This window comes from Micromonospora sp. NPDC005206 (assembly GCF_040608175.1).
Taxonomy (GTDB): domain Bacteria; phylum Actinomycetota; class Actinomycetes; order Mycobacteriales; family Micromonosporaceae; genus Micromonospora.
This window is the reverse complement of the sequence record NZ_JBEXHU010000010.1, coordinates 226276-282414: the sequence shown is the minus strand read 5'-3', so window position 1 is coordinate 282414 and position 56139 is coordinate 226276. Positions and strand designations below refer to the sequence as shown.

Sequence of the window (56139 nt, the reverse complement as noted above, 5' to 3'; positions counted from 1 at the left end):
TCGCCTGGTCGGTGGCGGCGTTCCGGCAGGTCGGTGACGCGTTCGTGTTCTACCTGCTCGGGCACGAGTACGCCCACGGCATCCAGGTGCGGCTCGGCATCAACTACAGCTTCACCATCCAGCAGGAGTTGCAGGCCGACTGCATGGCCGGGGCGTACCTCGGCGACTCGGTGCGCTCCGGCGACCTGAACCTGGCCGAGGGTGACCTGGAGGAGTTCCGAGCGGGGGTGGCGGCCGTAGGCGACGACCCGGACCAGCCGTGGTTCGCCGAGGGTTCGCACGGCACCTCCGAGCAGCGCACCGAGTCGTTCTTCCGCGGCTACGAGCGCTCTCTGAAGGCCTGCGACCTGGGCTGACCGGGTTGCCCGCGTCACCCCGGCGCCCGCCGCCGCCATCTGCGGCGGCAGGCCCTGGCAGGATCGCCGGTGTGTCGGCCACGACCCTGGAGGATCCGCTGAGCAGCCATCACCCCGCCGCCGTGCTCTTCGACATGGACGGCACGCTGGTCGACAGCGAGAAGCTGTGGGACGTCGCACTGCAGGAACTGGCGCGGGAGTACGGCGGTGAACTCTCCGTCGCCGCCCGCCAGACGATCGTCGGCACCAGCATGGCCGAGTCGATGCGCATCCTGCACGACGACCTGGGCCAGCCCGAACGGGACCCGGGGGCCAGCGCGGCGTGGATCAACGCCCGGATCCTGGAGCTGTTCCGCAGCGGGCTGCGCTGGCGTCCGGGCGCGTTCGCCCTGCTGCGCGCGGTCCGGGCGGCGGGCATCCCCACCGCGCTGGTCACCTCCAGCGGCCGGCCGCTGGTCGAGATCGCCCTGGACACCCTCGGCCGGGACAGCTTCGACGTGGTCGTCTGCGGCGACGAGGTGGTCGCGGTCAAGCCGCACCCGGAGCCGTACCTGACCGCCGCCCGGCTGCTGGATGTGCCGATCGGCCGCTGCGTGGCGATCGAGGACTCGCCGACCGGGGTGGCCAGCGCGCTCGCCGCCGGCGCGGCGGTGCTGGCCGTACCCGCGGAGGCGCCGTTGCCGAGCATGCCCGGCGTACACCAGTTGGAGAGCCTGACCGGCGCGGACCTGGATCTGCTCGCCGCGCTGCTGGTCGACCGGGCCGGCGCGACCGGCTGACCGGGGGCTGATGGCACGGAACCCCGACGCCGCGAGCGGCGCCGGGGTCCCGTGGTGAGCGGTCAGTCGTGGGCGATCGCTCCCAGGACGTTGATCCGGGCCGCCCGGACCGCCGGGAGCACCGCGGCCACCACCCCGATGATCGCGGCGAGACCGAGGAAGACACCCATCTGCCCCCACGGCAGGATCAGGTCGGTGATTCCCTCGTCCTTGAGTGCCTCGACCACCGCGGCGCCGAGGCCGCTGCCGACCACCACGCCGAGCAGCGCGCCGAACACGGAGATCACCACGGCCTCCACGGTGATCATGCCCATGGTCTGCCCGCGGCGCAGGCCGATCGCCCGCAGCAGACCCAGCTCGCGGGTCCGCTCCAGCACCGACAGCGCCAGGGTGTTGATGATGCCCAGCACGGCGATCACGATGGCCAGCGCCAGCAGAATCTGGATCATCGTGAGCAGCGCGTCGAGCTGACCGGTCTGCTGCTTGATGAACGCTTGCCGATCGGCCACCGACACCTCGGGGCTGTCCGCGAGCAGCGTCTCCACCTGCGGCTGCACGTCGGCGACCCGAGTGCCGGGGGCGAGCTGGATGAAGCCCTGGATGGGCTGCGGGATGGCGAAGTCCTTCGCCGCCGTCACCGGCAGCATCACCGGGTTGGTCAGCTGGGACGACTCGTAGATGCCGCTGACCGTGTACGTCCGCGCCTCGCCCCGGGTCAGCTGCACGTTCACCGTCGAGCCCACCGACAGGCCGCGGGAGTCGGCGGTGTCCGAGCTGACCAGCATCTGGGTCGGGCTGAGTCGGTCGATGTCACCGGCGGTGGGCTTGGCACCGAAGATCTGCCGCAGCGACGCGACGTCGCTGCTCGCCGCGACCCAGGTGCTCTCGCCGTTGAGCTTCGCCATGTCGCCGTACTCGCCGTCGACCATCTGCACGCCGGGCAGGGCCTTGGCCTGGTCCAGCACCCCCGGGTCGAAGCTCGGCGGCCGCGGGCCGCCCTGCACACCGGAGATCACCAGCTCGGCCTTGATGGTGTCCTCGGCGAGAGCGCTGATGCTGCCCTTGGCCGAGTCGAGGATCACCGTGACGCCGGTGACCAACGCGATGCCGACCATCAGGGCGGCGGCGGTGATCGCGGTACGGCGCGGGTTGCGGCCCGAGTTCAGCCGGCCCAGCTTGCCCGGCACCGACCAGGAGAAGATCGCCCCGAGCAGGCTCACCACCGGCCGGCTGATCAGTGGCGTCAGTAGCGCCACGCCGATGAAGGCGAACAGCACCCCGCCGAGGATGGTGGGCAGCGTCTGGCCGCTGGCGTTGCCGCTGAGCCCGAGGAAGAGCAGCACCGCGCCGATGCCGGTGACCACCGACCCGGCGACCGTGATCTTGGTCAATGGCCGGTCCGGGGTGGCCACGTCCTGCATGGCGGCGATCGGCGGGATCCGGGACGCCCGCAGCGCCGGCAGCAGCGCCGCCACCACGGTGATCACCAGTCCGACGGCGAACGAGCCGATCACCGCAGCCGCCGGCACGCCGATCCCGGCCAGGGTGAGCCCACCGGCCAGCTTGCCGAACAGGAACGCCAGCAGCGCGCCCACGCCGATGCCGGCCGCCAGGCCGAGCACCGAGGCGATCAGCCCCACCGCGATGGCCTCCAGCACCACCGAGCCGATGATCTGCCGGCCGCTGGCCCCGATGGCCCGCATCAGCGCCAACTCCCGGGTGCGCTGGGCGACGATGATCGAGAAGGTGTTCAGGATCAGGAAGGTGCCCACCAGCAGCGCCACCGCGGCGAAGCCGAGCAGGATCTTGTTGAAGAAGGAGAGGCCCTCCTTGAGGCTGGCCGCGGCGTCCGCGGCCACCTGCTCACCGGTCTTCACCTCGTACTGCGCGCCCAGGGTGCGGGCCACGTCGTCGCGCAGCGCCTCGTCGGAGACTCCGTCGGCGGCGCGTACGGTGATGCTGCTGAACGCGTCCGGCGCGCCGAGCATCAACCGCTGCGCCACCGGGGTGGTGAAGAAGACCTCGTTGACCCCACCGATCGAGTCCCGGTCGCCGCTGTAACCGAGGATGCCGACGAGCGTGAAGTCGCGCTTCTTCGACTCGAACGCGGTGAGCACCCCGACCTTCTGGCCGACCTGCAGCTTCGCCGCCGTGGCGAGCGACTTGTTGATGACGATCTCGTCCTCGGCCTGTGGCCCGCGGCCCTCGCGCAGTTGCAGCAGTTCGCTCTCCCCGGTCCAGTTCTCGCCCAACTGCGGCGGACCGAACGAGGTGACCACCTTGCCGTTGCTGCCGATCACGCGGGCGCCGTCGGCGTTGACGATGCCGGTCGCCGAGGCCACCCCCGGCACCTGCTTCACCCGGTCCACCACCGCGGCGGGCACCGGGTTGGCGGTCTGCTCGCCCTGGACCTCGCTGACCTCCACCTTCGGCTTCGCCGCGACGTTCACGTCGATGTCGGAGAAGCCGTCGGCGAAGACCGAGTCGAAGGAGCGGCCCAGGGTGTCGGTGAGCACGAAGGCGCCGGAGACGAACATCACTCCGAGCACCACCGCCAGCCCGGACAGGATCAGCCGGACCTTGCGGGCCAGCAGACTCTTCAGTGTCGCCCGGAACATCAGTTGCCCACCTCGGTCGGGGTGTCCAGCTTCTTCATGGTGTCCAGCACCGTGTCGGCGGTCGGCTCGATCAGCTCCGAGACGATCTCCCCGTCGGCGAGGAAGACCACCCGGTCGGCGTACGCGGCGGCGGTCGGGTCGTGGGTGACCATCACGATCGTCTGGCCGTGCTCACGCACCGAGTTGCGCAGGAAGTTGAGCACCTCCGCGCCGGAGCGGGAGTCCAGGTTGCCGGTCGGCTCGTCCGCGAAGATCACCTCGGGGCGGGACACCAACGCCCGCGCGCACGCCACCCGCTGCTGCTGCCCGCCGGAGAGCTGCGCCGGCCGGTGGTCCAGCCGGTCCCGCAGACCGACCGTGTCGATCACCGTGTCGTACCAGGCCGGGTCCGGCTTGCGCCCGGCGATCGACAGCGGCAGCAGGATGTTCTCCTTCGCGGTCAGCGTGGGCAGCAGGTTGAACTGCTGGAAGATGAAGCCCACCTTGTCCCGGCGCAGCTTCGTCAGCCCGGAGTCGCCCAGCCCTGTGACGGTCGTCTCACCGATCGCCACCGTGCCCCGGGTCACCGAGTCCAGGCCGGCCAGGCAGTGCATCAGCGTCGACTTGCCGGAACCCGACGGGCCCATGATCGCGGTGAACCGGCCGCGTTCGAACTCCGCGCTCACCCCGCGCAGCGCGATGACCTGCGCCTCGCCGCTGCCGTACACCTTCCACACGTCGTTCGCCCGGGCCGCGGCCTGCGCCTGCTGGCCTACCGTCGCGGTCACGTCATCTACCTCTTCCGTCTCTGCCAATACGCGCCGCCCCCGCTGGTCCGGCACGTTTCCATCATCGGCGCTGCACGCGCCCGTCCCGTCCGCCCACGGGGTGACCCGGCGCGGATTTCACGCTGCGGGTGCACCCCCATGCCGGCTCAGGGTTGCCCCTGACCCGACGGCCGGTCCACGTGTTTTCTGACCGGCGGAACGCTTCCAGGCCGGACGTTAGGAGCTGACCCCACGAGAGGGTCAACCGCGCCGAGCCATCTCCGGTCACGGTAGGTGAGCGCGGCAACCAGGGGCGTCGCCCCTGGGAGGGATCTGCGGGTACGCCGAGTGAGGTAGCTGCCGCCAGGGAGCTACGCCCGGGGACGGACCAGCCCCGACTCGTACGCCAGCACCACCGCCTGCACCCGGTCACGCAGCCGCAGCTTGGTCAGCACGTGCCCGACGTGGGTCTTGATGGTGGTCTCGCTGACCGACAGCGCCGCCGCGATCTCGGCGTTGGACAGCCCCCGGGCCACCTGCACCAGCACCTCGCGCTCCCGGTCGGTGAGCGTGCTGAGCACGGCCGACGGCGTCGCCGCCGGGTCGGGCAGCAGGTCGGCGAAGCGGTCCAGCAGCCGCCGCAGGATCCGTGGCGCCACCACCGCGTCCCCGCCGGCCACCGTGCGGATCGCCGCGATCAGCTCCTCGGCTGGGACGTCCTTGGCCAGGAATCCGCTGGCTCCGGCGCGCAGCGCGCCCACGACGTACTCGTCCAGATCGAACGTGGTCAGCACCAGCACCCGCACCGGCAGTCGGGCGTCGACGATCGCCCGGGTCGCGGCCACCCCGTCCATCCGGGGCATCCGGATGTCCATCAGCACGACGTCGGGCAGCAGCCGGCGGGACAGCTCCACCGCCTCCAGGCCGTCGCCGGCCTCCGCCACCACGTCGAGGTCACCCTCGGCGCCCAGCACCATCCGGAACCCGGTGCGCAGCAGCGGTTGGTCGTCGGCGAGCAGGATCCGCACCGGCCGCGCCGAGGCCACCCGTTCGGTCATCTCGTCTCCCTGTCCCGCGCCGACGCCGTGCTGCCGCACCGGTCATCCTCGCGCATGCCTACCGATGCGCCGCGGACCACCGTAGAGCTCGGCCAGCCGCCGTGTCCCGATCGGCGTGGCCCCTGTCCGGTCGGCCTGAGGCCCCCGAGGTGGCTCGGCGCGAGGGGTCAGGAGGCGCGGTGACGGGCGTGCGCCGCACCGGAGGTCAGTCGTCGGCGCCCGGCGCCGCCGGACTGGACCGGGCATCGCGCAGCGGATCGGCGCCGGCCACACCGACCGGGAACGGTGGCGGGGTGCCGCCGAAACTGGGGCACAGCGCCTGGTGGCTGCACCAGTCGCAGAGACGGCTCGGGCGGGGCCGGAAATCCTGCCGGGCGGTGGCCTGCTCGATCGCCCGCCACAGCGCCACCACCGTGCGCTCGAAGCGGACCAGCTCCTCGGCGTCCGGCGTGTAGTCCAACACCTCGGCGTCGCGCAGGTAGAGCAGTCGCAGCACCCTGGGCACCACCCCTCGGGTGCGCCACAGCACCAGCGCGTAGAACTTCAGCTGGAACAGCGCCCGCGCCTCGAACGCCTCCCGGGGGGCGCCGCCGGTCTTGTAGTCGACCACCCGCAGCGCGCCGTCCGGGGCCACGTCGAGCCGGTCGAGGTAACCCCGGATCAGCAGCTCCTCGTCGACCACCGCCGAGATCAGGCTCTCCCGCTCGGCCGGCTCCAACCGGGTGGGGTCCTCCACCGCGAAGTAGCCCTCCAGCAGCCCGGCGGCGGAGCGCAGGAACTCCACGGGGCCGGCCGGCTCCGCGCCGTCGAAGATCCCGGCCAGCTCCGGCTGCTCGGTGACCATCCGGTCCCACTGCGGGGCCACCAGGTCACCTGCCGCGGCCGGTGTGCGGCTCTGGGCGGGCAGGTCGAACAGGCGCTCCAGCACCGCGTGCACCAGGGTGCCCCGGGCCTGCTCAATGGTGGTCCGCTCGGGCAGCCGGTCGATGCTGCGGAACCGGTAGAGCAGCGGGCAGGTCTTGAAATCCGCCGCCCGCGACGGGGACAGCGAGGCCCGCACCGTCGGCGGCACCTGCGCCGGGGAGGGGGACTGGTGGGTGGTGACCGGTTCCGCCGTCATGTCGGCAAAGGTTAGGGCACCGGTGTGACACCGACCGCCACCCGCCCGGACACCCCCGGTCCGTAGCATCGTCCCGATGGAGCAGACATCCCGACCGCCGCGGCGACCCGACCGGCGCACCGGCCTGAACGTGGGCCGGGTGTTCGGAGTGCCGTTGCACCTCAACGCCTCGATGCTCCTGCTCGCCGCGCTGGTCGCCGTGCTGTACGCGGAGTTCGCCCGCCGGCAGCTGGACCTGCCGCAGATCAGCGGCTATCTGATCGGCTTCGGGTTCGTGGTGTCGCTGCTCGGCTCGGTGCTGCTGCACGAGCTGGGCCACGCGCTCACCGCCCGCCGCTACGGCATCGGTGTGCGCGGGATCACTCTGGAACTGCTTGGCGGCTACACCGAGATGGACCGGGACGCCCCGTCTCCCCGCGTCGACCTGCTGGTGTCACTGGCCGGCCCGGCGGTCTCCGCGGTGCTGGCCGTCGTCGCGGTCGCCGCCACGCTCGCCCTGCCGGGGGGCGGCGTGGCCCACCAGCTCGCCTTCCAGCTCGCGGTGAGCAACGTCATCGTCGCGCTGTTCAACAGCCTGCCCGGGCTGCCACTCGACGGCGGCCGGGCGCTGCGCGCCGCGGTGTGGGGGCTGACCGGCGACCGGCACCGCGGCACCGAGGTCGCCGGCTGGGCCGGCCGCCTCGTCGCCGTCGGCACCACGATCCTGGTCCTCCTGCTCACCGTCGGCGGCTTCCTGGCGCCGCTGGCGCTGCCGCTGATGCTGCTGGTCGCCGTCACCCTCTGGCGCGGCGCCGGGCAGTCGATCCGGGCCGCCCGGGTCAGCCGCCGGTTCCCGCTGATCGACCTGTCCCGCCTGGCCCGACCGGTCTGGCCGGTGACCACCGGCACACCGCTGTCCGAGGCCCAGCGCCGGCGCGCCGAGGGTGGGCAGCCCGCCGCCGCGCTGCTGGTCACGGACTCCACCGGCCGGCCGGTCGCGCTGGTCGACCCGGCCGCCGCCGAGGCGGTACCCGCCGATCGCCGCCCGTGGCTGGCCGTGGACGCCGTCGCCCGGTCGCTGGGCGCGCTCCCCGCGCTGCCGGTCGGGCTGGACGGCGAGCGGGTGATGGAGGCCGTGCAGAGCCACCCGGGCGCGCAGTACGTGGTGACGGCAGGCGAAGATGTCGTCGGCATTCTGCACATCGCGGACCTCGCGCAGGTCCTCGAACCCGACCGGAAGATGACATCGTGACCGCAACTCCCTCCACCGTCCCGGCCGACGCCGCCTCCCCGGCGCTGACACCCGTGCACCGCGGGCCGTTCCGGCCCGGCGACCGGGTGCAGCTGACCGACCCCAAGGGGCGGATGCACACCGTGACGCTGGAGCCCGGCAAGGAGTTCCACACCCACCGCGGCATCCTGGCGCACGACGCGCTGATCGGCCTGCCCGACGGCAGCGTGGTCACCACCACCGGCGGCGGCACGGCCTTCCTGGCGCTGCGGCCGCTGCTGTCGGACTACGTGCTGTCCATGCCGCGCGGCGCGCAGGTGATCTACCCGAAGGACTCGGCGCAGATCGTCGCGATGGGCGACATCTTTCCCGGCGCGAAGGTCCTGGAGGCCGGCGCCGGCTCCGGCGCGCTGAGCTGCTCACTGCTGCGCGCGGTCGGCACCGAGGGGGAGCTGCACTCGTTCGAGCTGCGGGACGACTTCGCCCAGATCGCGCGGCGCAACGTCGAGTCGTTCTTCAACGGGCCGCACCCGGCCTGGAACCTGCACGTCGGCGACGTCGCGCAGTGCCAGGAGACCGGCTTCGACCGGATCATCCTGGACATGCTCACCCCGTGGGAGACGCTCGACATGGTCGAGCGGGCGCTGGTGCCCGGCGGCGTCTTCATCGGCTACGTGGCCACCACGCCCCAGCTCTCCGAGCTGGTGGAGGCGCTGCGCGAGCGCGGCGGCTGGACCGAGCCGCGGGCCTGGGAGTCGCTGGTGCGGGACTGGCACGCCGAGGGCCTCGCCGTCCGGCCGGACCACCGGATGATCGCGCACACCGCGTTCCTGGTCTCCGCCCGCAAGCTGGCCCCCGGGGTCACCGCGCCGCCCCGCCGCCGCAAGCCCAGCAAGGGCACCGAGGCGTACGTGCAGCGCCGGCAGGTGCTGCGCGAGGCGGAGGCGGCCCGACAGGCGGCCGCCGCGCAGGCGGCGGGTGTGGAGCCCGACGCGACGGGGGAGATGGACAGGCCGTGACCATCGAGCTGGGCGGGCCGGCGTGAGCACGCGTGGGGGTGCGGGCGTCCGGGCCGGTGCGAGCAGGCAGGTCGGTGTGGGTGCGCGGGTCGACCGGGTCGGCCCGCGCCCGGGCGACGGCGTCGCCGAGCGGGGGGAGGCGGCGGCATGAGCCGACCGGGCTACGGCGGCGGCGATCTGCCCGCGGTGTTTCCGGACTGGTCGCCCTACCAGGACCTGGAGTCGGCGGCGCGCGCCTACCTGCGCGACCCGGACGTGGCCCTGGAGGCGCTCGGCGGGGTGCTGCGCGGCGCGTCGGTGCTCGGCTTCACCCTGGAACGCTTCGTCAACGAGGTCAACGGCGTGTGGCAGGAGGTCGTGGTCTGCGACGGCAGCCGGTTGATCCTCTGGCACGGCGAGGACGTGCCGCCGACGGAGGGCCCGCCGGGGTCGATGACGTCGTCGCTGCGAGTGGTGCCGGTCTCCACCGTCACCGAGGTCGGCTGCCGTCGCCGGCTCAACCGCACCGACAGCGGCGAGATCCGTGTCGACAGCATCGACGTGTACCTGCTGCTCACCTCGCTGGACGAGGCGCCGCCGAGCGAGGAGATCGTCGGCACGCCGCGGCACGACGCGCTGCGCTTCGGCAAGACCCTCGACGACGGCGGCGCCGGGCAGATCGCCCGGTTGGAAGAGTTCGCCCGGCTGGTCGCCTCGGTGGTCGGCCGCCCGCTGCTCTGAGCCCTACCCCCTCGCGCCGGGGGCCGCGCCGGTTGCCGGCACCTGGCGGGTGGCTCAGTCCTCGGCGTCCGGGCCGGCGACCTCGACACCGTCGCCCCGCACGACGTGGATGCAGTCGCCCGGGCACTCCTTCGCGGAGTCGATCACCTCGAGCCGCAGGTGCTCGGGCACGTCCACCCGGCTGCCCGGCGCCATCCGCAGCTCACCGTCGGCGCCCTTGACATACGCCAGGCCGTCGATGTCGAACTCGAACACCTCCGGCGCGTACTGCACACAGAGCCCATCGCCCGTGCAGAGATCCTGGTCCACCCAGACCTGCAACTGGTCGGTCGCGACCTCGGCCACCGGAGCACCCCCCATGTTCTCCCGTCGTACGGTCCGACGGTACCCGAACGCCAGTACCGGCCCGCCAGGCCACCCTTGGCGATCAAGGTTCGGTGACGAGGGTGTTGCGTGGGACCGAATCGGCCTCATAGCGGCTAGTGTTAGGGCAGAACGTTCAAGCCCCCCGGGGAGGTGGGACGTGGCACGCAGCGACGACGCGGACTCGCGCGCCGCACGGTGGGAGAAGGAAGCCCACGATCTCTCCACGCAGGTCGCGTTCCTTCAAGAGGAACTCGCCCTGGTGCGGCGCAAGTTGACCGAAAGCCCCCGACACGTCCGGCAGCTCGAAGAGCGGCTGGCGGCCACCCAGGCACAGTTGGCGCGGCTGACCGAGAACAACGACCGGCTGGTGAGCACCCTCAAGGAGGCTCGCACGCAGATTGTGACGCTCAAGGAGGAGATCGACCGCCTCGCACAACCGCCGAGTGGCTACGGCGTCTTCCTGGCCAAGCACGACGACGGCACGGTGGACGTCTTCACCGGCGGTCGCAAGCTGCGGGTCGCCGTCTCGCCCTCGCTCGACGTGGCCGAGCTGCGCCGTGGCCAGGAGGTCCTGCTCAACGACGCGCTCAACATCGTCGACGCGTTCGGCTACGAGCGGGTCGGCGAGGTGGTGATGCTCAAGGAGATCCTGGAGGGGCCGGGCGGTGCGCCGGGTGACCGGGCACTGGTGGTCTCCCACTCCGACGAGGAGCGCATCGTGCACCTCGCCGAGACGCTCATCGGCTCGGCGATCCGGGCCGGCGACTCGCTCATGATCGAGCCCCGCTCCTCGTACGCGTACGAGCGGATCCCGAAGAGCGAGGTCGAGGAGCTGGTCCTGGAGGAGGTGCCCGACGTCGGCTACACCGACATCGGTGGCCTCCAGTCGCAGATCGAGCAGATCCGCGACGCGGTGGAGCTGCCCTTCCTACACTCGGACCTGTTCCGTGAGCACCAGCTCCGCCCGCCCAAGGGCATCCTGCTCTACGGCCCGCCCGGCTGCGGCAAGACGCTGATCGCCAAAGCGGTGGCCAACTCGCTGGCCAAGAAGATCGCCGAGCGGCAGGGCAAGGAGAAGCACACCAGCTTCTTCCTCAACATCAAGGGCCCGGAGCTGCTCAACAAGTACGTCGGCGAGACCGAGCGGCACATTCGGCTGATCTTCCAGCGGGCCCGGGAGAAGGCCGGCGAGGGCACCCCGGTGATCGTGTTCTTCGACGAGATGGACTCGATCTTCCGGACCCGTGGCTCCGGTGTCTCCTCCGACGTGGAGAACACGATCGTCCCGCAGCTGCTCAGCGAGATCGACGGCGTGGAGGGGCTGGAGAACGTCATCGTCATCGGCGCCTCCAACCGGGAAGACATGATCGACCCGGCGATCCTGCGTCCGGGTCGGCTCGACGTGAAGATCAAAATCGAGCGGCCGGACGCCGAAGCGGCGAAGGACATCTTCTCCAAGTACATCCTCTCCGGGCTGCCCCTGCACCCGGACGACCTGGCCGAGCACGGCGCCGACCCCCAGGCCACCGTCGCGGCCATGATCGACGCCGTGGTGCTGCGGATGTACTCGGAGACCGAGGAGAACCGCTTCCTCGAGGTCACCTACGCCAACGGTGACAAGGAAGTCCTCTACTTCAAGGACTTCAACTCCGGCGCGATGATCCAGAACATCGTCGACCGCAGCAAGAAGATGGCCATCAAGGAGTTCCTCACCTCCGGGCGCAAGGGGCTGCGCCTCCAGCACCTGCTCGACGCCTGCGTCGACGAGTTCCGAGAGAACGAGGACCTGCCCAACACCACCAACCCCGACGACTGGGCCCGGATATCCGGCAAGAAGGGCGAGCGGATCGTCTACATCCGCACGCTGGTCTCCGGCGGCAAGGGCGCCGAGGCCGGGCGGTCCATCGAAACCGCCAGCAACACCGGCCAGTACCTCTGAGCCACAGCTAGCAACGGCCGGGGCCCGGGACGCGACGCGTCCCGGGCCCCCAACCGTTTCCTGTGGACCCGGGCGCGGCGACGACACCGGTGACACGGCTGCACCGGCGTGCCCCCGTCCCCGATCTGTCGGACTACGCTCGACGTGACGGGGGACCGGGTCGGGCGAGCGAAGCGGGTAGGTCGATGAGCGTAAGACGGATCATGGGCACCGAGATCGAGTACGGCATCTCCGTGCCCGGCCAGGCCGGAGCCAACCCGATGGTCACCTCGTCCCAGGTGGTCAACGCATACGGAGCCCGCCCCGAGCTCAACCGGGGTGGGCGGGCCCGGTGGGACTACGAGGAGGAATCGCCGCTGCGCGACGCGCGCGGCTTCACCTACTCCGGGGCCGCCTACGACCCCGCCGAGGCCCTCGCCGACGAGGACCTCGGCCTGGCCAACGTGATACTCACCAACGGCGCCCGGCTCTACGTCGACCACGCCCACCCGGAATACTCCACCCCCGAGGTGACCAACCCGCGCGACGTGGTGCGCTGGGACAAGGCCGGCGAGCGGGTGATGGCCGAGGCGTCCCGCCGGGCCGCCACCATCCCCGGCAGCCAGCCGATCCACCTCTACAAGAACAACACCGACAACAAGGGCGCCAGCTACGGCGCGCACGAGAACTACCTGATGCGCCGACAGACCCCGTTCGCCGACATCGTGGCGTACCTGACGCCCTTCTTCGTCACCCGGCAGATCGTCTGCGGCGCCGGCCGCGTCGGCATCGGCCAGGACGGCGGCCAGAGCGGCTTCCAGATCTCCCAACGCGCCGACTTCTTCGAGGTCGAGGTGGGTCTGGAGACCACCCTCAAGCGCCCCATCATCAACACCCGGGACGAGCCGCACGCCGACGCCGACAAGTACCGCCGGCTGCACGTCATCATCGGCGACGCCAACCTCTCGGAGATCTCCACCTACCTCAAGGTCGGCACCACCGCGCTGATCCTCACCATGATCGAGGAGAAGGCGCTCGGCCCAGACCTCGGCATCGCCGACCCGGTCAGCGAGCTGCGTGCGGTCAGCCACGACCCGTCCCTGACCCACCGGATGCGGCTGCGCGACGGCCGCCGGCTCACCGCGCTGGACGTGCAGTGGGCCTACCTGGAGCGGGTCCGGTCCTTTGTCGACGACCGCTACGGCACGGACGTGGACGAGCAGACCACCGACGTCCTCGACCGCTGGGAGAGCGTGCTGGACCGGCTGGGTCGCGATCCGATGCTCTGCGCCGACGAGTTGGACTGGGTCGCGAAGCAGCGGCTGCTGGAGGGCTACCGGGAGCGGGAGAAGCTCGGCTGGGGCGCGCACAAGCTCCAGCTCGTCGACCTGCAATACTCCGACGTCCGGCCGGAGAAGGGCCTCTACCACCGGCTGGTTTCCCGGGGGGCGATGAAGACGCTGCTCACCGACGAGGAGACGCGCACCGCGATGACCGAGCCGCCCGAGGACACCCGGGCCTACTTCCGCGGTCGCTGCCTGGCGCAGTACGCCTCCGAGGTGGTCGCCGCCAGCTGGGATTCGGTGATCTTCGACGTGGGCCGGGAGTCGCTGGTCCGGGTGCCGATGATGGAGCCGGAACGGGGCACCCGCGCGCACGTCGGGGCATTGTTCGACCGCTGCGCCAGCGCCAAGGACCTCCTGGAGACGCTGACCGGCCGGTGAGCGACGCCGCGGCCGTCGGGGATCGGCGATCGGTGCCATCCGAACACGGCTGACGCGGGGGCTTTCTGTCGCTTCCACGGGGTAGATTTCATGCCAGGCGATCTAGAGGAGGCAGCTATGGCCACTCGTGACAGCGGCGGTCAGTCGCAGTCCGGCAAGTCCCGGCAGGGCGAGGAGATCGAGGACGTCACCACCGAGGCCAACCCCGAGGTGGCGGAGCGGCACGCCGAGATCACCGAGGACGTCGACGACCTGCTCGACGAGATCGACTCCGTTCTTGAAGAGAATGCAGAAGAATTCGTGAGGGGTTACGTCCAAAAAGGGGGCCAATGAGGCATATGTCCGATTTGCCAGGCCGATCGGACAAGATATGCCCGGACTGCAAGCGGTTACTGCCACGCACTGAGTTCCACAGCGACCGTCGACGGACGGGCGGGCTCGCCTTCTACTGCAAGTCGTGCGCGAACGCCCGGTCGGAGGTCAGTCGCCGCAAACGAGGCGTCTCCCCGCAGCGACGGTCGGCGACGCCGGTTGGTCAGGGTCTCAAGTGGTGCCCGGATTGCGAGCAGATCAAGCCGCTGGCGGATTTTCCCACTATCAGGGCTAAGGCCAGTGGTCGGCACAGCTACTGCAAACCCTGCCATAATGACCGGAGCAAGGAGCCCGCGCAGCGGCTATACGGCGGCACGCGCGAATACCACCTGCGGCGGCGCTACGGCGTGGGGCAGAAGGAGTTCGACGAGCTCCTGGCCGAGCAGGGCGGCGTGTGCGCCATCTGTGAGCGCCCCGATCCGGAACATCTGGACCACGATCATCGCACCGGATGGGTGCGCGGGATACTCTGCTTCAACTGCAACGGTGGTCTTGGCCAGTTCCGTGACAGTCCCATGAGGCTGGCCAGGGCGATCACGTACCTGAGAGGAACCACGTGGCAGCGGGCTTTGATCCATCCGGGCGTCTACCAGATGTGTTCACCAACGCGGGGACGTCCTCCTTCACCACGTTCCTGAGCCGGGTGGCGCCCGAGATGCTGCCCGGTCGACGGCCGTTGCCACCGGGCATGGCCGCCGACCTGGCGCCGCACGCGACCACCATCGTGGCCATCGCGGCCGCTGACGGTGTGGTGATGGCCGGCGACCGACGGGCCACCATGGGCAACCTGATCGCCCAGCGCGACATCGAGAAGGTGCACCCGGCGGACGCGTACTCGCTGGTCGGCATCGCGGGCACCGCGGGCATCGGCATCGAGCTGATGCGACTGTTCCAGGTGGAGCTGGAGCACTACGAGAAGATCGAGGGCGCCATGCTCTCGCTGGACGGCAAGGCAAACCGGCTGGCCTCGATGATCCGGGGCAACCTGGGCGCCGCTATGCAGGGGCTGGCGGTGGTGCCACTCTTCGCCGGCTTCGACCTCGCCTGCGCGGACCCGGCGCGGGCTGGCCGGATCTTCAGCTTCGACGTGACCGGCGGCCCGTACGAGGAGACCGGCTACGACGCGATCGGCTCCGGCTCGCTCTTCGCCAAGTCCGCGTTGAAGAAGCGCTTCCGGGCCGGCCTGTCCGTCGACGACGCGACCCGGCTGGCGGTCGAGGCGCTCTACGATGCCGCGGACGACGACACCGCGACCGGCGGACCGGACCTGACCCGACGGATCTACCCGGTGGTGATGACCGCGACGGCCGACGGCACCCGCCGGCTGACCGACGCCGAGACGGCGGCGATTGCCGAGGGTGTGGTTTCCGGCCGGATGGAGAACCCGGGCGGTTGACCCTCGCCCACCCCCACCAGTCAGCAGTCGTCAACTCAGCGCCGTAAGGAGAACCGCCGCCGTGGCCATGCAGTTCTACGCCTCGCCCGAACAGATCATGCGCGACCGCTCCGAGTTGGCCCGCAAGGGCATCGCCCGGGGTCGTAGCGCGGTGGTCCTCAGCTATGCCGGCGGGGTGCTCTTCGTCGCGGAGAACCTCTCCAGCGCCCTGCACAAGGTCAGTGAGATCTACGACCGGATCGGCTTCGCCGCCGTCGGGCGGTACAACGAGTTCGAGAACCTGCGCCGGGCCGGCGTGCGGATGGCGGACCTGAACGGGCTCAGCTACGACCGGCGGGACGTCACCGGTCGGGCCCTGGCGAACGCGTTCGCGCAGACGCTGGGCGCGATCTTCACCGAGCAGTCGAAGCCGTTCGAGGTGGAGATCTGCGTGGCGGAGGTCGGTGCCACTCCCGACGACGATGAGCTGTACCGACTGACCTACGACGGTTCGGTCAACGACGAGCCGGGGCGGATGGCGATGGGTGGGCAGGCCGAGGCGATCACCGGCGTGCTGAAGTCGAACCACCGGGCGGACATGTCGCTCGGGGAGGCGGTGAACGTCGCGGTGCAGGCGTTGAGCACCGTCGGCGGGGAGGGCGGCGCCGCCCGGGCGATCGCCGCGAACCAGCTTGAGGTCGCGGTGCTGGACCGCCGGCGCGTCGGGCGGACCTTCCGCCGGATCACCGGCGCGGCGTTGACCTCGCTGCTGGACGGGGGCGCCGAGCCGCCGGCCGGGGACCGTGCCGAGGCGCCGACGTCGCCGACCGAGGAGGCGCACAAGCCCACGTCGTCCGCCGGGTCGGCCGATCTCGAGGACAAGTCGGGCACGCAGACGGCCGAGTAAATCCCTACCGCAGCGGCTCCCACCAGGCCCGGTTGTCGCGGTACCACCGGACCGTCGCGGCCAGACCGTGTTCCAGGTCGATGCTCGGGGCGTACCCCAGCTCTTCGCTGATCTTGATGGTGTCGAGCGAGTAGCGGCGGTCGTGGCCCTTGCGGTCCGGGACCGGGACCACCCGGTCCCAGCCGGCGCCGCAGGCTTCCAGCAGCCGGCCGGTGAGTTCCCGGTTGGTCAGTTCGGTGCCGCCGCCGATGTGGTAGACCTCGCCGGGGCGGCCCTTGTGCTGCACGAGGGCGATGCCCCGGCAGTGGTCGTGCACGTGCACCCAGTCCCGGACGTTGCCGCCGTCGCCGTAGAGCGGAACGGTGCCGCCGTCGAGCAGGTTCGTGACGAACAGCGGAATGACCTTCTCCGGGAACTGGTACGGCCCGTAGTTGTTGGAGCAGCGGGTGACCACCACGTCCATGCCGTGGGTGCGGTGGTAGGCCAGGGCGAGCAGGTCGGCGCCGGCCTTCGAGGCCGAGTACGGCGAGGTGGGCGCCAACGGCCAGGTCTCGGTCCAGGAACCTTCGTCGATCGAGCCGTAGACCTCGTCGGTGGAGACGTGCACGAACCGCCCGGTGCCGTGGCGCAGCGCGGCGTCCAGCAGCGTCTGGGTGCCGAGCACGTTGGTGGTGACGAACGGGGCGGCGCCAGCGATGGACCGGTCGACGTGCGATTCGGCGGCGAGGTGCACGATCACGTCGTGCCCGGCGACAACCTCGTCGACCAGGGCCGGGTCGCAGATGTCACCCTGCACGAACCGCAGCCGGGGGTCGTCGCGCACCGGGTCGAGGTTGGTCAGGTTGCCCGAGTAGGTCAGCTTGTCCAGCACGGTCACCACGTCCGGCTCGCTCACCGGGAGTCCCGCGTCGCCGCCCGGCGCGCCGAGCAGCATGCGCACGTACGCCGAGCCGATAAATCCCGCTCCGCCGGTGACGAGGATCCTCACGGGTTCAGCACTCTACGCGAGCCGGCATCCCGAGAGGGCCGTCGCGCCGTTGCCGGCGCATCCGGGGCGGGGCGCAGCCGGCGCGCGCGGGCCGGACGGAATGTCGCACTCAACCGGTATGTGACCGCCCCCCGGGCACGACCTGTGGTCTGACAGTGACGAACGGGCCCTCCGGACGGCTAATGTCACACCATGGAGCGGCGAATCTTCGGCCTCGAGACCGAGTACGGCGTCACCTGCACCTATCGCGGGCAGCGGCGGCTGTCCCCGGACGAGGTCGCGCGGTATCTGTTCCGTCGCGTCGTGTCCTGGGGTCGGTCGAGCAACGTGTTCCTGCGTAACGGGGCCCGGCTCTACCTGGACGTCGGGTCGCACCCGGAGTACGCCACACCGGAGTGCGACTCGGTGACCGACCTGGTCGCCCACGACCGGGCCGGCGAGCGGATCCTGGAGGGCCTGCTCGTCGACGCGGAGAAGCGACTGCACGACGAGGGCATCGCGGGTGAGATCTACCTGTTCAAGAACAACACCGACTCGGCCGGCAACTCGTACGGCTGCCACGAGAATTACCTGGTCTCCAGGCACGGCGAGTTCGGCCGGCTCGCCGACGTCCTCATCCCCTTCCTGGTCACCCGGCAGTTGATCTGCGGGGCCGGCAAGGTCCTGCAAACCCCGCGTGGCGCGGTCTACTGCCTGTCACAGCGGGCCGAGCACATCTGGGAGGGCGTCTCCTCGGCGACCACCCGCAGCCGCCCGATCATCAACACCCGCGACGAGCCGCACGCCGACGCCGAGCGCTACCGGCGGCTGCACGTGATCGTCGGCGACTCCAACATGAACGAGGTCACCACGCTGCTCAAGGTCGGCACGGCCGACATCGTGCTGCGGATGATCGAGGCCGGGGTGGTGATGCGCGACCTGTCGCTGGAGAACCCGATCCGGGCGATCCGTGAGGTCTCGCACGACATCACGGGCCGGCGCAAGGTCCGGCTGGCCTCCGGCAAGGAGGTCAGCGCGCTGGACATCCAGCAGGAATACCTGGCCAAGGCCACCGAGTTCGTGGAGCGCCGCGGGGGCGACCAGGCGGCCAAGCGGGTGGTCGAGCTGTGGGGCCGGGTGCTGAGCGCGGTAGAGACCGGGGACCTGGAGCCGGTCTCCCGCGAGATCGACTGGGTCAGCAAACTGCGGCTGATCGAGCGCTACCAGCGCAAGCACGACCTGCCGCTGTCGCACCCCCGGGTGGCGCAGATGGACCTGGCCTACCACGACGTGCGTCGTGGTCGCGGCCTCTACGGGCTGCTGGAGCGCCGTGGCGACGTGGACCGGGTGGCCACCGATCCGGAGATCTTCGAGGCCAAGGAGACCCCGCCGCAGACCACCCGGGCGCGGCTGCGCGGCGAGTTCATCCGGCACGCCCAGGAGAAGCGGCGGGACTTCACCGTCGACTGGGTGCACCTGAAGCTCAACGACCAGGCGCAGCGCACCGTGCTCTGCAAGGACCCGTTCCGGGCGTACGACGAGCGGGTGGAGCGGCTGATCGCCAGCATGTGACGGGTGTGCCGGCCCCGGCGGTGGTGTCCGCCGGCGGGGCCGGCCGGCCCGGTAGGCTGGGCGCGCCATGACGACTTCTGGACCTTCCGACCGCTCCGAGCGCGGCGCCGAGCGGCAGAACTGGGTCGAACGCCGGCGGGACAAGATCCGCGCCGAGATCGACCGCAACCGCCGCGGCGAGTACACCGTGCCGACCTGGGTGCTGGCCCTGGCGCTGGTGCTCATCGTGGGCGGCTGGCTCGCCCTCATCTTCCTCGCCTGATCCCCGGGTCTTCGCCTTCTTCGCCGCCCGTCGGCGGTGGCTGGCCCGGCCGGGCCACCGCTGGCCCGCCCGGGTCTCCGAGCCGGGTACCCGTCGCCGGTCACCGGACGCCCGCACCCCGCGGCGCCCTGGTGGCATCGGGCTGGCCGACGGAGGGAGCGAGCGATGAGGGGCGGGGACAGGGCGACGCCACAACCCCAGAGGGGACAGGCCGGCTGGCGGGACCCCGGGCCGCGCGACGTGGTCCGGGACCGGCAGAACCCCGATCTGTTGACGCCACCGAGCACGGACGCGGGCACCCTGCCCAACCTGCGGTTCTCCTTCTCCGACGCGCACACCCGCATCCAACGGGGCGGCTGGACCCGCGAGGTCACCGTGCGGGAGCTGCCGGTCGCCACCGAGCTGTGCGGCGTGGACATGGCGCTGGAGCCGGGCGCGTACCGGGAGTTGCACTGGCACAAGCAGTCCGAGTGGGCGTACGTGTCGCGCGGCAGCGCCCGGATCAGCGCCGTCGACCAGGAGGGCCGGAACTTCCTCGACGACGTGCGCGCCGGTGACCTGTGGTTCTTCCCGCAAGGGGTGCCGCACCACATCCAGGCCCTCGACGAGGGCGTCGAGTTCCTGCTGGTCTTCGACGACGGGGCGTTCACCGAGAACGGCACGTTCCTGATCAGCGACTTCTTCGCGCACACCCCGAAGGACGTGCTGGCGAAGAACTTCGGCTGGCGGCCCGAGCAGCTCGACTCGGTCCCGGAGCGGGAGAAGTACATCTTCGCCGGAGAGGTGCCGCCGCCGCTGGATCGGGACCAGGTGGTGAGCCCGACCGGGGACGTGCCCCGCACGCTGAGCCATCGGCTGCTCGCCCAGCAGCCGCAGCGGTTCGCCGGTGGGCAGGTACGCATCGCCGACGTGTCCCAGTTCGCCGCGGCCACCACCATCTGCGCCGCTCTGGTGGAAATCGACCCGGGTGGAATGCGGGAGCTGCACTGGCATCCCACCGACGACGAGTGGCAGTACTACCTCTCCGGGCACGGCCGGATGGGCGTGTTCGCCAGCAGTGGCGTGGCGGGCACCTTCGACATGCGCTCCGGGGACGTCGGGTACGTGCCGTTCGCCTACGGCCACTACATCGAGAACCTCGGCGACGAGCCGCTGGTCTTCCTGGAGATGTTCCGCAAGCCCCGCTTCGAGGACATCTCTCTGACCCAGTGGATGGCCAACACGCCACCCCAGGTCATCGCGGACACCCTCAACCTGCCTCGGGAGTTGATCGAAGCCCTACCCCGGGACAAGCGCCCCGTGATCCGCTGACCCGGGTCGCCCTCCGCCGCACTGTCAGGGGAGCAGGGTGGTGGCGTGGCGGCCGGCCGCCGCCGCCGCGAGGAAGTAGGCGTGGTCGGCGTCGAGGCCACGTCCCATCGTGGACAGTGGCACGACGCTGGCCCGCAGCGCGGCGTCGAGGCCGGCGGTGGGCACCCGGACGATGCGGTGCCGGCCGGCCAGCGGGGCCAGCGCCGCGTCCACCTCGGCGGCCAACGCCGGGTCCAGGTCGTCGGGCACCACCAGCTCCGCCGGGGCGAGCGCCACCCGCCCGTACGCGGTGAGGCTGTGGTGCGACACGCCCCGGTGCCGGGGGCGGGGATCGGCGGCGGAGATCCGCAGTGACCCGACGGGTCGACCGCCCAGCGTGGCGATCGCGTTGACCGCCTCGCCGACGGCCACCCCGGAGAAGCCCCACCGGGTGCCGGTGCCGAGGTTGCCGGGACCCTGCGCGACCACGGCCACGTCGGCGCGCAGCACGTACCGGGCGGCGAGCAGGCCGCCGTGCAGGGTGGTGGCCTCCAGGTCGCCGCCGAACGCCTGCCCGACGGTGATCGTGCCGGCCAGTTCGGCGCGCAGCCCGGCGAGGGTACGGGAGAACCAGGCCGGCAACGCCCCGCCGTCGGTGAGCAGGTACGCCACCCGGGCGTCCGGGGCCGCGGCCCGGATACCAGCGAGGATCGCCGGCAGGGCCGAGTGCAGGTCGGCGGTGACGACCGGCAGCCCGCCCAGGTCGTCGGCGTCGGCCAGCACGTCCCGGTGCGGGGACGCCTCCTCGTCGACGCCGAGCAGGATCGGTTGCAGTGGGGTGTAGCGGGCCTTGACGAGGTGCCCGGCGTCGCGGGTGTCGCCGGCGTCCGGCGGGTCCGGCGGCAGCCGGTCCGGCAGAGCCACCACCAGGGCGTACCCGCCGGTGCCCAGCCCCATCAGCAGCGCCCCGGCGTTGAGCAGCACCCGGTCGCCGGGCTCGGGAGTGCCGACCAGCTCCGGGTAGGCCAGCGCCCGCATCCGGGTGCCGTCGGGCAGGTCGACGTCCAGCTCCACCGCCCCGGTCCACTGCCGTCGCAGCGCCGCCACCGTCCCTGCCCGCCATCGCACCATGACGGGCACGCTAGCGGCGCGGACCCGGCGCCCCGCGCCCGGGTGGTCCGGCGCGTGGTTCAGCTCGGGTCTGGTTCGCCGCCGGAGTCCGGGCTCGGCCGGGCCTGGGTGTTGCGGGCCTTGCCGACGGCGCCGGGCAGGGACCGGGTGGGATCGAGGAAGACGTAGCGGATCTCCGGGTACCGCCCGGTGAGCCGCCGTTCGGCCTCGTCGGCGCTGGCCTCGATGGCCGCGCCGGTGGCCTCGTCGCGGAAATCGACCTTCGCGGCGACCAGCAGGTCGTCCGGGCCGAGCTGCATGGTCAGCAGGGTATCGATCCGTTCCACCTCGGGTAGCCCGGCCAGCTCCTGCTCGATCTCGCGGCGCAGCCGCTCCGGGGCCGCCCGACCGACCAGCAGCGACAGGTTGTTGCTGGCCAGGATCCCGGCGACGGTCAGGAGCAGCAGCCCGATCAGGATCGACGCGACGCCGTCCCACACCTCGTCGCCGGTGGCCTCGGACAGGCCGACCCCGAGCCCGGCCAGCAGCAGACCGATCAGGGCGGCGCTGTCCTCCAGGAAGACCGCCTTGACGGTGGTGTCGGCGGTCAGCCGCAGGAAGTGTCGGGGAGTGGTCCGCCACCGCCGGGACTCGCGGCGGACCTGCCGGACGGCCCGGCCCAGCGAGATCGACTCGATGACGAAGGACACCCCCAGCACGATGTACGAGATGAGGTAGTCGTCGCTGTGCTGGTGCAACAGGATGGTGGTCACGCCGTGGGTGACGGCGAAACCGGCGCCGGCGACGAAGGTGAACATGGCGGCGAAGAACGCCCAGACGTAGCTCTCCTTGCCGTACCCGAAGGGGTGCCGGGCGTCCGCTGGTCGCGCGCCACGGCGCAGCGCCTGGTAGAGCAGCACCTCGGTGGTCGTGTCGGCGACCGAGTGCGCCGCCTCGGAGAGCATCGCGGCGGAGCCGGAGATCAGCCCGGCGATCAGCTTCGCCACCGCGATGGCGAGGTTGGCCGCCCCGGCGACGACCACGGTGCTGACGCTCTCGGTCTTGACCCCCGCTTGCGCCATGAAGGCACCCTATGACCGGTGGCGGCCCGGCGCTCGGCGAGTGGCCGGGACCCGCCGATCCGAACAGATGTGCGGCACGCCAGCGCGGGTGCACGTCTCGGGCGCGTCGGCTGCTAGCGTCTACCCGTGTCGCGGACCCGCACCGAACGCCTGGTCAACCTGGTGATCTGCCTGCTGTCCACGCGACGGTTCCTGACCGCCGCGCAGATCGCCGCGACCGTGCCCGGTTACGAGCACGATCCGGACGACGCGCGTGACCACGAGGCGTTCCAGCGCAAGTTCGAGCGGGACAAGGCCGAGCTGCGCGAGCTGGGCGTGCCGCTGGAGACCGGGACGGCCAGTGTCTTCGACGCCGAGCCCGGCTACCGGATCGCCCACCGCGAGTACGCGTTGCCCGACATCCCCCTCGAACCGGACGAGGCCGCCGCCGTGGGCATCGCCGCGCGGCTGTGGCAGCACGCCGGTCTCGCCGCCGCCGCCTCGTCGGGGCTGGCCAAACTGCGCGCCGCCGGGGTGGACGTGGACCCGCAGGCCACCCTGGGCCTGGAGCCGATGGTCACCGTCGACCCGGCGTTCGCGCCGCTGACCGCCGCCGCCCGCGACCGCCGGGAGGTCGGGTTCGACTACCGGGTGCCCGACCGGGACGCGCCCAGCCGTCGGCGGCTGCAGCCGTGGGGCGTGGTCTGCTGGCGTGGCCGGTGGTATGTGGTCGGCCACGACCTGGACCGCGCGGCGACGCGCTGCTTCCGGCTGTCCCGGGTGGTCGGCGCGGTCCGGGTGACCGGCGCGCCCGGCGCCTACGAGCCGCCGGCCGGCGTCGACCTGATCAGCCACGTGGCCCGCTGGTCCGGCCCGGTGGAGCGCACCGGTCGGGCCACCGTGCTGGCCGCACCCGGCCGGGCCGCCGGTCTGCGCCGCTGGGCGGTCGAGGTGACCGCCAGCCCGGACGGCGACCGGCTGGTCCTGCCGTACGCGGATCCGGACGGGCTGGCCGGTCAGCTCGTCCGTTACGGCCCGGACGTGCGCGTGCTCGACCCACCAGAGGTCCGCGAGGCGGTCATCCAGCGGCTCAAGGAGATCGCCGCCCGGCACGACGAGCTGGTCGTCACGGGGGACGCCCGATGACCCGGCCCGCCGCGCGCGGCGGCTCCCGGGCCTCCGCCGACCGCCTGGCCCGGCTGCTCAACCTGGTGCCCTACCTGCTGGCCCGGCCAGGCATCGAGATCGCCGAGGCGGCCGGTGACCTGGGCGTCACCGAGCGACAGCTGCGCGAGGACCTGGAGCTGCTCTGGGTGTGCGGGCTGCCTGGCTACGGCCCCGGTGACCTGATCGACATGGCCTTCGACGGCGACCGAGTGACCATCACCTACGACGCCGGCATCGACCGCCCGCTGCGGCTCACCCCCGACGAGGCGCTCGCCCTCGTGGTGGCGCTGCGGATGCTCGCCGAGACGCCCGGGGTGGCCAACCGGGAGGCCGTCGAGCGGGCCCTCGCGAAGATCGAGGACGCCGCCGGTGATCTGGTGGGCGCGCCGGTGGCGGTGCGGCTGCCCGGGGACACCCGGCGGGTGGAGGCGCTGCGCGCCGCCGTGGAGGGCGGTCGGGCGCTGCGGATCACCTACTACACGGCCACCCGGGACGAGACCACCGACCGCGTCATCGACCCGCTGCGGATGCTGATGGTGGGCGGCCTGGCGTACGTGGAGGCGTGGTGTCGCCGCGCCGAGGCGGTCCGACTGTTCCGCGCCGACCGGATCGACGCGATCAGCGAGCTGGACGAGCCGGCCACCGTCCCGCCGCAGGCCGTCCCGCACGACCTGACCGAGGGCGTCTTCCGTCCCACACCCGACCTGCCGCTGATCACCCTGCGGGTCGGTCGGGGCGAGCGGTGGATCACCGAGTACTACCCGTGTGAGCGGGTGGAGGCCGGCGACGGCGACCAGTGGCTGGTGTCGCTGCGGGTGACCGATCTGGGCTGGGCCCGCCGATTCGTGCTCGGTCTCGGCCCGGACGTCACCGTGGTCGCCCCGGTCGAGCTGGCCGAGCAGGTCCGGGCGACGGCGGCCGCCGCGCTGGACGCGTACGCCGTGCCCGCTCCCACCGCCGCCCCCCGGCGGCCCGAGGCCGACCCGGCGACGCCCGGCGCGCCCTCGGGCGACCCGGCGGTGGCCGGCCGCACCCAGTAGGCTGACCGCCGTGCTGATCTGGATCGTGCTCGCGGTGGTGCTGCTCCCGCTCGTGGCGCTCGCGCTGGCCGTGCGTCCGGTGCTGGCCCGGCTGCCCCGGCTGCGCCGCGCCGCGGCGGCGCTGCAGCGCCGGGCCGCCGAGGCGGAGGCGCTGCGGGACACCGCCGAGGCGTTGCAGCAGCGTGCCGAGGGTGTTCAGCGCCAGCTCGACACCGCTCAGCGACGTCTCGCCGTGATCAAGGCCAGGCGCGGCTGATCGATCCCCGTCGCCGCGCCGTCCCGCTGGCGACGGGCCGCCGCGGTGGCGACGGCTCGGCGATGGTTGACTGATCATCGCGGTTGGTCAAGACTTCACCGGCCGGGCCGCGCCGACCGCCCCCGGCAGGTGGCAACCGGCCGATCCGCACGTACGATGGGCTGCGTACCGCCCCCGGACACACAGAGCGACTGGAGCTTCTCATGGGTGCCCTCAAGCCCTGGCACATCGCGGTTCTCGTGGTTGTGCTGATCCTGCTCTTCGGTGCGAAGCGGCTTCCCGACGCGGCCCGCTCGCTGGGTCGTTCGCTGCGGATCATCAAGGCCGAGACCAAGAGCCTGCAGGACGACGACCGCGACCTCGCCGAGAAGGCCGACGCGCAGGCCGGCTACCAGCCGCTGCCGCCGCAGGTCGGGCAGCCGCAGCAGGCGCCGTACCAGCAGGCGCCGCCGCAGCAGCCGGTCGCCGACCCGGTGCACCGCGTCCGCGACAACTGACCGAGAGGCCCGAGCACCGTGGCCTTCGCACTGCGTAAAAGCGGCCCGCGCGCCTTCGAGCGCGCCGCCGACGGCTCGATGACGCTCATCGAGCACGTCCGCGAGCTGCGCAACCGGTTGTTCCGCGCGTCACTGGCGATCGTCGCTGGCCTGATTCTCGGCTTCTTCCTGGCCCAGCCGGCGTTCAACCTGCTCAAGGAGCCCTACTGCAGCCTCCCGGGCGCCCGGGACGCGCTGGGCAACTGTCACCAGTTCCTCCAGTTGTCGCCCGCGGACGGCTTCATCCTGAAGCTGAAGCTGGCGCTCTGGATCGGTCTGATCGCTGGCGCGCCGGTCTGGCTCTACCAGCTCTGGGCTTTCATCGCGCCCGGTCTGCACCGGCACGAGCGCAAGTGGGCGTACGTCTTCGTCGCGATCGCGGCGCCGCTGTTCGCCGGTGGTGCGGTCCTGGCTTACCTCGTCGTCGACAAGGGCCTCGCGTTCTTGCTGGAGGCGGGCGTGACCGGCCTCTCCACCCAGTTGGAGGTCACCCGCTACATCTCGTTCGTCACGAACATGATCCTGTTGTTCGGGGTGGCGTTCGAGTTCCCGCTCATCCTGTTGATGCTCAACTTCACCGGCGTGGCCAGCGCCCGGCGGCTGCTGAGCTGGTGGCGCGCGGTCATCTTCATCTCCTTCGCCTTCGCGGCCATCGCGACGCCGGATCCGGGTCCGTTCGGCATGACGTTGCTGGCGCTCTCCCTCTCGCTGCTCTACTTCGTGGCGGTCGGGGTGGCGTTCCTCAACGATCGCCGGCGAGGGCGCGGCAAGGATGTCTACGCCGGCCTCGACGACGACGAGGTGTCGCCGCTGGAGCACGACCCCGAGCCGGTCGAGGCGGGGCAGCGGATCGACGTGGACGCGCCGGTCGGCGCACCGGAGCCGATCGCCCCACCCGCCCCGATCGAACGCCGCTACGACGACATGACCTGACCGCCCCCGCCGTCCGGTCCGCCGACGCCGTCCCCGCTCAGCGGGGGCGGCGTCGCCGCATGTGCGGCCGAACCCGCCGTGGCGGCGTGACCCTGAGCGCCCGGACCGCGACCGCTGGTGAGGTCGCCCCCGCCCGGTATACGACGGGCGTCACACCGGTTACGGTGCTGCCCGTGACCGCAGACGATCACCCGCCCGGCCCGCTCGCCGGTGGCCCTGTCGCCGTGCTCGCCAACCCGACCGCCGGCCGGGGACGGCACCGTGGGCTGCTGCCCCGGCTGCTGGAGGGCCTGGCCGCCGGCGGTCGACCAGTCCGACTGCTGTCTGCGGCGAGTCCCGCCGAGGCGGAGGCGGCATGCCGCGCCGCGGTCACCGACGGCGCCGGCGCGCTGGTCGCGATGGGCGGGGACGGCACTGTGCACCGGGCGATGCAGGCCGTCGCCGGCACCGCCGTGCCGTTCGGGGCCGTGCCGGCGGGCACCGGCAACGACTTCGCCGTCGACACCGGCTTTCCGCCAGATCCGCTGGCGGCGGTGGCGGTGATCGCCGACGCGCTGCGTGCCGGCCGGACCCGCCCGGTCGACCTGGCCCGGATGACCGGTGCCGATGGCACCGAGCGCTGGTACGGGGCGGTCCTCGCGGCCGGGTTCGACGCGATCGTCAACGAGCGGGCCAACCGGATGCGCTGGCCGCGCGGCCCTCGCCGGTACGACCTGGCGATCCTCGTCGAGCTGGCCCGGTTGCGGCCCCGGCGGTACACGCTGCGGCTGGACGGGGTGCCGCACGAGCTGGACGCGGTGCTGGTGGCGGTGGGCAACTGCCCGAGCTACGGGGGCGGAATGCGGATCTGTCCCGACGCCGACCCGACCGACGGGCTGCTGGACGTGGTGGTGGGTGGCCGGATCGACCGGCGCACCCTGATCCGGATCAAGCCCCGCATCTACCAGGGCACCCACGTCGAGCACCCGCTCGTCCGCAGCTTCCGGGCGCGGACGGTGGAGCTGAGCGCCGAGGGCATCACCACGTACGCCGACGGTGAGCGTTCGCTGGACCTGCCGGTGACGGTCAGCGTGGTTCCGGGCGCGCTGCGGTTGCTGCGCTGACCCGTACCGCTCCGATGCTGGCCGCGATGACCAGCACGATGGCGGCGCACTCCAGCAGCGTCAGCGCCTGCCGCAGCACCAGCCAACCGGCCAGCGTGGCGATGGCCGGGGCGAGGCTCATCAGCACCGCGAAGGTGGCGGTGGGCATCCGGCGCAGCGCCAGCAGCTCGAGGGTGTACGGCAGCCCGGAGGCGAGCACGGCGAGGGCTGTGCCGAGCGCCAGTACGGTCGGGTCGAGCAGCACCGACCCGCCGTCGATGATGCCCAGGGGCAGGGTGATCAGGGCGGCGAGCGTGAGTGCCAGGGCCAGCCCGTCCGCGCCCGGGAACCGGCCGCCGACCCTGGCGCTGAGCACGATGTACGCGGCCCACATGGCGCCCGCGCCGAAGGCGAAGGCCACCCCCGAGGGGTTCAACCGGTCGAAGCCGCCCTGCCCGAGCAGCGCCACCCCGGCCAGGGCCAACCCCGCCCAGCACCAGCTGGCCAGGCGGCGGGCGGTGAACACCGACAGCGCCAGTGGGCCGAGCACCTCCAGGGTCACCGCCGGGCCGAGCGGGATTCGCTCGATGGCCTGGTAGAACAGCGAGTTCATGGCGGCCAGCGCCAGCCCGAACGCGCCCGCCGCGACCCAGGCTCCCCGGTCGTACCCGCGCAGTCGGGGCCGGCACACGACGAGCAGCAGCACGGCCGAGATCGTCAGTCGCAGGGTCACCGCGCCGGCCACCCCGGTACGCGGGAAGAGCAGGGCGGCCACGGCCGAGCCGAACTGCACCGACAGCGCCCCGCCGAGCACCATGCCGACCGCGCCGACGCCGCCGGCTCGGCGGGTCGACGCGACAGTGGGCGTCGGCCGGTCGGGCAGCAGGGTGTCGGTCACGGTTGTGACGGTAGGGGTGCCGCGCGGGGGAGGGAAATGCCGGTTCCACTGCGATTATGCTTCGCGGTTATGACCGTCGAGCTGCGGCACCTGCGTGCCTTCCTCACCATCGCCGAGGAGGGCAGCATCACCCGCGCCGCCGGGCGGCTGCGGGTCACCCAGCCCGCGCTGTCGCGCACACTGCGCCAGTTGGAGGACCATCTGGGGATCCGGTTGGTCGACCGCTCCACCCACCACCTGCATTTGACGCCGGCCGGCCGGTCGCTGCGGTACCGGGCCGCCGCCGCCGTCGCGGCCGTCGACGACGTGCTGGACCCGGGGTACTCCGCTGGGCGGCCGCTGCGGCTCGGGCACGCCTGGTCGGCGCTCGGCGGACACACCGTCACCCTGCTGCGCCGGTGGCGGCAGACCCACCCGGACACGCCGCTGGAGCTGCTGCGCATCGACGACCGCAGTGCCGGGCTGGCCCGCGGCGCCGTGGACGTCGCGGTGCTGCGCCAGCCGGTCGACCTGCCCGACGTCCGCACCGTGCAGCTGCTCACCGAAAGTCGACTGGCGACCGTCCCGGCGGACAGCCCGCTGGCCGAGCGGGCCGTGCTCACGCTGGCCGACCTGGTCGACCAGCCCATCGCGGTGAACACCGCCACCGGCACCACGACGCTCGACCTGTGGCCGCCGGGCGCCGCCCCGGCGACCGTGGTGCCGGTGGTGAACACCGACGACTGGCTCGCCGCGATCAGCGCCGGCCGGGCGGTCGGGGTCACCACCACGGCGACCGCGGCGATGTATCCCACGTCGGCGGTAGCGTACCGGCCCCTCACCGACGCTCCCGAGATCACCGTGCTGCTGGCCTGGCGGCACCCGCCCCGGCACCCGGGCGTCGCCGACCTGGTCGCGCTCGCCCACGAGGTCGTCGGCGGCTGACCTCGCCGGCTCAGGCCGGCAGGGCGAGATCGAGCACGGCGCCCAGCCCGTTCTCCCGGCCGGGGTCGGCGGCCGGCAGCACCAGCGCCGAGCAGCCGGCCGCCACGGCGCCCGCGTCGGCCGGCGAATCACCGACCATCAGGGTCTGCTCCGGATCCACGCCGAGCATCCCGCAGGCGCGCAGGAAGATCGCCGGGTCGGGCTTGCACCGCCCCACCTCGTAGGAGAGCACGAACGCGTCGACCAGCCCGGTCAGCCCCCAGGCGTCGAAAAGCGGCCGCAGGTCGAAGCCGATGTTGCTGACCACCGCCACCCGCACGCCGGCCTCGCGCAGCGCGGTCAGGGTGGGGGCGGTGTCCGGGTACGGCAGCCAGCCCTCGGCGATCAGCAGCCGCTCGTAGAGGGCGTCGGCGAAGCCCTCGATGCCCGCGTCGACCGTCTCGGCCAGCCCGGTGTACGCACCCCGGTGGGCGTGCGGGTAGAGGTCCCGGTCGGCCCACAGCTCGGCCAGCCGGGGCGGCACCCGGGCCGGCAGTGGCCCGCCGGCCCGCCCGGCGGTCAGCAGCCGGTCGGCCAGCGAGGTGGCCCGGACCCGGTCCAGGGTGACCCCGCACGTCGCCGCGGCCGCCAGCACCCACTGCCGCGGCTCCTCCACCTGGGCCAGGGTGCCGTGGAAGTCGAAGAGCACCGCCTTGACGGGCCGTCGGGACGCCCGGGGGGCGGCGGCGTCCTCGGCGCTGCCGGGCGGAGTTGTCTGGGGCGGTTCGGCATGGTCCGGCACGCCGTGCACCCTACCGACCGCCGCCGACGGCCCCTCCGGACGGCCTTGTCGGGTGTCGTGTCCCGGCACGCACTAATCTTGGTGACATGTCGAGCCCCGCCGAGCGGTACGTCGCGGCGCGCCGCCGGGCCGCGCAGGCCTCACAGTTCCCGGCGCTGGACGAGTTCGCCCTTGACCTGGGGTTCGACCTCGACGACTTCCAGCGGGAGGCGTGCCAGTCCTTGGAGCGGGGCAGCGGGGTGCTGGTCTGCGCCCCCACCGGCGCCGGCAAGACCGTGGTCGGTGAGTTCGCCGTACACCTGGCGCTGCGCGGACGGCCCGGCGACCCGGCGGCGGCCGACGACACGGGCGCCCCTCCGGCCCGGCGCAAGTGCTTCTACACCACACCGATCAAGGCACTGTCCAACCAGAAGTACCACGACCTGGTCAACCGCTACGGCGCCGAGCAGGTCGGCCTGCTCACCGGCGACAACGCCATCAACGGCGACGCGCCGGTGGTGGTGATGACCACCGAGGTGCTGCGAAACATGCTCTACGCGGGCTCCAGCACCCTGCAGGGGCTGGCCTACGTGGTGATGGACGAGGTCCACTACCTTGCCGACCGGTTCCGCGGCGGCGTGTGGGAAGAGGTGATCATCCACCTGCCCGCCTCGGTCACCCTGGTCTCCCTGTCGGCGACCGTCTCCAACGCCGAGGAGTTCGCGGACTGGCTGGTCACCGTGCGCGGTGAGACCGCGGTGGTGGTCAGCGAGCACCGGCCGGTGCCGCTGTGGCAGCACATGCTGGTCGGCAAGCGGATGTTCGACCTGTTCCACGACGCCGACGCCGCCCGCAAGCACGACGTGCACCCGGAGCTGCTGCGCTACACCCGCGACACCATGCGCCGCCTGGAGCTGGGCGAGGGCCGCAGCGCCGGGCCCGGCTCCGGCCGGCGCGGCCCACGCTGGCGCGGCCCGATGCGCCCGGACATCGTCGACCGGCTAGACCGGGAGGGTCTGCTCCCGGCGATCCTGTTCATCTTCAGCAGGGCCGGCTGCGCCGCGGCGGTGCAGCAGTGCCTCGCCGCCGGGCTGCGGCTCACCTCTCCCGAGGAGCGGGCCGAGATCCGCCGGGTGGTCGAGTCCCGGGTCACCGCCATCCCCGGTGAGGACCTGACGGTGCTGGGCTACTGGGAGTGGCTCGACGGGTTGGAGCGTGGCCTGGCCGCCCACCACGCCGGCATGCTCCCGGTGTTCAAGGAGATCGTCGAGGAGCTGTTCGTCCGCGGCCTGGTCAAGGCGGTCTTCGCCACCGAGACCCTCGCGCTGGGCATCAACATGCCGGCCCGCTGCGTGGTCCTGGAGCGGCTGGTCAAGTACAACGGCGAAGCCCACGTCGACCTGACCCCGGGGGAGTACACGCAGCTCACCGGGCGGGCTGGCCGGCGCGGCATCGACGTGGAGGGGCACGCCGTGGTGGTGTGGTCCCCGGAGACCGACCCGCGGCACGTGGCCGGGCTCGCCTCCACCCGCACGTACCCGCTGCGGTCCAGCTTCCGGCCCTCGTACAACATGGCGGTGAACCTCGTCGGCACGGTCGGCGCGGACCCGGCCCGGGCCCTGCTGGAGTCCTCGTTCGCCCAGTTCCAGGCGGACCGGTCGGTGGTCGGCCTGGCCCGGCAGGTGCAGCGCAACACCGAGACCATCGAGGCGTACGGCGCGGAGGCCGCCTGCCACCACGGCGACTTCGACGAGTACTTCGCGCTGCGGGTGGCGATCGCCGACCGGGAGAAGGCCATCGCCCGGCAGGGGCAGACCCAGCGCAAGGCCGCCGCGGTGGCCTCGCTGGAGCGGCTGCGGATCGGCGACGTGATCCGGGTGCCGGCCGGCCGGCGGGCCGGGCTGGCCGTGGTGCTGGACCCGGCGACCGGCGGGTTCGGCGAGCCCCGGCCGCTGGTGCTCACCCAGGACCGCTGGGCGGGGCGGGTCAGCCCGGGCGACTTCACCACCCCGGCCGAGGTGCTGGCCCGGATCCGGGTGCCCAAGCACTTCAACCACCGCTCACCGGCCGCCCGGCGCGACCTCGCCGCCGAGGTCAGCGGCACCGGCCTGGACCGGCACGGCGGCCGCCGGGGTGGCCGTTCCCGGCAGGCGACCGGCGAGGACCACCGGCTCACCCAGCTCCGCACCGAGCTGCGTCACCACCCCTGCCACGCCTGCCCGGAGCGGGAGGAACACGCCCGCTGGGCCGAGCGGCGCCGGCGGTTGGAGCGCGACACCGAGGAGCTGCGCGAGCGGGTCTCCGGCCGTACCGGCTCCCTCGCGCGGACGTTCGACCGGATCGTCGCGCTGCTGACCGACCGCGGCTACCTCAGCCGCGATGGGGCGGTCACCGACGCCGGTCGGATGCTCGGCCGGATCTGGACCGAAGCGGACCTGCTGGTCGCCGAGTGCCTGCGTCGGGGGGTGTGGGACGGGCTGTCCCCGGCCGAGCTGGCCGCCGCCGTGTCCGTGGTGGTCTTCGAGGCGCGCCGCGACGTCGACGAGCGGGCGTCGCTGCCACGCGGGCCGGTCGCCGACGCGGTCGACGAGACGCTGAAGCTGTGGGGCGAGATCGAGGCCGACGAGGCGGCACGGGGGCTGACCGCGACCCGGGAGCCGGATCTCGGCTTCGCCTGGCCGGTCTACCGGTGGGCCCGTGGTGACGCGCTGGCCAAGGTGCTCGGCAGTGGCCACGAGATCGAGGGTGAGATGCCGGCCGGCGACTTCGTCCGCTGGGCGCGTCAGGTGGTCGACCTGCTGGGCCAGCTGGCCGATTCCGGCGGCGCGTCACCCGACCTGCGCTCCACCGCCCGGCAGGCGATCGCGGCCATCAACCGAGGTGTGCTGGCGTACCACACCTCCGCCTGATCATCACTTTCGGTCACTGCCGTCGGTGAACCGACGCATCGGACGGTCACCGCGACAGCACCCCCCGGATGGCCCGGGGGGTGCTGTCGCGCCTGTTCGGGGCACCCCTGATCATTGCCCGGGCACCACCTTTACGCGCCGGTAACGAATGGGGAGAAGACCGCCGTGGCCGAGATCAATCACTTTGAGTACGGGTGGATCACGCCCGCGCTGAGCTACGCGCTGTCCGTGTTCGGTTCGGTCCTCGGGCTGATCTGCGCCGGTCGTATCCGCACCGCCCGCACCGCCGGCCTGCGCGCGTGGTGGGGGCTGCTGGCCGCCTGGGCCCTCGGCGGCACCGCCATCTGGGCGATGCACTTCATGGCCATGCTCGGCTTCGCCGTCGCCGGCACCCGGATCCGGTACGACGTGCCGCTCACCGCGGCCAGCACGGCCATCGCCGTCGTAGCGGTCGGCATCGGCCTGGCCATCGTGGGCACCGGCCGCCTGAACCCGGTACGGCTGGTCGCCGGCGGGATCTTCACCGGTGTCGGCGTGGCCGCCATGCACTACACCGGGATGGCGGCGATGCGCCTGAACGGCACCCTCGGCTACGACACGGTCCGCGTCGCCCTCTCGGTGGTGATCGCGGTCGTGGCGGCCACCGTGGCGCTGTGGCTCGCGATGACCGTTCGCCGGCCGCTGGCGATCTTCGCCTCCGCGCTCGTCATGGGCGTCGCCGTGAACGGCATGCACTTCACCGGCATGAGCGCCCTCTCGGTGCACCAGCACGAGGGCCGGGGCGAGGTGACCGGCACCGGCATGGGCGCGCTCCTGGTGCCGATCGTGCTGGCGGTGATCTTCGGGGTGGTCGGCCTGCTCTACGCCCTGCTCGCCGCGCCGACCGAGGACGACCGGGCCGCCGCCGCGTACCTGGATGCCCGGCGGGTCCCGGAGCCGGCCGCCGCGGCACCCGTCGTCGCCCCGGACCCGGTCGGGCTGCGCGCCCGTTCCACGCTCGGCCAGCCGGGCACCCCGTTCCCGTCCCGGCGGGAGATGCCGCCCCGCTGACGGCGGCACGGGCCGCTCATTCTGATTGCGTTGGCGTCATACCTAGAACTACTATGCATTGCAGATCTAGGTATAGGCGGTGCCATGCATATCACCAAGGACCTCGTCGCGGCCTCGGCGACGCCACTCGTGCTGGGGATCCTCGCCGAGGGCGAGAGCTACGGCTACGCCATCCTCAAGCAGGTCAACGACCTCTCCGGCGGGCAGCTGGAGTGGACCGACGGCCTGCTCTACCCGCTGCTGCACCGCCTGGAGCGGCTCGGCCACGTCGAGTCGGCCTGGGAGACCCCGCCGGGGGGACGACGCCGGAAGTACTACCGCATCACCGACCAGGGCCGAGCCGAGCTCGCCGAGCAGCGCCGCCAGTGGGCCGCTGTCGTCGACGCCCTGCGGGGCGTGTGGAGCACGGCACAGTCCATCAAGCCGATCACGGCACCGGCGTGGGGGACGGGGCTATGACCGTCGACAACGACCTGGAGGGCCAGATCGCCGAGTGGCGGGCCTACATCCACCGCCGCCGCGAGCTGCACCACACCGATGTCGAGGAGCTGGAGGACCACCTCCGCAGCCGGATCACCGAGCTGACCGAGGCGGGCCTGCACGCCGACGAGTCGTTCCTCATCGCCGTCAAACGCATGGGCAGCCTCGACGAACTGTCGCGGGAGTTCGCTCGCGAGCACTCCGAGCGTTTATGGAAACAACTGGTGCTGCCTGGGGAGCCGGACGCGCCGGCCGCCGCCCGTTCCCGGCGGGAACTGCCCGTCATGGTGCTCTGTGCGGCCGTCGCGGCGCTCGCCATCAAGGTGCCGTCCTGGTTCGGGCTCGACCTGGGCGACGACGGCGGCTTCTACGCGCGAAACGCCAGCTTCTTCGCGCTGCCGGTGCTCGCGGCCTACTTCGCCTGGCAACGCCGCGTCGGTACCCGCGTCATCGGGGCGCTCGCGTCGCTGTTCGTTCTCGGCGCGGTCGCCGCCAACGCGTACCCGCTGGCCGACGGCTCGCAGACCATGGTGCTCACCGCGATCCACCTGCCGATAGCGCTGTGGCTGGTTGTCGGCGTCGCCTACGCGGGCGGCGACTGGCGTTCGGACCGGCGACGAATGGACTTCATCCGGTTCACCGGGGAGTGGCTGATCTACTTCGTCCTCATCGGGCTGGGTGGCGGCGTCCTCACGGCCATCACGGTGAACGCCTTCGCAGCCATCGGGCTGAACGTCGAGGGATTCATCCAGTCGTGGCTGCTGCCGTGCGGCGCCGTGGCCGCGGTCATCGTGTCGGCCTGGCTGGTGGAGGCCAAGCAGAGCGTCATCGAGAACATGGCGCCGGTGCTGACCCGGGTCTTCACGCCGCTCTTCACGGCCACCCTGCTGGCCTTCCTGGTCGCCGTCGTCTGGACCACCAACGGCATCGACGTCGAGCGCGACGCGCTCATTCTCTTCGACGTGCTGCTCGTCATCGTGCTGGGCATGCTGCTGTACGCCATCTCCGCCCGTGACCTCACGGCCCGACCCGGTCTGTTCGACCGCCTGCAACTCGCGCTCATCGTCAGCGCTCTCATCATCGACGTGCTGGTGCTGGCGGCGATCACGGGCCGGATCACCGAATGGGGCTTCAGCCCCAACAAGACGGCGGCACTGGGCGAGAACCTCGTCCTGCTCGCCAACCTGGCGTGGTCGGCATGGCTGTACCTCGGCTTCGTGCGTGGCCGCATGCCCTTCGCCCGCCTGGAACGGTGGCAGACCCGATACGTGATCGTGTACTTCGGGTGGGCCTGGGCTGTCGTCCTCGCCTTCCCGCTCCTGTTCGACGTCGCCTGAGCCGTCACGAAGGGTGGTGATCTGCGGTCACCGGTGACCGCGCCGCCGGGCGCTGAGCCGCAGCGTGTTGCAGACGTCGAAGACACCGGGCACGTCCCAGGCGAGTTCGGCCGCGGCCTGTCGCGTTTCGGTGTCGCTCACCACGCCGGCGAGGATGACGACCCGGTTCTGCACGGAGACACGGATCTGCTGGCGCCGCGTCGTCCAGTCGATGCTCAGTCGCTGCGCGACCAGCGCCTCGAGCCGCACGTCCTCGCGGTCCTGCTCAGGTTGGTTCGAGGCGTCGGCGAACCAGTTCTCGTCGGGTAGTGGCCATGGCATGTACACGGGGAGCTCCTCGATCGTGCCGGTGCTGGGTTCACGCGGAGTCGCACCGTTCGGACTTGGCGGAGGCGACGACCAGCACCACGCCGATGCCGGCGAGACCGACCTGGATGAGCACGGCCAGGACGTTGGGTGCGCGGGTGTCGACGCCCGCGAGACGGGCGACGATGGTGCCCGCCAGGGCCGCGACGACCCCGACGGCCACGGTCAACCAGATCGGGGCCTCCCGGCGTCCTGGGATGACGAGCCTGCCGAACAGGCCGATGGTGACGCCGACGAGGAGCGCGGTGACGAGACCGGTGACGGTCATGGGCTCTCCTCAGGTGTCGCTGCCGGTGACGGGGAGGGATCAGGGCGGGGGTCCACGTCGGTCGGTCAGGAATGGGCGGCCGTCGTCGCGGCGGACTCCAGACCCTGGGACAGCTGGTCGATGGCCTCGTCGCGGCTCTCGAACATGGGGAAGGCCCGGTCCAGGCGCATCGTGTGCAGGACGGTGCGGACGAACCGCGACGGCGCGGCCAGGCACAGCGTGACGCCGCGGTCGCGGGCTTCGCGGTGGGCGCGGACGAGCAGGCCGAGGCCGACGGAGTCGATGAGGTGCACTCGGCTCAGGTCGACCACGACGTGTCCTTCCAGCTCGCTCGCGTGGCGCAGGGCGGCGCGCATGCTGTCGCCGCTGTCGACGTCGACGTCACCGGTGGCGGCCAGGACCGTCACGTCGTCGAGATGGTCGATGCCGAGGATGCCCCCGGGACCGTGGAGGTCGCCCGACGCCTGACCGCCACCGGAGACTGGCAGCAGGCTGCAGTGCGGGCAGCGATGCGGGCCGGTGGCGAACGGGGAACCACTCCATCCGTGTTCGAGCACCAGGGTCCAGACGACTTCGGCGTCGGGGAGCACGCACGCGGTGGACGTGATGGAGTCGCCGCAGGTGTCGCAGATCAGTGTCATCAGGTGATCGTCCGGGACGACGGTCATACCGCTGGTCCTTCCTGGGCCGGTGTCCCGCCGGTTCGGGCGGGGCACGGCGTTCGGGGCGGGACCGAACGGGTGGTCCGGGTCCCGCGCTTGACGGTTCAGGCACTGCTGGGGCGGTGGGCCTGCCGGCTCCTCACTGAGAGGTGGTCACGGATGCTCGGCCGTAGGCGACCAGAGCCGGCTGCGCCGATGCGGGTTCCGGTCCCGTCGCCGGGGCGCCCGGGATCGACGGCGGGGGACCGGTGACGATCGGCAGGACCTGGTCCAGGCGGGCGGTGTGCAGGATGGGCCGGATGCGGGGGTTCGGGTCGCGAATGGTGAGGGCCCCGGCGGTACGGGCCAGCCGCCGGTGCACGTCGAGCAGCAGGCCGATGGCAGCGGCGTCGATGTGCCGGCACCCGGACAGGTCGACCACGACCTGCGCGGGAGACAGGGCCATGAGCCGGTCGAACACGGCGCCGGCCGCCGGCAGGCAGGCCAGGTCGAGTTCGGTGACGCGCACCTCGACCAGCTGCAGCGTGCATGAGGTGGATGCGGGTGGTCCTGTCACGGGCGTGCCCCTTCCCATTGTGGACCCGGTCGCCTATGACCGTGCCGTGCCGGCTTGGCGGTCACCGCGCGGATCTATGACAGTTGCGTGACAAATCCGCCAGCCGGCCGGCACGGTTGGCCGCGTGGCCGGTGGCCTGGGGATGATGCCGGGTATGACGGCCGTACTGGTGATCGAGGACGACGACCGCATCCGCCTGGCGCTGCTGCTCGCACTCGAGGACGAGGGCTACGACGCGGTGGGCGCCGCCACGGCCGAGGAGGGCCTGCGCGTGCAGCGCCGCGATCCGGCAGACTACGTGCTGGTCGATCTGATGCTGCCCGGCCTCGACGGCTTCGAGTGCATCCGGCACCTGCGCCGGGACGACGACGTGCCGGTCGTGGTGGTCAGCGCCCGCGACGACACGCACGACATCGTCGCCGCCCTCGAAGCCGGCGCCGACGACTACGTCGTCAAGCCGGTGGCGATCAAGGAACTGACCGCTCGGCTGCGCGCCCTGCGCCGCCGCGCCCGGACCGGTGCCGCGGGACCGGCGCCGGAGCCCGTGCCCGTGCTCGCGTTCGGCGAGCTCGAGATCAGTCCCGACGGGGGAGAGGTACGTCGCGCCGGTCAGCCCGTACCGGTCACGCGTACCGAGTTCCGGCTTCTGTGCGAGCTTGCCGAACACGCCGGCCGGGTGCTGTCCCGCCAGCAGTTGCTGCAACGGGTCTGGGGCTACGACAGCGGCGACGAGAGGCTGGTCGACGTGCATGTCGGTCGGCTGCGGCAGAAGATCGAGTCGGACCCGGCGACCCCCCGACACCTGGTCACGCTGCGGGGCCTGGGCTACAAGCTGCAGCGATGAGACGCCTCGGACTGCGCACCCGGGTCACCGCCGCGTTCGCCGTCGGAGCGCTCCTGCTCGCCGCGTCGATGGCCCTGGTCTCGTACGAGCTGACCCGTCGTTCGCTGATCGACGAGCGGGAACGCACCGCCCTGCGCGCCGCGTACTTCGACGCTGCCGTCGTCCGTGCCGGGCTGAACACCGGCACCCCCGACGTGGTGGAGGTCCTTCGGTCACTGGACACGGGCGGCGGCCGGCGGCCCGTGCTGCACCTGGACGGCGAGTGGTACGCCCGGACCGCCGACCCCGGCACCACCACCGCCATACCCGTCGACCTGCGACGGGCTGTCGCCTCCGGTGAACCGGCGATGCAGCGCGTACGCGTTGACGGCCAACCCGCCCTGGTGGTCGCGGTGCCCCTGTCCGCGACGGCGACGTACTTCGAGGTCAACTCTCTGCGCGAGCTGGAGCAGACCTTCCAGGTCCTGGCACTCGCGCTGACCACCGTCGCGATCATGGTCGCCGGATCCGGCGCGGCCCTCGGCTGGTACGCGACCCGGCACGGGCTCCGCCCGCTGACGGCGGTCGCCGACGCCGCCGAGAAGATCGCCGCCGGCGACTTCACCGCCCGCCTCGACCCGGCCACCGACCCCGACCTGACCCGTCTGTCCTCCTCGTTCAACCAGATGGTCGACCAGCTCGCCCATCGCATCGAGCGGGACCGCCGCTTCGCCGCCGACGTCAGCCACGAACTGCGCTCACCTCTGCAGACCCTCGCCGCGGCGGCCAGCGTCCTGGCGCGTCGCCGGGAGCACCTGGACGAGCGGACCGCCACCGCCGCCGGGCTCGTCGCCGACGAGATCGACCGGTTCCAACGGCTCGTCAACGACCTGATCGACCTGGCGCGCAGCGACCAGCCCGCCCATCGGGGAGCCGTGGACGTGGTGGCGCTGGCCCGGGACGCCTGCCATGCCCTCGACCTGCCGGCCTCGCTCGTCCACCTCGCGGCGGACGCACCCGCGACGTGGCAGGTCGAGCGGCGGCGTATCGCACAGATCCTGGCGAACCTGCTCGACAACGCCGTGACCTTCGGGGGCGGCCCGGCGAGTGTCCGGTTGAGCCGCGACGGCGACGCCGGCGTCATCGAGGTCGAGGACGACGGCCCGGGTGTGTCCGTCGAGGACCGGCGGGCGATTTTCGACCGCTTCGTCCGCGGGCGAGCCGCCCACACCCGCGGCGCCGGCGACGGCACCGGTCTCGGACTCGCGCTGGTCGCCCAGCACGCCGCCGCGCACCGTGGGCACGCCGCCGTCACCGACCGCCCCGGCGGAGGCGCCCGCTTCCGCGTCACCCTGCCGGAAAGCCTGCCATGAACCACCGCCGCCTGGCCCCACTGGCACTCGTCGCGCTGCTGACCGGCTGCGGCGTCCCCACCGACGACGCCCCCCGGACGGTGCGGGCCCCGCGGGGTCCGTTCCACAGTGCCGCCCCCGCCGATACCACGGCACCGGCCGGCCGTGCGGACGAGACAGTCTGCCTCGTCCGCGACAACCGCATCGTCTCCGTCGTTCGGCGCGTCGACCGCGTCCCCACGGTCGAGGACCAACTGCGGCACCTGCTCGCCGGACCAGGTACGGCCGAACGCGACAGCGACCTGACCAGCGCGCTGCCGGGAGCGGTCAACGCCGCCGGTGCGACAGTGAGCGGCACGCAGGCCCGCGTCGCGGTCGACGCACCCGACGACGACGCCGGTCGCAGCGACGAGGTCCTGGCCTTTGGGCAGATCGTCTGCACCCTCACCGGTCGCGACGACGTCACCACCGTGGTGTTCCTGCGCGACGGCAAACCACTCGCCGTGCCCCGCGCCGACGGCTCGCTGTCCGAGCAACCGCTCACCCGCGCCGACTACGCCCCGCTCATCACCCCACGTTGACCGGGCTGGGCCGGGCCCGGGAGTTCCTGCTCGGCGACATCCCCGGCGTTCCCGAGGATGCCGTCGTCCGGGGCGGCTGCCTGCTGACGCCGCTCCCGGTGGCCGCTGTGGTGGTCGAGCTTGTCGCGGAGCGTTCCGGCGAAGGCTTCGGCCATGGCGAGTTGGTCCCGTAGAGCGGTGACGCGGGCGGTGGCCGCGGTCCGGAACATGGCGAGGCGGTCGAGCAGGGCGGTGCGGTCGGTGCCGGTGGCGGTGTCGAGGGCATCGAGGACGGTGAGCAGGTCCCGCATCTCGTCGAGGGTGAACCCGAGAGGCTTCATCCGCTTGACCACGGCGAGTCGGCTGAGGTCAGGTTCGGTGTAGAGGCGGAAGCCGCCCTCGCTGCGGGCGGAGGGGACGATCAGGCCGGCTTCCTCGTAGTGGCGGATCGTCCGGATGCTCAACCCGACACGCTCGGCCACTTCTCCGATCTGCATGAGACGGCCGGTGGCCGGGGCGCGCGTGTGCTCCGACCCGCTCTCCCGGCCGGTGGCGGCCATCAGTGGCCGACGCCGAGTTGGCCGGCGAGGGTGTCGTGGATGTGGGCGCTGGGCTTGTTCAGCTCGACGATCTCGACGGTCTTGCCGCGGGTGGCGTACCTGGTGGTGATCGCGTCGAGGGCGGCGACGGAAGAGGCATCCCAGACGTGGGCGTGGCTCATGTCGATGACCACGTGCTCGGGGTCGTTCGCGTAGTCGAACTGGCCGACCAGGTCGTTGCTGGAGGCGAAGAACAGCTCACCGTGCACGGAGTAGATCCGGGTGGTGCCGTCCGGGTCCAGGACGCTGGTGACCTCGACCAGGTGGGCGACCCGGCGAGCGAAGATGACCGTGGCGGTGAGCACACCGACGACGACGCCGACGGCCAGGTTGTGGGTGGCCAGGGTGGTGGCCACGGTGGCCACCATGACGACGGTCTCGCCGTACGGCATCCGCCGCAGCGTCTTCGGCGCGATCGAGTGCCAGTCGAACGTCGACACGGCCACAATGATCATCACGGCGACCAGGGCGACCATCGGAATGACCGCGACCACGTCGCCGAGCGCCACGACCAGGACCAGGAGGAACACGCCGGCCAGAAACGTCGACAGCCGGGTGCGGGCGCCGGACGCCTTCACGTTGATCATCGTCTGGCCGATCATGGCGCAGCCACCCATTCCACCGAAGAATCCGGTGACCATGTTGGCGACGCCCTGACCCCAGGACTCGCGCGTCTTGTTGGAGTGGGTGTCGGTGATGTCGTCGACCAGCTTGGCGGTCATCAGCGACTCCATCAGCCCGACCAGCGCGATTCCCAGTGCGTAGGGGGCGACCACGGTGAGCGTGTGCGGGGTCCACGGAATCTGCGGCAGGCCGAGGGTGGGCAGGCTGTCCGGCAGGGCACCCTCGTCACCGACGGTCGGTACGGTCACCCCGGCGAACACGGTGACCACCGTCAGCACCACGATGGCGACCAGCGGCGCCGGCACGGCCCTGGTGAGCCGGGGCAGGCCGACCATGATCGCCAAGGCCACCGCGACGAGCGGATAGACCAGCCACGGCACGCCGAGCAGGTGCGGAACCTGCGCGGCGAAGATCAGAATCGCCAGGGCGTTGACGAAACCGACCATGACGCTGCGCGGGATGAAGCGCATCAGCTTCGCCACGCCGAGCACCGCGAGCACGACCTGGATCGCACCGCCGAGGATCACCGCCGCGATCAGGTAGTCCAGGCCGTGCGCCTTGACCAGGGGCGCGACCACGAGCGCGACGGCGCCGGTCGCGGCGGAGATCATTGCCGGCCGGCCGCCACAGATCGCGATGGTGACCGCCATCGTGAACGACGCGAACAGGCCCACCCGGGGGTCGACCCCGGCCAGGATCGAGAAGGAGATCGCCTCGGGGATCAGCGCCAGGGCGACGACCAGGCCGGCGAGGACCTCGGTCCGGAACACCTTCGGCGACAGCCAGGACGGGCGGGACAGGCGCGGACGGGACAGCATGGAAGACATACAGCCATTTCCACTCGGGGCACGCCCGACGGGCGCGCACGTCCGGTGTCCACGGTCGGACACGGACAGCTACTCACGGATCAGCGACAGCCGGCTCGCGTCCGGCCTCTGGGTCTCGTCGCCCAGACGCAACGGGTCGCCGAAGGGGGTTGCCCGCTCTCGACGACCGGCGATGACCCTACTCTTCCGTCACGTGAGAGTTGACTGAACGTGCTGATCATCACGCCGGTGACCCCGCCCCCGGCGGTTCCCCGGAACGGGGACGTGGTGTCACCGGCGGCGCGGCGTGATCAACCCTGACTCGTACGCCCACACGACCAGCTGGGCGCGGTCGCGGCAGTGCAGCTTCGTCATCGCCCGGTTGACGTGGGTTTTCGCGGTCAACGGACTGATCACCATGCGCGAGGCGATCTCGTCGTTGCTCAGCCCCCGGGCGACGAGTTCGACGATCTCCTGTTCGCGGGCGGTCAGCACGTCGCGCCCGGCCGCCGGCTCGGCCGGTGGTGGGCCGGCCACGAACTCGCTGATGAGCGTCCGCGTGACGGCCGGGGCGAGCAGCGCGTCGCCGCGAGCCACCACGGCGATGGCCTGCAGCAGATCGGCGGGGTCGGCGTCCTTGAGGAGGAAACCGCTCGCGCCCGCGCGGAGCGCGGCGAAGACGTAGGAGTCGAGCCCGTAGTTGGTGAGGATGAGGACGCGGACCGCGCAGAGGTCCGGATCGGCGGCGATGCGCCGGGTGGCTTCGATGCCGTCGAGTCCCGGCATCTGCACGTCCATCAGCACGACGTCCGGCCGCAGGCTTCGCGACAGATGGACGGCCGAGGCGCCGTCGGCGGCCTCGCCGACGACCTCCAGGTCGTCCTCGGCGTCGAGCAACGCACGGAAGCCGGCTCGCATCAGAGCCTGGTCGTCGACGAGCAGGACCCGGGTCAAAGTGGACCGTCCAACGGGAACGTGGCCCGTACCGCGAACCCGCCGTCGTCGCGGGCGGCGGCCCGCAGCGTGCCGCCCAGTCCGGTCACCCGCTCCCGCATGCCGCGCAGGCCCACGCCCGGTGTCACCGGCCGGATCGGCGACGCCTGACCGTCGTCGGCCACCGAGACGGTCAGCTGTGTCCGGGCGTACTCGAGGTGGATCTGCGCGGTGGCGGGGCCGGCGTGGCGGGCCACGTTGGTCAGGGCCTCCTGGACGACGCGATACCCGGCCTGGTCGACCTCGGCGGGCAGGTCCCGGGGCTCGCCGCTGACGGTCACCTGCACCGGTACGCCGGCCGCGCGGGTCCGCTCGGCGAGTTCCTCCACGCGGGTCAGCCCGACGCAGTCTCCGTCGGTGGGTGAGCGCAGGACGTCCAGCGTCGTGCGCAGTTCCCGCATCGCGGCGCTGCTGGCCTCCTGGATCGCCAGCAGCGTGCCCGACGGTTCCTCGCCGTGCTTGCGGGCCAGGTGCACCGCGATACCGGCCTGCACCTTGATCACGGAGATGCTGTGGGTCAGCGAGTCGTGCAGGTCCCGGGCGATGCGCAGACGCTCCTCCCCGGCGCGACGCAACGCCATCTCCTCGCGGGTGCGTTCGGCCTCGATCGCCCGCTGCTCAACCTGTTCCAGGTACGCCCGGCGCTGCCGCGCGACGAGCCCGGCGACGTTGGCCGCCACAAACCAGCCGAGCAGCAGGGCGGTCCGCTCGGCGATCAGCTGGCCGGGCCGGTCGGCGGGCGCGACCGAGATGTCGCGGGCCAGGAAGCCGCTGAGGAAGACCAGGCTGCCCAGGACGGCGGCCGCTCGGTGCCCCCGCCAGGCGGTGACGTAGACGGCGCCGAGGACGGGGAACGCGGCGGACACCCCGGGATGCACCCGGACGTGGAGGGCCAGCATGGCGGCGGTCACCACGCTCAACGCCACGACCGGGTACCGCCGGCACACCGCCAGGGCCGCCGCCATGGCCAGGACCAGGGCGACGTCGACCGCTCGGATCGTCGCGGCGTCCGGTGCGAGCGCGGCGTTGCCGAGCAGGAGGCCGCCGAGGGCGAGGCCGCTGAGGGCGTACGGCAGGTCTCGACGCATGGTCGAACTGTAGAACGGACCGTCACCGGGGAGCATCCGTCGCCCGCGGTAGAAGGGCGTACCACGGACGCGGTATCGGTGGCCGGGCAAGTGCCTGCGGCGGCACGACGTTTTCCCGGCCCGCCGCGACAAGCATCGAGCTCATGACATACCGCTTCTTCACCCCCGAACCAGCGAAGGCCGCGACCGGCCTGACCGCGGAGGTGTACCGGCAGCTGTGGGACGACTTCCTCGGGCCGGTGCCCACCTTCCAGGCGCTCTCGGCCGTGCCGGAGTTGCAGGCCGCGACCTGGGCGCTGATGCGCGAGGCCCTGCTCGCCGGGGACGCGTCCAGGGTGGACCGCGAACTCGTCGCGTCGGCGGTGTCCCGGGCCAACCGCTGGAGGTTCTGCGTCGACGCCCACGTGATGCTGCTGCACGCGCTGGGCGAGCATGAGCTGGGCGAGGTCGTCGCCCGGGGCGGGACGCCGGCGGAGCCGAGGCACGCCGAGCTCGTCGGCTGGGCGGAGGCCAGCCGCAGCCCCCGGGCCGCCGGCTGGACCAGCCCGTACCGCCCCGAGGTGACCGGCACCCTGCTCGCCTTCCACTTCATCAACCGGGTCGTCTCGGCGTTGCTCGACCCCGATCTGCTCCCCGGTGGCCTGCAACGCTCATCGCTGGTGCGGTCAGTCGGAGGTCGGCTCTACGCCAAGACGGCCCGTGGACCCAAGGAGCCCGGCCAGAGCCTCGCGCTTCTCGATGCCAGCACGACGCCGCCACCGGCCTGGGCGGGGGACAGCCCGGTCGGCGTCGCGTACGCGGCCCTGCGGGACGCCGCCAACCGAGGCGGGGACCTCCTGGGCGACGTGGCGCGCCAGACCGTCACGGCCACCGTGCGCTGGGAGGACGGGCGGTTCCCGGCCCGACCCGCGGACTGGGCCGTCGATCTGGTCCGGGACGTGCCCGGCGCGGACCGCATCGGGACGCGGATCGCGTTGCTGGCGGCGTTCGCGCCCAGCGCGGTCAGCGCGGGCGACGTCGCCCTCTGGCGGCTCTCCCATCCGGCCGACACCGACCTCGTGCGGGTGGTCGCGTTCGGGGCGATCACGGCCACCGATCACGTCGCCCGGGCACTGACGTCGGCTCACCTCTAGGAGGTCACCATGCGCAAGGCATTCATCATCGCCAGCACCCTGTTGCTCATCTCGTTCGTCCTGCAGTTCGTCTTCGCCGCCGTGGGCGGGTTCACGAAACCCGCGGGTGACGGCGCGTACGCCCTGCACAGCGTCAACGGCATGGCGGTCATCCCCGTTCTCAGCCTGCTCACCGCCCTGTTCGCCACGCTGGCGAAGGCGCCGGGTCGGCTCATCGGGCTGGCGACCCTGCCGATCGGCCTCGTCGTCGTGCAGGCGCTCATCGCCATGCTCGCGAACGCGTCCACCGACGCCGCGGGCGCCAGCACCCCGCTCGGCCTGACCATCGCCGGGCTGCACGCGGTCAACGGGATCATCGCGGTGCACGTCGTGGTCGGCGTTCTGCGGGCAGCGCGAAAGCTGGCGCAACCGGCGCCGACCGACGCCACCCCCGTGACCATCCGCGAAGGAGAACCGGCATGACCACCGGCTCGCTGCTCGCGGCCGACCTCGTCATCGCGGTCCTCGCGGCCGCCGGGTGGCTGGGCGGCGGCGCCGCGTCGGCCGCCCGGCGCCGCCCCCTCGCGCTGGGACTCGCTGCGCTCGCGCTGCTCGCCACGCTCGCCCGCGTGATCACGATCACCGCGCTCGCCCGTGCCGGCTGGTGGTTCGCGGGGGAGAAGGTCCTCATCGCCGCCCCACTGTCGCTCGCGGCGGTGGTCGTCGCCGGGCCGCGGCTGCTGCGGGCGCCGGGCGACATCCGGTCCGTCGCGGTCCCGCTTCTCTTCGCGGGGTACGCCCAGAGCAGCGCCCTGCTCGTGACGCTCCTGCACGGCTATCCGGCGTCGGCGGGCGTGGGACTGCTCGCCGTCGCCGGGGTCGTCGCGGCGACCGCGGTCTCGTGGCGCGCACTCGGCGCGGCCCCGTCCCGGATGGTGTCCCGGGCGGCCCTCGGGGTGGCGGTCGCGGCGCTGGTGACCGGAACCGGGCTGACCGTCGCCCCGGACGCGGCGCCCCGCGAACCACACGACCACGGGTATCCGAACGCGCGGACCGCCGACGAACCGACCCGGCGGTTCGCCCTGACAGCCGGGACCGCCACGGTGCGCGTGAGCGGCCGGGAGGTCGCGGCGTGGGCGTTCAACGCGCAGGTTCCCGGGCCGGCGCTGACCGCCACCGTCGGCGACGTCCTGGAGGTGACACTGCGCAACCGGGACATCGAACGGGGCGTCACGCTGCACTGGCACGGGTACGACGTGCCGAACAGTCAGGACGGAGTGCCCGGCGTGACGCAGGCGGCGGTGCTGCCGGGACAGGAGTTCGTCTATCGGTTCCGCGCCGATCAGGCCGGGACGTACTGGTACCACACGCATTCGGTCTCCGACGTCGGCGTGCGGATGGGCCTGTACGGCGTCCTGGTCGTTCACCCGGCCCCGGTGGCCGGCGTCGACGTCACGATCCCGGTGCACACCCTTTCCGGCCTTCCGCTGCCCGCGCCGAGAACGGAGCCGGTCGCGGCGGGCGTGCCCGTACGGCTGCGGCTGATCAACACCGACAGCACGACGCACCGCTACGCCCTGGCCGGGACCCCGTTCCGGGTCGCCGCGATCGACGGATCCGATCTGCATGGCCCGACGCCGCTCGTGGACACCGCCGTGCTGATCCCGGCCGGGGGTCGCTACGACCTGACGTTCACCGCGCCCCCCACGCCGGTGGCGCTGTTCGTCGACGGACGGCAGGTCCACTCGACCGGACCGGTGTCGGCGGCGACCGGCGCGTGGCCGGTGCTGGACCCGCTCACCTACGGCGTCGGTTCCCCGGTGCCGTGGACCCGGGTGGACCGGGAGTTCACCCTCGTTCTCGACCGTGGCCTCGACCTGCGGGGACTGCTTCCGCGATACGCCCACACCGTCAACGGCGCGGCCGCCCCGGACATCCCGTCGCAGGTCGTACGCTTCGGCGACATCGTCACCTTCACGATCGTCAACAGGTCCCAGATCGTGCACCCGTGGCATCTGCACGGCCATCACGTCCTGGTGCTGTCCCGCAACGGTGAGCCGGCGACCGGGAGCCCATTGTGGCTGGACTCCTTCGACGTACGCCCCGGCGACGTGTGGAAGGTGGCGTTCCGGGCCGACAACCCCGGGATGTGGGCCAACCACTGCCACAACCTGGCGCACGCCGACGCCGGGATGACGCTGCACCTGATGTACTCGTGATCCACCCCTCACCCACCCGTGCCGTTGTTTGACCCGTCTTCCAGGCCCTGGTCTGCTCAGAGCGATCAACGGCCGGTTGTTCGGACGGGAGGCGCGGAGCGTGGTCAGACGATCCCTGGGTCGGCAGTTCGGATGGCTGTGGGCGGCCTACGCGGCCAGCGCCTACGGCTCGGGGCTGGGGTTCGGTGCGTTCCCGCTGATCGCCGTGCTGGTGTTGGATGCCAGCCCCGCCCAGGTGTCCGTGTTGTCCGCGGTGGGGCCGGCGGTGGGCGCGCTGATCGCGTTGCCCCTCGCGCCGTGGGTGGAGTTTCGCCGCAAGCGACCGGTGATGATCGCGATGGACCTGGCCCGGTTCGCGATCATCATGACGATCCCGGTCGGCTACGCCTTCGGCATGCTCAGTTTCGTCCAGCTCCTGGTGGTCTCGGCCGTGGTGGCCGCGGCCAAGATTGCCTTCAACGCGGCCAGCGGCGCCTACCTCAAGGCCCTCGTCAGGCCGGACGACCTGCTCGTGGCCAACGCGCGGTTCGAGTCGACGACGTGGAGCTCCATCGCGGTCGGGCCGCCGCTGGGCGGCGCGGCGATCGGCCTGCTCGGGCCGGTCACCACCGTGATGGCCGACGCACTCAGCTATCTGTTGTCCGCGCTGGGCATCACGGCGATCCGCGGCCGAGAGGAACACCCGCACCCAACCGGCAGGCGCCGGGTCCGGGCCAACGAGTTGCTCGACGGCTGGCGACACCTCCTTGCCCATCCCGGCCTGCGGGCGCTCTACCTCAACCAACTGCTCGTCAGCGGACTGATCATGGCCACGGAGCCGCTGCTGGCCGTGCTACTGCTCCGCGAGCTCGGATTCCCGCCCTGGCAGTACGGCCTCGCCTTCGCCGTACCCTGCGTCGGCGGGCTCATCGGCTCCCGCCTCGCCCGCGGTGTCGTGGCGCGGTACGGCCAGCACCGGATCCTCCGCGCGGTCGGCACGCTGCGGTCGGTCTGGCTGATCGGCCTCGCCTTCGTCCAGCCCGGTGTCGTCGGCCTCGCGACCGTGATGGCCGTCGAGCTCGCGATCATCATCAGCATGAGCCTGTACAACCCGGTGCTGGCCACCTATCGCCTTGAACACACGCCCCGCGACCGCATCGCCCGCACCCTGTCGGCATGGTCGATCAGCAGCAGCGCCGCCATCGCCATCCTCAGCGCGCTGGGCGGGCTGCTCGCCGAGGTCACCAGCGCGCGTACGGCCATCGCCGCCGCGGGAGTGCTCATCCTCGCCAGCCCGCTGCTGCTGCCCCGCCGCCCCGATTCCGCTCCGGTGCCCGACCTCGACCTGGCAGCGGCCGGTCGCCAACCAGAGACAGCAGGCGTTTCGCGTGAAGCCGGGTGAGGGGGCTGGGAAATGGCCGGGTGGTGGCGCGGATCGCCTGCCTTCTATACCGTGGCACGATTGCGGGCGGCTACTTCCCCGATAGAGCCGATTCGCGTACGCAGTCGAGATGAGGGGTTCGTCGTGACCATGGACTCGCAGGCGACCGACCGGCCCGAGGTTGGCGAGGTCGACGTGCAGCAGAGGATCGACACGTCGGTGCCGCATTCGGCGCGGATCTGGAACTACTGGCTTGGCGGCAAGGACAACTTCGAGGTCGACCGCGCGGCTGGCGACCAGTACCGGCAGGTCTTTCCCGGCGTCGTTGATGTTGCCCGTGCCTCCCGACAGTTCCTGGTTCGCTCGATCGCGTTCCTCGCCGGTGAGGCGGGCATCCGCCAGTTCCTCGACGTCGGCACGGGGCTGCCGACGGCCAACAACACCCATGAGGTGGCCCAGCGGATCGTGCCGGACGCGCGGATCGTCTACGTCGACAGCGACCCGCTGGTGCTGGTGCACGCCCGCGCGCTGCTGGTCAGCACGGCCGAGGGCAGGACCGCCTACATCGACGCCGACCTGCGCGATCCCGCCGCGGTCATCGCCGAGGCCGGCAAGACGCTCGACTTCCAGCAGCCGATCGGCCTCATCCTCAGCGGCGTCATGGGCCACGTGCCCGACTACGAAACGGCCCGGTCGGTCACGCGGCACCTGCTGGCGGCCCTGCCGGCCGGCAGTTACCTCTCACTCAACGACGGCACCAGCCTGATCAGCCCCGAGATGCAGCAGGCGCAGGACGACTACAACGACACCGGGGCGACGCCGTACACGCTGCGCTCGCCCGACCAGATCGCCGGGTTCTTCGAGGGCCTGGACCTGGTGGAGCCGGGCGTCGTGCCGTGCCCGAAGTGGCGACCCGACGACGCGGTCGACACACCCGCCGACATCGACGCCTTCGGCGGGGTAGGCCGCAAGCGCTGAACGAGTAGAAGCTTCCCGCCGGTCACCTCGACCAGGGCTGGTGGGATCTCCTTGGTCTGTGGTCAGTCACGGCAGGATCTCGACGTACCCGTCGGTGCCGTGCACGCGGATCCGCTGCCCGTCCCGGATCAGCCTGGTCGCATTCGCCACACCGACGACGGCGGGCAGGCCGTACTCGCGGGCGATCACCGCCCCGTGGGTCATGAGACCGCCCACCTCCGTCACCAAACCCTCGATCGCGACGAACAGGGGCGACCAGCTCGGGTCGGTGTAGGCGGTGACCAGGATGTCGCCTGGTTCGAGAGCGGCCTCGGCCAGGTCCAGGATGACGCGAGCCCGCCCCTCGACGATCCCGCCGGAGACCGGGAGGCCCACCAGCGCGCCGGCCGGCACGTCCTCGCGCCGGTACGCCCCGCTGATTCCCTCACCCTCGGACGTGAGCACCCGGGGCGTCGTGAGCGTCTGGTACGACCTGAACGCCTCCTTCCGCCGGTTGATGAGCTGATCATCCGCCTGGTTCGTGCGTACGACGTCGTGAAGTTCCTGGAACGTGAGGTAGAAGAGGTCCTCCCTCGCACGGAGCACGTTGGCCCGCACGAGGCGCTCGGCCTCTTCCAGCAGGGCCTGCTTGTAGACGAGGTAGCGGCTGATGATGGCGTACTTCGGGTACTCCCGGTAGCCGATGAAGGTCCGGACCCGGTCGATCATCCGCTTGGTCTCGTCGGCCTTGCGCTCTCCGTCCGGCAGTGCCCGGAGACGTTCGAGCACCTCCTGCGTCTTCTTCTCCGCCTCCTGGCGTCCCTGCTCGAAGCGTCGCCTGGCGGCGCCCGGCTCGAAGTTCCGGACGTTGTCCAGGAGGACGGGCACGAGCGTGCTGGGACGTTCGCGCCAACGCGGCCTCGTGATGTCGATCTCGCCGACGCAGCGCATGCCGTACCGCTCAAGGTAGGCCTCGATGGCGTCGCGCGCTTCGGTCCCGCCCGCGAGCTTCGGCAGCTCGTCCAGGAAGCCTTCGTCCTCGACACCCTGCAGGAACGCCACCACCTCCAGATGTGGGCGGATCACGTCCGCGACGTCGAGCAGCGCCAGCCCCATCTCCGACGTGACGTTGCCGGGGGCGGACAGGGTCAGGGTGTCGGCCGCGTTCCTCTCGCCCAGCCATTCCCACAGCCGGTCGTTGAGCCACCAGGTGGCCTGCAGTCCGGCCATGATCGCCTGCATGCTCAATGGATCACTGAGGACCCGCTTCTGCTCGTCGAGGGCCTCCAACAGGAAGTCGAACAGCGCCGGTCCGGTCTTCGCCCGGATGTTGCTCCGCAGGGCGGCGATGGACACCTGGCTGCATTCGATCAGCTCGGTGACGATGGCCGGGTCGGTCTCGATCGGCGCGGGCGCGCCGCCGACCGGCGGCCCGCCGGGGCCGGTGTCCGGGAGCGCCGGGACGAAGTCGTGGCGGTCGAGGACGGTCTCCAGCGCGTCCCTGGTCAGCGGATCGTCCCTGCCCGCCATCTCCAGGAAACCGGCGCGGCTCGCGGGCGAGGCCAGGCGCCGGGTGACGTCGACGAACAGCCTCCCGCCGACCTCCTGCATCGGCGCCATGGCCGTCAGCTGCCACATGGAGACACCCAGTGGCTTCATGGGGTCGGTCATCATCTGCTGATGACCAACGGAGAGGTAGACGTGGTTCTCTCCGTCGCCGGTCTCCGGGACGGGGAACAGCGTGGTGATCGGCCGGCTCTGGACGATCTGGAAGTCATCGTCGACCAGGCACCACTCGATGTCCTGGGGGTGGCCGAAGTGTGCCTCGATCCGTCGCCCGAGCTGCACGAGCCGCACGACCTGTGCGTCCGTCAGCGCCGCCTGCTCCTGCCGCTGCGGGTCGATCGCCTGCTCCGTCGTCCCGCCGGTCGGCAGGGCGTGGATGGCCAGCCGCTTGGTGGCGATCGCCCTGTCGATGATCTTCCCGTCCCGCACCTGGTAGGCGTCCGCGTTCACCAGCCCGGAGACCAGTGCCTCGCCGAGGCCGAAGCTGGCCTCCACGGAGGCGACCTTCCGGTTGGACGTGACGGGGTCGGCCGTGAACAGGACGCCGGCCGCCTGCGGGAAGGCCATTCTCTGCACGACAACGGCCATGTGGACGCCGCGGTGGTCGATGCCGTTGCGCTGACGGTAGGTCACGGCCCGCTCGGTGAAGAGCGAGGCCCAGCACCGGCTGACCTGCTGAAGGATCGCCGCCAGCCCCATGACGTTCAGGTACGTGTCCTGCTGGCCGGCGAAGGAGGCCGTCGGCAGGTCCTCGGCCGTCGCGCTGGACCGGACGGCGTAGGCAGCTCGCTCACCGAGCTGAGTGAGAGCCCGGGTGATCGCCCCCGCCACATCATCGGGGAGGACGACCCCCTCGATGGCCCGGCGGATCTCCGCGCTGAGCTCGCGGACCGCCGCCCGGTCGTCCGGGTCCAGACGCGACAACCGGTCGAGCCGATCGTCGATCGACGGCGCCTCGGCCATGATCCGCCGGAAGGCGTCCGTCGTCACGCAGAAGCCGTCCGGTACGCGGATGCCGTCGATCCGCGACAACGCTCCCAGGTGCGCGCCCTTGCCGCCGACGATCGCGACCTGCGTCTCGTCGACCTCCTGGAAGCCCAATACGTACTGCTCGATCATCGTGATACCTCCGAGGCAGCCGTCCTCCGCATCGACAACGTCAGACCCACGTCGTGCCCCATTTCCTCGTCCGTTCTCGGCTCCGGCCGACGATTCTGCGGCAGGACCGGGGTCTTGCGGCAAGCCCCGCGGTGCGATATACGTTCAAGTGGGACCACTTGCCGCTGTGGGATGATGCCGTTCCCGGCAAGCGGTGGCGCGGCGAGTTCTCCACCTCCGCGAGGCCGGTCGCTGGTCTGCCCGCAGGCGATGCCCCACTCCGGCCGCTGAACCATCTCGGATGCCGCACGCGTCGACCCTCAGTAGTGGTCAACGCCGAGCACGGACAGCAGGATGTGTGGGAGACGATCGTCATGGCGGGGACCGGGCAGATCTTGTTCATCCAGGGCGGCGGCGCCGGCACGCACGACGAATGGGACAACGAGCTGGTCGACAGCCTGAGGCGGGAGCTCGGGGACGGGTACGAGGTCCGCTACCCGCGCATGCCCGACGAGGACGACCCGAGCTACGCCACCTGGAGCGCGGCCATCCGGCGGGAGATCGCGGCCTTGGACGGCGGGGCGGTCGTCGCGGGCCATTCGGTGGGCGGGACGATCCTCATCAACGCGCTCGCCGAGCGGCCACCGGAGCGGAAGCTCAGGGCGATCGTGCTGATCGCCGCTCCGTTCGTCGGCGCGGGCGGCTGCCCGGCGACGAGTTCGAGCTGCCGCACAACCTCGGCGCGAGGCTGCCGCAAGGCGTGCCGGTACATGTGTTCCATGGGCTCCAGGACGACACTGCCCCACCGTCGCATGCCGACCTGTACGCGCGCGTCATCCCGCAGGCGCAGCTGCATCGGCTGCCCCGACGCGATCACCAGCTGGACAACGATCTGAGCGAGGTGGCGAAGGTGATCAGGCTGAACAACGGCCAATGAACGGCCGCGGTCCTGGCGGAAGCGGTGCGACCGCGACCAGCGAGGCATCTGCGAATTCCCCTGGTGTGGGCCGACTCACGCTGTTGGGGGACGGCTCGCGCACCGCGCGAGTCTGGCCAGGAGCGCGTCCAGGGACAGGTCCGCGGCGCTGTGCAGCAGGAGGTCCGCGGCCGTGAAGCGGGCGTGGTCCGCGTGTGGGTTCGGCACCGCGACACAGCGAAGCCCAGCGGCATGTGCCGCGGCCACGCCGTGCGCGGTGTCCTCGAAGGCGACCGCCTCATCCGCGGGCAGCCCGAGCCGATCCAGCGCCAGCAGATAGACGGCTGGGTCCGGCTTGTGCGCCGGCACCTCCTCGCCGGTTGCCACCACCTCGAACCGCGCCAGCAGCCCCGCGTTTTCCAGCATGGGGCCCACATGAGTGATCGGGGAACTGCTCGCCACGGCGAGCCGCAGCCCCAGCTCTGCGGCCCGGTCCAGCCATCCGACGATGCCGGGCGCCGGCTCCAGCGCCGAGTTCAGTTCTGCGCGGTGCGCCATCCGCAGCGCGTGGCTGGACGCGCGGTCGTAGGTCAGCCCGACCGCCGCTTCGAGCGCGGCGTAACGCGTCTCGTTCGCGTCGCCACCATGATCGGCGAAGAAGCCTGCCGGGTCGAGCTGCAAACCGTGCCGACGCCACTCACACCGCCAACTTTCCAGCAGCGTGGTCTCCGTATCCATCAGGAGGCCGTCGAAGTCGAGGATCAGCGCCTTGATCGTCACAGCGGCCAGTATCCCGGCCGCGACGCAGGCGCCGACATCTCGGTGGAGCGTCTCAAGGCCCGCCGGATGCGACATCACCGGAGGCGGTCGACCAGATCGGCGACGTCGGCGAAGACCCGGTCTCCGGCCGCCGCCGCGGCGGGTGAGACGGTATCGAGGGTGAGGAATGCGTGCACCATCGCCGGCTCGCAGCGATGGGTGACCGGAACGCCGGCGGCCGCCAGCCGAGCCGCGTAGGCGTCGCCCTCATCTCGAAGCGGATCGTGCTCCGTGGTGACGACAACGGCGGGCGGTAGCCCACGAAGGTCGGCGGTGAACACCGGACTGACGTCGGGGTCGGCGCGCTGAGAGGGGTCCGGGACCCACTGCTCAGCCCCCCACGCGACGTCGTCGGCGTTCAGGCCCCAACCCGTGGCGTACGTCCGCACACTCGGATAGGAGAGCGTCAGATCGGTGTTGGGATACAGCAGGATCTGGGCGGCGGGCAGTGGTCCGCCTTCATCGCGCAGGCGCAGGCAGGTGAGCGCGGCGAGGTTCCCGCCCGAGCTGTCGCCCATGACGACTGTCGGGCCACCGATGCCAGCGCTCGAACCCCCGCTGGTCGAGGCCCATCGGAGCACATCAACGCAGTCATCGACGGCCGCCGGCCACGGGTGCTCCGGCGCTCGACGGAAGTCCACGCTCAGTACCGCCGTCCCGGTCTTGACCGCCAGACGGCGGCACGCCCGGTCGTGCGACTCAAGATCGCCGATCGTCCACATCCCGCCGTGGAGGAACACCACCAGCGGCCGAGTCGCCGCCGATGGCCGGTAGAGGCGGGTTCGCACATCCGTCGCACCGACCGTCAGGTCCTCAACCCAGGCGATCTCCGGGCCTGGGGGTCGGGCTTCGACACGGAGCCGTTGCGCGCGCCGTAGCTCCGCCGCTCCCACAGCTCTGGCAGGAGGGCCGGGGTTCCGCCGACCGGCCTCGATGAAGGCGGCCAGTTCGGCATCGGCAAGCGGCAGATCGATCCGTTCGGCCATGCGGGAAAGAATGCCACTAATCGGACGATCGCCGCCGACGAAGGCGTCAGCTCCCGGCCCGCACGAGAGCCGGGAGCTGACGCGGCGGCGGCAGGCCGCGGTCGACGAAGCCGAACCGCAGGGCCGCCGTGGCCGCCTCGGTGGCGTACCCGGATCCCCAGGACCCCTCCGGGCATGCCGCCGGTCGGGCGCTCGTCTGAAACGCGCCCTAGTCGCCCGTGAGCGTCCGGTGACCTGTCGGGGGAGTGGCTTCGGCGAGCGCGGTCCGGATGGTCCGCTGCAGTTGGCCGCCCGGGTGGTTGATCCAGTGCTGGACGGCGACGCGCAGGATGGCCAGGAAGGTCGCGGCCAGGAGGCGGGAACGCAGTGCCACGTCGGCGCCGGTGAGCCGGTGTGCGAGGTCGCCGGCCAGCTCGCGCTCGATCGCGGTGTACGCCGCGACCTGCTGTGCGGCCAGGCCAGGGTGCCCGCGCAGCTGCCGGCGTCG

56 protein-coding genes and 1 pseudogene (2 of these 57 cut by a window edge) are annotated in these 56139 nt (G+C 71.9%); 35 read left to right on the top strand and 22 right to left on the bottom strand.

The genetic code is table 11. The features are described 5' to 3' along the window. Together ABZU69_RS17615 and ABZU69_RS17610 are read left to right on the top strand one after the other, a co-directional pair. Positions 1–356: the end of a neutral zinc metallopeptidase gene (locus ABZU69_RS17615; protein ID WP_354965375.1), read on the top strand. The gene continues 388 nt to the left of window position 1, outside the view; only the last 356 of its 744 coding nucleotides appear in the window; the start codon falls outside the window, past its left edge; it ends in the stop codon at positions 354–356. A gap of 122 nt (positions 357–478) precedes the next feature. After that, positions 479–1135: an HAD family phosphatase gene (locus tag ABZU69_RS17610; RefSeq protein WP_354965401.1), complete on the top strand. Its 657-nt coding sequence runs from the start codon at positions 479–481 to the stop codon at positions 1133–1135. Between the two features lie 62 nt (positions 1136–1197). On the opposite strand, the gene ABZU69_RS17605 is transcribed toward ABZU69_RS17610, so the two are convergent. The 4 genes from ABZU69_RS17605 to ABZU69_RS17590 all read right to left on the bottom strand — a co-directional run bounded on the left by ABZU69_RS17605 (position 1198) and on the right by ABZU69_RS17590 (position 6677). After that, entirely contained in the window at positions 1198–3753 is a 2556-nt protein-coding gene (locus ABZU69_RS17605) for an FtsX-like permease family protein (RefSeq protein WP_354965374.1), read from the bottom strand. Continuing rightward, a complete protein-coding gene (locus tag ABZU69_RS17600) occupies positions 3753–4520 on the bottom strand; it encodes an ABC transporter ATP-binding protein (protein WP_354965373.1) in 768 nt (255 codons plus the stop codon). Before ABZU69_RS17600 ends, ABZU69_RS17605 begins: the two co-directional genes overlap by 1 nt. 350 nt (positions 4521–4870) lie before the next feature. Beyond that, positions 4871–5557, bottom strand: a complete 687-nt coding sequence (locus tag ABZU69_RS17595; RefSeq protein WP_354965372.1) for a response regulator transcription factor — start codon at positions 5555–5557, stop codon at positions 4871–4873. A gap of 205 nt (positions 5558–5762) precedes the next feature. Beyond that, entirely contained in the window at positions 5763–6677 is a 915-nt protein-coding gene (locus ABZU69_RS17590; RefSeq protein ID WP_354965371.1) for a PD-(D/E)XK nuclease family protein, read from the bottom strand. Between the two features lie 76 nt (positions 6678–6753). Here ABZU69_RS17590 and ABZU69_RS17585 point away from each other — a divergent pair, with 76 nt between their 5' ends. The 4 genes from ABZU69_RS17585 to ABZU69_RS17570 are packed head-to-tail and all read left to right on the top strand — an operon-like array spanning position 6754 to position 9626. After that, positions 6754–7908 carry a site-2 protease family protein gene (locus ABZU69_RS17585; RefSeq protein WP_354965370.1) on the top strand — a complete coding sequence of 385 codons (1155 nt, stop codon included), beginning with the start codon at positions 6754–6756 and terminating at the stop codon, positions 7906–7908. A 44-nt stretch (positions 7909–7952) separates the two neighbouring features. Beyond that, positions 7953–8906: a tRNA (adenine-N1)-methyltransferase gene (locus tag ABZU69_RS17580; RefSeq protein ID WP_354965400.1), complete on the top strand. Its 954-nt coding sequence runs from the start codon at positions 7953–7955 to the stop codon at positions 8904–8906. Between the two features lie 22 nt (positions 8907–8928). Then, positions 8929–9057, top strand: a complete 129-nt coding sequence (locus ABZU69_RS17575) for a hypothetical protein (RefSeq protein WP_354965369.1) — start codon at positions 8929–8931, stop codon at positions 9055–9057. Then, positions 9054–9626: a hypothetical protein gene (locus tag ABZU69_RS17570; protein ID WP_354965368.1), complete on the top strand. Its 573-nt coding sequence runs from the start codon at positions 9054–9056 to the stop codon at positions 9624–9626. Before ABZU69_RS17575 ends, ABZU69_RS17570 begins: the two co-directional genes overlap by 4 nt. Positions 9627–9680: 54 nt before the next feature. Here ABZU69_RS17570 and ABZU69_RS17565 read toward each other — a convergent pair whose 3' ends face one another. Beyond that, on the bottom strand, positions 9681–9971 hold the full coding sequence (locus tag ABZU69_RS17565) for a ferredoxin (RefSeq protein ID WP_074309704.1): 291 nt from the start codon (positions 9969–9971) through the stop codon (positions 9681–9683). A gap of 178 nt (positions 9972–10149) precedes the next feature. On the opposite strand from ABZU69_RS17565, the gene arc reads away from it, so the two are divergent. From arc to prcA, 6 genes are all read left to right on the top strand, one after another. Beyond that, a complete protein-coding gene (arc, locus tag ABZU69_RS17560; protein WP_354965367.1) occupies positions 10150–11931 on the top strand; it encodes a proteasome ATPase in 1782 nt (593 codons plus the stop codon). Between the two features lie 185 nt (positions 11932–12116). After that, positions 12117–13634, top strand: coding sequence for a depupylase/deamidase Dop (gene dop, locus ABZU69_RS17555; RefSeq protein WP_354965366.1), 1518 nt, complete (start codon positions 12117–12119; stop codon positions 13632–13634). A 117-nt stretch (positions 13635–13751) separates the two neighbouring features. Further along, on the top strand, positions 13752–13967 hold the full coding sequence (locus ABZU69_RS17550; protein WP_067366797.1) for a ubiquitin-like protein Pup: 216 nt from the start codon (positions 13752–13754) through the stop codon (positions 13965–13967). Next, on the top strand, positions 13964–14644 hold the full coding sequence (locus ABZU69_RS17545; RefSeq protein ID WP_354965365.1) for an endonuclease VII domain-containing protein: 681 nt from the start codon (positions 13964–13966) through the stop codon (positions 14642–14644). The genes ABZU69_RS17550 and ABZU69_RS17545 overlap by 4 nt, the downstream gene beginning before the upstream one ends. After that, entirely contained in the window at positions 14563–15402 is an 840-nt protein-coding gene (gene prcB, locus ABZU69_RS17540) for a proteasome subunit beta (protein WP_354965364.1), read from the top strand. Before ABZU69_RS17545 ends, prcB begins: the two co-directional genes overlap by 82 nt. Before the next feature lie 61 nt (positions 15403–15463). Further along, entirely contained in the window at positions 15464–16288 is an 825-nt protein-coding gene (prcA, locus tag ABZU69_RS17535) for a proteasome subunit alpha (RefSeq protein ID WP_354965363.1), read from the top strand. A 4-nt stretch (positions 16289–16292) separates the two neighbouring features. Here the strand turns inward: prcA and rfbB are convergent, their stop codons facing one another. Next, on the bottom strand, positions 16293–17276 hold the full coding sequence (gene rfbB, locus ABZU69_RS17530; RefSeq protein WP_354965362.1) for a dTDP-glucose 4,6-dehydratase: 984 nt from the start codon (positions 17274–17276) through the stop codon (positions 16293–16295). 192 nt (positions 17277–17468) lie between these two features. On the opposite strand from rfbB, the gene pafA reads away from it, so the two are divergent. The 3 genes from pafA (at position 17469) to ABZU69_RS17515 (ending at position 20400) form a co-directional block, all read left to right on the top strand. Then, positions 17469–18827, top strand: a complete 1359-nt coding sequence (pafA, locus tag ABZU69_RS17525; RefSeq protein ID WP_354965361.1) for a Pup--protein ligase — start codon at positions 17469–17471, stop codon at positions 18825–18827. Between the two features lie 67 nt (positions 18828–18894). Continuing rightward, positions 18895–19089: a hypothetical protein gene (locus ABZU69_RS17520; RefSeq protein WP_354965360.1), complete on the top strand. Its 195-nt coding sequence runs from the start codon at positions 18895–18897 to the stop codon at positions 19087–19089. A gap of 165 nt (positions 19090–19254) precedes the next feature. Then, on the top strand, positions 19255–20400 hold the full coding sequence (locus ABZU69_RS17515; protein WP_354965359.1) for an oxalate decarboxylase family bicupin: 1146 nt from the start codon (positions 19255–19257) through the stop codon (positions 20398–20400). A gap of 24 nt (positions 20401–20424) precedes the next feature. Here ABZU69_RS17515 and ABZU69_RS17510 read toward each other — a convergent pair whose 3' ends face one another. Both ABZU69_RS17510 and ABZU69_RS17505 read right to left on the bottom strand, forming a co-directional pair. Continuing rightward, complete coding sequence (locus tag ABZU69_RS17510; RefSeq protein WP_354965358.1) at positions 20425–21510, bottom strand: DUF3866 family protein; 1086 nt, start codon at positions 21508–21510, stop codon at positions 20425–20427. Positions 21511–21569: 59 nt separating this feature from the next. Beyond that, on the bottom strand, positions 21570–22571 hold the full coding sequence (locus tag ABZU69_RS17505) for a cation diffusion facilitator family transporter (protein WP_354965357.1): 1002 nt from the start codon (positions 22569–22571) through the stop codon (positions 21570–21572). A 126-nt stretch (positions 22572–22697) separates the two neighbouring features. Here ABZU69_RS17505 and ABZU69_RS17500 point away from each other — a divergent pair, with 126 nt between their 5' ends. The 6 genes from ABZU69_RS17500 (at position 22698) to ABZU69_RS17475 (ending at position 27585) form a co-directional block, all read left to right on the top strand. Further along, positions 22698–23696: a WYL domain-containing protein gene (locus ABZU69_RS17500; protein WP_354965356.1), complete on the top strand. Its 999-nt coding sequence runs from the start codon at positions 22698–22700 to the stop codon at positions 23694–23696. Continuing rightward, positions 23693–24757 carry a YafY family protein gene (locus tag ABZU69_RS17495; protein WP_354965355.1) on the top strand — a complete coding sequence of 355 codons (1065 nt, stop codon included), beginning with the start codon at positions 23693–23695 and terminating at the stop codon, positions 24755–24757. Before ABZU69_RS17500 ends, ABZU69_RS17495 begins: the two co-directional genes overlap by 4 nt. A 10-nt stretch (positions 24758–24767) precedes the next feature. Next, positions 24768–25013, top strand: a complete 246-nt coding sequence (locus ABZU69_RS17490) for a hypothetical protein (RefSeq protein WP_354965354.1) — start codon at positions 24768–24770, stop codon at positions 25011–25013. A gap of 203 nt (positions 25014–25216) precedes the next feature. Continuing rightward, on the top strand, positions 25217–25510 hold the full coding sequence (tatA, locus tag ABZU69_RS17485; protein ID WP_089021067.1) for a Sec-independent protein translocase subunit TatA: 294 nt from the start codon (positions 25217–25219) through the stop codon (positions 25508–25510). Between the two features lie 18 nt (positions 25511–25528). Beyond that, positions 25529–26482 carry a twin-arginine translocase subunit TatC gene (tatC, locus tag ABZU69_RS17480; protein ID WP_354965353.1) on the top strand — a complete coding sequence of 318 codons (954 nt, stop codon included), beginning with the start codon at positions 25529–25531 and terminating at the stop codon, positions 26480–26482. A gap of 164 nt (positions 26483–26646) precedes the next feature. Next, a complete protein-coding gene (locus ABZU69_RS17475) occupies positions 26647–27585 on the top strand; it encodes a diacylglycerol kinase family protein (RefSeq protein ID WP_354965352.1) in 939 nt (312 codons plus the stop codon). On the opposite strand, the gene ABZU69_RS17470 is transcribed toward ABZU69_RS17475, so the two are convergent. Further along, entirely contained in the window at positions 27548–28381 is an 834-nt protein-coding gene (locus tag ABZU69_RS17470) for an EamA family transporter (protein WP_354965399.1), read from the bottom strand. The two genes, ABZU69_RS17475 and ABZU69_RS17470, sit on opposite strands and share 38 nt — an antisense overlap. Before the next feature lie 150 nt (positions 28382–28531). On the opposite strand from ABZU69_RS17470, the gene ABZU69_RS17465 reads away from it, so the two are divergent. Then, positions 28532–29386, top strand: coding sequence for a LysR family transcriptional regulator (locus ABZU69_RS17465; protein ID WP_354965351.1), 855 nt, complete (start codon positions 28532–28534; stop codon positions 29384–29386). A gap of 10 nt (positions 29387–29396) precedes the next feature. On the opposite strand, the gene ABZU69_RS17460 is transcribed toward ABZU69_RS17465, so the two are convergent. Continuing rightward, positions 29397–30167, bottom strand: a complete 771-nt coding sequence (locus ABZU69_RS17460) for an HAD-IA family hydrolase (protein ID WP_354965350.1) — start codon at positions 30165–30167, stop codon at positions 29397–29399. 86 nt (positions 30168–30253) lie between these two features. On the opposite strand from ABZU69_RS17460, the gene ABZU69_RS17455 reads away from it, so the two are divergent. The 4 genes from ABZU69_RS17455 (at position 30254) to ABZU69_RS17440 (ending at position 35922) form a co-directional block, all read left to right on the top strand. Next, a complete protein-coding gene (locus ABZU69_RS17455; RefSeq protein WP_354965349.1) occupies positions 30254–33055 on the top strand; it encodes a DEAD/DEAH box helicase in 2802 nt (933 codons plus the stop codon). A 165-nt stretch (positions 33056–33220) separates the two neighbouring features. Then, positions 33221–34105 (top strand): MHYT domain-containing protein, encoded by an 885-nt coding sequence (locus tag ABZU69_RS17450; RefSeq protein ID WP_354965348.1) that lies wholly within the window; start codon positions 33221–33223, stop codon positions 34103–34105. A gap of 84 nt (positions 34106–34189) precedes the next feature. Then, a complete protein-coding gene (locus tag ABZU69_RS17445; protein WP_354965347.1) occupies positions 34190–34564 on the top strand; it encodes a PadR family transcriptional regulator in 375 nt (124 codons plus the stop codon). Continuing rightward, a complete protein-coding gene (locus ABZU69_RS17440; protein ID WP_354965346.1) occupies positions 34561–35922 on the top strand; it encodes a permease prefix domain 1-containing protein in 1362 nt (453 codons plus the stop codon). The genes ABZU69_RS17445 and ABZU69_RS17440 overlap by 4 nt, the downstream gene beginning before the upstream one ends. Before the next feature lie 27 nt (positions 35923–35949). Here the strand turns inward: ABZU69_RS17440 and ABZU69_RS17435 are convergent, their stop codons facing one another. The 4 genes from ABZU69_RS17435 to ABZU69_RS17420 all read right to left on the bottom strand — a co-directional run bounded on the left by ABZU69_RS17435 (position 35950) and on the right by ABZU69_RS17420 (position 37774). Next, on the bottom strand, positions 35950–36249 hold the full coding sequence (locus ABZU69_RS17435; RefSeq protein ID WP_354965345.1) for a BON domain-containing protein: 300 nt from the start codon (positions 36247–36249) through the stop codon (positions 35950–35952). Between the two features lie 31 nt (positions 36250–36280). After that, positions 36281–36556 carry a GlsB/YeaQ/YmgE family stress response membrane protein gene (locus ABZU69_RS17430; RefSeq protein ID WP_354965344.1) on the bottom strand — a complete coding sequence of 92 codons (276 nt, stop codon included), beginning with the start codon at positions 36554–36556 and terminating at the stop codon, positions 36281–36283. A gap of 65 nt (positions 36557–36621) precedes the next feature. Next, entirely contained in the window at positions 36622–37224 is a 603-nt protein-coding gene (locus ABZU69_RS17425) for an STAS domain-containing protein (RefSeq protein WP_354965343.1), read from the bottom strand. 133 nt (positions 37225–37357) lie between these two features. Further along, the gene (locus ABZU69_RS17420) at positions 37358–37774 is read right to left on the bottom strand and encodes an STAS domain-containing protein (RefSeq protein ID WP_354965342.1); all 417 of its coding nucleotides are present in this window, start codon (positions 37772–37774) and stop codon (positions 37358–37360) included. A gap of 154 nt (positions 37775–37928) precedes the next feature. On the opposite strand from ABZU69_RS17420, the gene ABZU69_RS17415 reads away from it, so the two are divergent. Genes ABZU69_RS17415 through ABZU69_RS17405 form a run of 3 tightly spaced genes read left to right on the top strand, consistent with a single transcriptional unit; the run spans position 37929 to position 40530 of the window. Continuing rightward, complete coding sequence (locus tag ABZU69_RS17415; protein WP_354965341.1) at positions 37929–38618, top strand: response regulator transcription factor; 690 nt, start codon at positions 37929–37931, stop codon at positions 38616–38618. Continuing rightward, positions 38615–39970 (top strand): HAMP domain-containing sensor histidine kinase, encoded by a 1356-nt coding sequence (locus ABZU69_RS17410; RefSeq protein ID WP_354965340.1) that lies wholly within the window; start codon positions 38615–38617, stop codon positions 39968–39970. Before ABZU69_RS17415 ends, ABZU69_RS17410 begins: the two co-directional genes overlap by 4 nt. Then, positions 39967–40530 (top strand): GerMN domain-containing protein, encoded by a 564-nt coding sequence (locus ABZU69_RS17405; protein WP_354965339.1) that lies wholly within the window; start codon positions 39967–39969, stop codon positions 40528–40530. The genes ABZU69_RS17410 and ABZU69_RS17405 overlap by 4 nt, the downstream gene beginning before the upstream one ends. 107 nt (positions 40531–40637) lie before the next feature. On the opposite strand, the pseudogene ABZU69_RS17400 reads toward ABZU69_RS17405, so the two are convergent. The 4 genes and pseudogenes from ABZU69_RS17400 to ABZU69_RS17385 form a co-directional block, all read right to left on the bottom strand. Continuing rightward, positions 40638–41069 (bottom strand): annotated as a pseudogene (locus ABZU69_RS17400) (MerR family transcriptional regulator); the annotation flags it as partial. Then, positions 41069–42559, bottom strand: a complete 1491-nt coding sequence (locus ABZU69_RS17395; protein WP_354965338.1) for a SulP family inorganic anion transporter — start codon at positions 42557–42559, stop codon at positions 41069–41071. The gene ABZU69_RS17395 and the pseudogene ABZU69_RS17400, both read right to left, overlap by 1 nt. Before the next feature lie 270 nt (positions 42560–42829). After that, positions 42830–43492 (bottom strand): response regulator transcription factor, encoded by a 663-nt coding sequence (locus ABZU69_RS17390; protein WP_354965337.1) that lies wholly within the window; start codon positions 43490–43492, stop codon positions 42830–42832. Further along, on the bottom strand, positions 43489–44619 hold the full coding sequence (locus tag ABZU69_RS17385) for a sensor histidine kinase (RefSeq protein WP_354965336.1): 1131 nt from the start codon (positions 44617–44619) through the stop codon (positions 43489–43491). The genes ABZU69_RS17390 and ABZU69_RS17385 overlap by 4 nt, the downstream gene beginning before the upstream one ends. 143 nt (positions 44620–44762) lie before the next feature. Between ABZU69_RS17385 and ABZU69_RS17380 the strand changes: the two genes are divergently transcribed. The 5 genes from ABZU69_RS17380 (at position 44763) to ABZU69_RS17360 (ending at position 50288) form a co-directional block, all read left to right on the top strand. Further along, the gene (locus ABZU69_RS17380; protein WP_354965335.1) at positions 44763–45752 is read left to right on the top strand and encodes a carboxymuconolactone decarboxylase family protein; all 990 of its coding nucleotides are present in this window, start codon (positions 44763–44765) and stop codon (positions 45750–45752) included. A 9-nt stretch (positions 45753–45761) separates the two neighbouring features. Continuing rightward, positions 45762–46214 carry a DUF6220 domain-containing protein gene (locus ABZU69_RS17375; RefSeq protein WP_354965334.1) on the top strand — a complete coding sequence of 151 codons (453 nt, stop codon included), beginning with the start codon at positions 45762–45764 and terminating at the stop codon, positions 46212–46214. Beyond that, the gene (locus ABZU69_RS17370; protein WP_354965333.1) at positions 46211–47950 is read left to right on the top strand and encodes a multicopper oxidase family protein; all 1740 of its coding nucleotides are present in this window, start codon (positions 46211–46213) and stop codon (positions 47948–47950) included. The genes ABZU69_RS17375 and ABZU69_RS17370 overlap by 4 nt, the downstream gene beginning before the upstream one ends. Before the next feature lie 100 nt (positions 47951–48050). Then, positions 48051–49331 (top strand): MFS transporter, encoded by a 1281-nt coding sequence (locus ABZU69_RS17365; protein ID WP_354965332.1) that lies wholly within the window; start codon positions 48051–48053, stop codon positions 49329–49331. Positions 49332–49460: 129 nt separating this feature from the next. Continuing rightward, positions 49461–50288 carry an SAM-dependent methyltransferase gene (locus tag ABZU69_RS17360; protein ID WP_354965398.1) on the top strand — a complete coding sequence of 276 codons (828 nt, stop codon included), beginning with the start codon at positions 49461–49463 and terminating at the stop codon, positions 50286–50288. A 66-nt stretch (positions 50289–50354) separates the two neighbouring features. Here the strand turns inward: ABZU69_RS17360 and rph are convergent, their stop codons facing one another. Next, positions 50355–52952: a rifamycin-inactivating phosphotransferase gene (gene rph, locus ABZU69_RS17355; RefSeq protein WP_354965331.1), complete on the bottom strand. Its 2598-nt coding sequence runs from the start codon at positions 52950–52952 to the stop codon at positions 50355–50357. 305 nt (positions 52953–53257) lie between these two features. Here rph and ABZU69_RS17350 point away from each other — a divergent pair, with 305 nt between their 5' ends. Continuing rightward, on the top strand, positions 53258–53827 hold the full coding sequence (locus tag ABZU69_RS17350; RefSeq protein ID WP_354965330.1) for an alpha/beta fold hydrolase: 570 nt from the start codon (positions 53258–53260) through the stop codon (positions 53825–53827). 116 nt (positions 53828–53943) lie between these two features. On the opposite strand, the gene ABZU69_RS17345 is transcribed toward ABZU69_RS17350, so the two are convergent. The 3 genes from ABZU69_RS17345 to ABZU69_RS17335 form a co-directional block, all read right to left on the bottom strand. Further along, positions 53944–54627: an HAD-IA family hydrolase gene (locus ABZU69_RS17345; protein ID WP_354965329.1), complete on the bottom strand. Its 684-nt coding sequence runs from the start codon at positions 54625–54627 to the stop codon at positions 53944–53946. A gap of 74 nt (positions 54628–54701) precedes the next feature. Next, entirely contained in the window at positions 54702–55652 is a 951-nt protein-coding gene (locus tag ABZU69_RS17340; protein ID WP_354965328.1) for an alpha/beta hydrolase, read from the bottom strand. 208 nt (positions 55653–55860) lie between these two features. Further along, on the bottom strand, positions 55861–56139 hold the end of the coding sequence (locus ABZU69_RS17335; protein WP_354965327.1) for a TetR family transcriptional regulator. It continues 333 nt past the right edge of the window; only the last 279 of its 612 coding nucleotides appear in the window; its start codon lies beyond the right edge, outside the window; the stop codon is at positions 55861–55863.

Bases quoted from the DNA above. Each gene is read 5' to 3' on its own strand.
- ABZU69_RS17605 (WP_354965374.1), bottom strand. From the start codon at position 3,753: ATGTTCCGGGCGACACTGAAGAGTCTGCTGGCCCGCAAGGTCCGGCTG.
- ABZU69_RS17595 (WP_354965372.1), bottom strand. From the start codon at position 5,557: ATGACCGAACGGGTGGCCTCGGCGCGGCCGGTGCGGATCCTGCTCGCC.
- ABZU69_RS17590 (WP_354965371.1), bottom strand. From the start codon at position 6,677: ATGACGGCGGAACCGGTCACCACCCACCAGTCCCCCTCCCCGGCGCAG.
- ABZU69_RS17585 (WP_354965370.1), top strand. From the start codon at position 6,754: ATGGAGCAGACATCCCGACCGCCGCGGCGACCCGACCGGCGCACCGGC.
- ABZU69_RS17570 (WP_354965368.1), top strand. From the start codon at position 9,054: ATGAGCCGACCGGGCTACGGCGGCGGCGATCTGCCCGCGGTGTTTCCG.
- dop (WP_354965366.1), top strand. From the start codon at position 12,117: ATGAGCGTAAGACGGATCATGGGCACCGAGATCGAGTACGGCATCTCC.
- ABZU69_RS17550 (WP_067366797.1), top strand. From the start codon at position 13,752: ATGGCCACTCGTGACAGCGGCGGTCAGTCGCAGTCCGGCAAGTCCCGG.
- ABZU69_RS17545 (WP_354965365.1), top strand. From the start codon at position 13,964: ATGAGGCATATGTCCGATTTGCCAGGCCGATCGGACAAGATATGCCCG.
- pafA (WP_354965361.1), top strand. From the start codon at position 17,469: ATGGAGCGGCGAATCTTCGGCCTCGAGACCGAGTACGGCGTCACCTGC.
- ABZU69_RS17520 (WP_354965360.1), top strand. From the start codon at position 18,895: ATGACGACTTCTGGACCTTCCGACCGCTCCGAGCGCGGCGCCGAGCGG.
- ABZU69_RS17515 (WP_354965359.1), top strand. From the start codon at position 19,255: ATGAGGGGCGGGGACAGGGCGACGCCACAACCCCAGAGGGGACAGGCC.
- ABZU69_RS17510 (WP_354965358.1), bottom strand. From the start codon at position 21,510: ATGGTGCGATGGCGGGCAGGGACGGTGGCGGCGCTGCGACGGCAGTGG.
- ABZU69_RS17505 (WP_354965357.1), bottom strand. From the start codon at position 22,571: ATGGCGCAAGCGGGGGTCAAGACCGAGAGCGTCAGCACCGTGGTCGTC.
- ABZU69_RS17495 (WP_354965355.1), top strand. From the start codon at position 23,693: ATGACCCGGCCCGCCGCGCGCGGCGGCTCCCGGGCCTCCGCCGACCGC.
- tatA (WP_089021067.1), top strand. From the start codon at position 25,217: ATGGGTGCCCTCAAGCCCTGGCACATCGCGGTTCTCGTGGTTGTGCTG.
- ABZU69_RS17470 (WP_354965399.1), bottom strand. From the start codon at position 28,381: ATGGTGCTCGGCGGGGCGCTGTCGGTGCAGTTCGGCTCGGCCGTGGCC.
- ABZU69_RS17465 (WP_354965351.1), top strand. From the start codon at position 28,532: ATGACCGTCGAGCTGCGGCACCTGCGTGCCTTCCTCACCATCGCCGAG.
- ABZU69_RS17455 (WP_354965349.1), top strand. From the start codon at position 30,254: ATGTCGAGCCCCGCCGAGCGGTACGTCGCGGCGCGCCGCCGGGCCGCG.
- ABZU69_RS17445 (WP_354965347.1), top strand. From the start codon at position 34,190: ATGCATATCACCAAGGACCTCGTCGCGGCCTCGGCGACGCCACTCGTG.
- ABZU69_RS17440 (WP_354965346.1), top strand. From the start codon at position 34,561: ATGACCGTCGACAACGACCTGGAGGGCCAGATCGCCGAGTGGCGGGCC.
- ABZU69_RS17430 (WP_354965344.1), bottom strand. From the start codon at position 36,556: ATGACCGTCACCGGTCTCGTCACCGCGCTCCTCGTCGGCGTCACCATC.
- ABZU69_RS17425 (WP_354965343.1), bottom strand. From the start codon at position 37,224: ATGACCGTCGTCCCGGACGATCACCTGATGACACTGATCTGCGACACC.
- ABZU69_RS17415 (WP_354965341.1), top strand. From the start codon at position 37,929: ATGACGGCCGTACTGGTGATCGAGGACGACGACCGCATCCGCCTGGCG.
- ABZU69_RS17410 (WP_354965340.1), top strand. From the start codon at position 38,615: ATGAGACGCCTCGGACTGCGCACCCGGGTCACCGCCGCGTTCGCCGTC.
- ABZU69_RS17405 (WP_354965339.1), top strand. From the start codon at position 39,967: ATGAACCACCGCCGCCTGGCCCCACTGGCACTCGTCGCGCTGCTGACC.
- ABZU69_RS17395 (WP_354965338.1), bottom strand. From the start codon at position 42,559: ATGTCTTCCATGCTGTCCCGTCCGCGCCTGTCCCGCCCGTCCTGGCTG.
- ABZU69_RS17385 (WP_354965336.1), bottom strand. From the start codon at position 44,619: ATGCGTCGAGACCTGCCGTACGCCCTCAGCGGCCTCGCCCTCGGCGGC.
- ABZU69_RS17380 (WP_354965335.1), top strand. From the start codon at position 44,763: ATGACATACCGCTTCTTCACCCCCGAACCAGCGAAGGCCGCGACCGGC.
- ABZU69_RS17375 (WP_354965334.1), top strand. From the start codon at position 45,762: ATGCGCAAGGCATTCATCATCGCCAGCACCCTGTTGCTCATCTCGTTC.
- ABZU69_RS17370 (WP_354965333.1), top strand. From the start codon at position 46,211: ATGACCACCGGCTCGCTGCTCGCGGCCGACCTCGTCATCGCGGTCCTC.
- ABZU69_RS17360 (WP_354965398.1), top strand. From the start codon at position 49,461: ATGGACTCGCAGGCGACCGACCGGCCCGAGGTTGGCGAGGTCGACGTG.
- rph (WP_354965331.1), bottom strand. From the start codon at position 52,952: ATGATCGAGCAGTACGTATTGGGCTTCCAGGAGGTCGACGAGACGCAG.
- ABZU69_RS17340 (WP_354965328.1), bottom strand. From the start codon at position 55,652: ATGGCCGAACGGATCGATCTGCCGCTTGCCGATGCCGAACTGGCCGCC.